Source organism: Delftia sp. WSY_16, from assembly GCF_043104415.1.
Classification (GTDB): domain Bacteria; phylum Pseudomonadota; class Gammaproteobacteria; order Burkholderiales; family Burkholderiaceae_C; genus Comamonas; species Comamonas tsuruhatensis.
On record NZ_JBICKS010000006.1, the window covers coordinates 169,934 to 219,509 of the forward strand.

39 protein-coding genes and 1 other RNA gene (1 of these 40 only partly in view) are annotated in these 49,576 nt (G+C 68.1%); 18 read left to right on the top strand and 22 right to left on the bottom strand.

What is annotated here, in order from left to right; all coding sequences use genetic code 11:
• The 8 genes from hslU to dapF all read right to left on the bottom strand — a co-directional run.
• Positions 1-1,220: the 5' portion of an ATP-dependent protease ATPase subunit HslU gene (hslU, locus tag ACF8O7_RS05595; RefSeq protein WP_193616008.1), read on the bottom strand. 100 nt of this gene lie to the left of the window's left edge; only the first 1,220 of its 1,320 coding nucleotides appear in the window; its start codon is at positions 1,218-1,220; the stop codon falls past the left edge of the window.
• A gap of 105 nt (positions 1,221-1,325) precedes the next feature.
• Positions 1,326-1,871, bottom strand: coding sequence for an ATP-dependent protease subunit HslV (hslV, locus tag ACF8O7_RS05600; RefSeq protein WP_016448040.1), 546 nt, complete (start codon positions 1,869-1,871; stop codon positions 1,326-1,328).
• A 69-nt stretch (positions 1,872-1,940) separates the two neighbouring features.
• Positions 1,941-3,725, bottom strand: a complete 1,785-nt coding sequence (locus ACF8O7_RS05605; RefSeq protein WP_193616007.1) for an STAS domain-containing protein — start codon at positions 3,723-3,725, stop codon at positions 1,941-1,943.
• A gap of 45 nt (positions 3,726-3,770) precedes the next feature.
• The gene (gene dksA, locus ACF8O7_RS05610; protein ID WP_016448042.1) at positions 3,771-4,265 is read right to left on the bottom strand and encodes an RNA polymerase-binding protein DksA; all 495 of its coding nucleotides are present in this window, start codon (positions 4,263-4,265) and stop codon (positions 3,771-3,773) included.
• Positions 4,266-4,795: 530 nt separating this feature from the next.
• A complete protein-coding gene (locus tag ACF8O7_RS05615) occupies positions 4,796-5,911 on the bottom strand; it encodes a GTP-binding protein (RefSeq protein ID WP_016448043.1) in 1,116 nt (371 codons plus the stop codon).
• A 134-nt stretch (positions 5,912-6,045) separates the two neighbouring features.
• On the bottom strand, positions 6,046-7,134 hold the full coding sequence (locus ACF8O7_RS05620) for a tyrosine recombinase XerC (RefSeq protein WP_126312865.1): 1,089 nt from the start codon (positions 7,132-7,134) through the stop codon (positions 6,046-6,048).
• A gap of 14 nt (positions 7,135-7,148) precedes the next feature.
• Positions 7,149-7,862, bottom strand: coding sequence for a DUF484 family protein (locus ACF8O7_RS05625; protein WP_016448045.1), 714 nt, complete (start codon positions 7,860-7,862; stop codon positions 7,149-7,151).
• A complete protein-coding gene (dapF, locus tag ACF8O7_RS05630) occupies positions 7,859-8,719 on the bottom strand; it encodes a diaminopimelate epimerase (RefSeq protein ID WP_016448046.1) in 861 nt (286 codons plus the stop codon). The genes ACF8O7_RS05625 and dapF overlap by 4 nt, the downstream gene beginning before the upstream one ends.
• Positions 8,720-8,846: 127 nt before the next feature.
• Between dapF and ACF8O7_RS05635 the strand changes: the two genes are divergently transcribed.
• From ACF8O7_RS05635 to ACF8O7_RS05650, 4 genes are all read left to right on the top strand, one after another.
• Entirely contained in the window at positions 8,847-10,517 is a 1,671-nt protein-coding gene (locus ACF8O7_RS05635) for an MBL fold metallo-hydrolase (protein WP_126312863.1), read from the top strand.
• A gap of 53 nt (positions 10,518-10,570) precedes the next feature.
• Positions 10,571-11,314: a pseudouridine synthase gene (locus ACF8O7_RS05640; RefSeq protein ID WP_012203381.1), complete on the top strand. Its 744-nt coding sequence runs from the start codon at positions 10,571-10,573 to the stop codon at positions 11,312-11,314.
• A 95-nt stretch (positions 11,315-11,409) separates the two neighbouring features.
• Positions 11,410-12,717 (top strand): sigma-70 family RNA polymerase sigma factor, encoded by a 1,308-nt coding sequence (locus ACF8O7_RS05645; protein WP_209798906.1) that lies wholly within the window; start codon positions 11,410-11,412, stop codon positions 12,715-12,717.
• Positions 12,718-12,879: 162 nt separating this feature from the next.
• Positions 12,880-15,366 (top strand): TonB-dependent siderophore receptor, encoded by a 2,487-nt coding sequence (locus ACF8O7_RS05650; protein ID WP_209798908.1) that lies wholly within the window; start codon positions 12,880-12,882, stop codon positions 15,364-15,366.
• Positions 15,367-15,410: 44 nt separating this feature from the next.
• Here ACF8O7_RS05650 and rnpB read toward each other — a convergent pair.
• Together rnpB and ACF8O7_RS05660 are read right to left on the bottom strand one after the other, a co-directional pair.
• Positions 15,411-15,836, bottom strand: an RNA gene (rnpB, locus tag ACF8O7_RS05655) — RNase P RNA component class A.
• A 56-nt stretch (positions 15,837-15,892) separates the two neighbouring features.
• On the bottom strand, positions 15,893-16,687 hold the full coding sequence (locus tag ACF8O7_RS05660; protein WP_016453123.1) for a helix-turn-helix domain-containing protein: 795 nt from the start codon (positions 16,685-16,687) through the stop codon (positions 15,893-15,895).
• A gap of 96 nt (positions 16,688-16,783) precedes the next feature.
• On the opposite strand from ACF8O7_RS05660, the gene ACF8O7_RS05665 reads away from it, so the two are divergent.
• From ACF8O7_RS05665 to ACF8O7_RS05680, 4 genes are all read left to right on the top strand, one after another.
• A complete protein-coding gene (locus ACF8O7_RS05665; protein ID WP_034366269.1) occupies positions 16,784-17,683 on the top strand; it encodes a DMT family transporter in 900 nt (299 codons plus the stop codon).
• A 258-nt stretch (positions 17,684-17,941) separates the two neighbouring features.
• The gene (locus ACF8O7_RS05670; protein WP_209798912.1) at positions 17,942-19,267 is read left to right on the top strand and encodes an MFS transporter; all 1,326 of its coding nucleotides are present in this window, start codon (positions 17,942-17,944) and stop codon (positions 19,265-19,267) included.
• A 105-nt stretch (positions 19,268-19,372) separates the two neighbouring features.
• A complete protein-coding gene (locus ACF8O7_RS05675) occupies positions 19,373-20,050 on the top strand; it encodes a DUF2848 domain-containing protein (RefSeq protein WP_133072311.1) in 678 nt (225 codons plus the stop codon).
• Between the two features lie 50 nt (positions 20,051-20,100).
• Positions 20,101-21,471 (top strand): amidase, encoded by a 1,371-nt coding sequence (locus ACF8O7_RS05680; RefSeq protein WP_212645047.1) that lies wholly within the window; start codon positions 20,101-20,103, stop codon positions 21,469-21,471.
• A 20-nt stretch (positions 21,472-21,491) separates the two neighbouring features.
• Here ACF8O7_RS05680 and ACF8O7_RS05685 read toward each other — a convergent pair whose 3' ends face one another.
• On the bottom strand, positions 21,492-22,427 hold the full coding sequence (locus ACF8O7_RS05685; RefSeq protein WP_392442691.1) for a LysR family transcriptional regulator: 936 nt from the start codon (positions 22,425-22,427) through the stop codon (positions 21,492-21,494).
• Positions 22,428-22,565: 138 nt separating this feature from the next.
• Here ACF8O7_RS05685 and cysK point away from each other — a divergent pair, with 138 nt between their 5' ends.
• The gene (gene cysK / locus ACF8O7_RS05690; RefSeq protein WP_016448056.1) at positions 22,566-23,483 is read left to right on the top strand and encodes a cysteine synthase A; all 918 of its coding nucleotides are present in this window, start codon (positions 22,566-22,568) and stop codon (positions 23,481-23,483) included.
• Positions 23,484-23,543: 60 nt separating this feature from the next.
• On the opposite strand, the gene ACF8O7_RS05695 is transcribed toward cysK, so the two are convergent.
• On the bottom strand, positions 23,544-24,452 hold the full coding sequence (locus ACF8O7_RS05695; protein WP_017406936.1) for a LysR family transcriptional regulator: 909 nt from the start codon (positions 24,450-24,452) through the stop codon (positions 23,544-23,546).
• A 105-nt stretch (positions 24,453-24,557) separates the two neighbouring features.
• Here ACF8O7_RS05695 and ACF8O7_RS05700 point away from each other — a divergent pair, with 105 nt between their 5' ends.
• Positions 24,558-25,772 carry an MFS transporter gene (locus ACF8O7_RS05700; protein ID WP_126312858.1) on the top strand — a complete coding sequence of 405 codons (1,215 nt, stop codon included), beginning with the start codon at positions 24,558-24,560 and terminating at the stop codon, positions 25,770-25,772.
• Between the two features lie 301 nt (positions 25,773-26,073).
• Positions 26,074-27,930, top strand: coding sequence for an ABC transporter ATP-binding protein (locus ACF8O7_RS05705; protein ID WP_016448059.1), 1,857 nt, complete (start codon positions 26,074-26,076; stop codon positions 27,928-27,930).
• On the opposite strand, the gene ACF8O7_RS05710 is transcribed toward ACF8O7_RS05705, so the two are convergent.
• Positions 27,927-28,673: a GntR family transcriptional regulator gene (locus ACF8O7_RS05710; protein WP_016448060.1), complete on the bottom strand. Its 747-nt coding sequence runs from the start codon at positions 28,671-28,673 to the stop codon at positions 27,927-27,929. The genes ACF8O7_RS05705 and ACF8O7_RS05710 overlap by 4 nt on opposite strands.
• Before the next feature lie 97 nt (positions 28,674-28,770).
• Here ACF8O7_RS05710 and pcaB point away from each other — a divergent pair, with 97 nt between their 5' ends.
• The 3 genes from pcaB to ACF8O7_RS05725 are packed head-to-tail and all read left to right on the top strand — an operon-like array spanning position 28,771 to position 32,628.
• Positions 28,771-30,153, top strand: coding sequence for a 3-carboxy-cis,cis-muconate cycloisomerase (pcaB, locus tag ACF8O7_RS05715; RefSeq protein WP_392442694.1), 1,383 nt, complete (start codon positions 28,771-28,773; stop codon positions 30,151-30,153).
• A 44-nt stretch (positions 30,154-30,197) separates the two neighbouring features.
• On the top strand, positions 30,198-31,190 hold the full coding sequence (locus ACF8O7_RS05720; RefSeq protein WP_012203368.1) for a tripartite tricarboxylate transporter substrate-binding protein: 993 nt from the start codon (positions 30,198-30,200) through the stop codon (positions 31,188-31,190).
• A gap of 4 nt (positions 31,191-31,194) precedes the next feature.
• A complete protein-coding gene (locus ACF8O7_RS05725) occupies positions 31,195-32,628 on the top strand; it encodes a lyase family protein (RefSeq protein ID WP_203399966.1) in 1,434 nt (477 codons plus the stop codon).
• A gap of 5 nt (positions 32,629-32,633) precedes the next feature.
• On the opposite strand, the gene ACF8O7_RS05730 is transcribed toward ACF8O7_RS05725, so the two are convergent.
• A complete protein-coding gene (locus tag ACF8O7_RS05730) occupies positions 32,634-33,590 on the bottom strand; it encodes a tripartite tricarboxylate transporter substrate binding protein (RefSeq protein WP_016448063.1) in 957 nt (318 codons plus the stop codon).
• Between the two features lie 484 nt (positions 33,591-34,074).
• Here ACF8O7_RS05730 and ACF8O7_RS05735 point away from each other — a divergent pair, with 484 nt between their 5' ends.
• The gene (locus ACF8O7_RS05735) at positions 34,075-35,262 is read left to right on the top strand and encodes an IS481 family transposase (RefSeq protein ID WP_392442697.1); all 1,188 of its coding nucleotides are present in this window, start codon (positions 34,075-34,077) and stop codon (positions 35,260-35,262) included.
• Between the two features lie 786 nt (positions 35,263-36,048).
• Here ACF8O7_RS05735 and ggt read toward each other — a convergent pair.
• On the bottom strand, positions 36,049-38,040 hold the full coding sequence (ggt, locus tag ACF8O7_RS05740) for a gamma-glutamyltransferase (RefSeq protein ID WP_392442699.1): 1,992 nt from the start codon (positions 38,038-38,040) through the stop codon (positions 36,049-36,051).
• Positions 38,041-38,365: 325 nt separating this feature from the next.
• On the opposite strand from ggt, the gene ACF8O7_RS05745 reads away from it, so the two are divergent.
• Positions 38,366-40,150: an NAD(P)/FAD-dependent oxidoreductase gene (locus tag ACF8O7_RS05745; RefSeq protein WP_016454771.1), complete on the top strand. Its 1,785-nt coding sequence runs from the start codon at positions 38,366-38,368 to the stop codon at positions 40,148-40,150.
• Positions 40,147-40,716, top strand: coding sequence for a VUT family protein (locus tag ACF8O7_RS05750; protein ID WP_016454772.1), 570 nt, complete (start codon positions 40,147-40,149; stop codon positions 40,714-40,716). The genes ACF8O7_RS05745 and ACF8O7_RS05750 overlap by 4 nt, the downstream gene beginning before the upstream one ends.
• 88 nt (positions 40,717-40,804) lie before the next feature.
• Here ACF8O7_RS05750 and ACF8O7_RS05755 read toward each other — a convergent pair whose 3' ends face one another.
• Positions 40,805-42,181 carry an amidohydrolase gene (locus tag ACF8O7_RS05755; protein WP_017406211.1) on the bottom strand — a complete coding sequence of 459 codons (1,377 nt, stop codon included), beginning with the start codon at positions 42,179-42,181 and terminating at the stop codon, positions 40,805-40,807.
• Positions 42,182-42,277: 96 nt separating this feature from the next.
• Between ACF8O7_RS05755 and ACF8O7_RS05760 the strand changes: the two genes are divergently transcribed.
• Positions 42,278-43,297 carry a GlxA family transcriptional regulator gene (locus ACF8O7_RS05760; RefSeq protein WP_016454774.1) on the top strand — a complete coding sequence of 340 codons (1,020 nt, stop codon included), beginning with the start codon at positions 42,278-42,280 and terminating at the stop codon, positions 43,295-43,297.
• 50 nt (positions 43,298-43,347) lie between these two features.
• Here ACF8O7_RS05760 and ACF8O7_RS05765 read toward each other — a convergent pair whose 3' ends face one another.
• The 6 genes from ACF8O7_RS05765 to ACF8O7_RS05790 all read right to left on the bottom strand — a co-directional run.
• On the bottom strand, positions 43,348-44,343 hold the full coding sequence (locus ACF8O7_RS05765; RefSeq protein ID WP_203399971.1) for a tripartite tricarboxylate transporter substrate binding protein: 996 nt from the start codon (positions 44,341-44,343) through the stop codon (positions 43,348-43,350).
• A gap of 155 nt (positions 44,344-44,498) precedes the next feature.
• Complete coding sequence (locus tag ACF8O7_RS05770) at positions 44,499-45,428, bottom strand: glyoxylate/hydroxypyruvate reductase A (RefSeq protein WP_043791031.1); 930 nt, start codon at positions 45,426-45,428, stop codon at positions 44,499-44,501.
• 8 nt (positions 45,429-45,436) lie between these two features.
• A complete protein-coding gene (locus ACF8O7_RS05775; RefSeq protein ID WP_012203336.1) occupies positions 45,437-46,207 on the bottom strand; it encodes a class II aldolase/adducin family protein in 771 nt (256 codons plus the stop codon).
• Between the two features lie 59 nt (positions 46,208-46,266).
• Entirely contained in the window at positions 46,267-47,811 is a 1,545-nt protein-coding gene (locus ACF8O7_RS05780; protein ID WP_392442703.1) for a class I adenylate-forming enzyme family protein, read from the bottom strand.
• Positions 47,812-47,897: 86 nt separating this feature from the next.
• Positions 47,898-48,884, bottom strand: coding sequence for a tripartite tricarboxylate transporter substrate binding protein (locus ACF8O7_RS05785; protein WP_016450812.1), 987 nt, complete (start codon positions 48,882-48,884; stop codon positions 47,898-47,900).
• Between the two features lie 125 nt (positions 48,885-49,009).
• Positions 49,010-49,576 (bottom strand): electron transfer flavoprotein subunit alpha/FixB family protein (locus tag ACF8O7_RS05790; protein ID WP_392442706.1); only part of this gene is annotated, 567 nt, incomplete at its 5' end.

Consider the following 49,576-nt stretch of genomic DNA (forward strand, 5'->3'; position numbering starts at 1 on the left):
GCCGCATCGAAGCTGACCTCGTCCAGCAGCCGCTCGAGCACGGTGGACAGGCGGCGCGCGCCGATGTTCTCGGTGCGCTCGTTGACCTCGAAGGCGATGCCGGCCAGCCGGGTGATGCCTTCGGGCGTGAACTCCAGCGTGACGCCTTCGGTGGCCAGCAGCGCCTGGTACTGCTTGACCAGGGAGGCATGGGTCTGGGTGAGGATGGCTTCGAAGTCCTGGACCGACAGCGACTCCAGCTCCACGCGGATCGGAAAGCGGCCCTGCAGCTCGGGGATGAGGTCGCTGGGCTTGGACAGGTGGAAGGCGCCCGAGGCGATGAACAGGATGTGGTCGGTCTTGACCACGCCGTACTTGGTGGAGACGCTGGTGCCCTCGACCAGGGGCAGCAGGTCGCGCTGCACGCCCTGGCGCGAAATGTCGGAGCCGCTGCTTTCCTGGCGCGTGGCGACCTTGTCGATCTCGTCGATGAAGACGATGCCGTTTTGCTCCGCATTGGCAATGGCGCGCGTGCGCACGTCTTCCTCGTTGACGAGCTTGGCCGCTTCCTCGTCGGTCAGCAGCTTCATGGCCTCGGCAATGCGCAGCTTGCGCGTCTTGCGCTTTTCCTGGCCCATGTGGCTGAACATGCCGCGCAGCTGCTCGGCCATCTCCTCCATGCCCTGCGGGCCCATGATCTGCACCTGAGGCGGCGCGTCGGCCACGTCGATATCGATTTCCTTGTCGTCGAGCTGGCCTTCGCGCAGCTTCTTGCGAAAGACCTGGCGAGCCGTGCTGTCGGCAGCCACCTCGCCGCTGCGGGCCTGGGGCACGAGCACGTCGAGGATGCGGTCCTCTGCAGCGTCTTCGGCGCGCAGGCGCAGCTTCTTCATGTCGGCCTCGCGCGTCTGCTTGACGGCGACCTCGGCCAGATCGCGGATGATGGCGTCCACGTCCTTGCCCACGTAGCCCACTTCGGTGAACTTGGTGGCCTCGACCTTGATGAAGGGCGCATCGGCCAGCCGCGCCAGGCGGCGCGCGATCTCGGTCTTGCCCACGCCGGTGGGGCCGATCATGAGGATGTTCTTGGGCGTGATTTCCTGGCGCAGGCCGTCGGCCACGTTCTGGCGGCGCCAGCGGTTGCGCAAAGCGATGGCCACGGCGCGCTTGGCACCGGTCTGGCCGACGATGTGGCGGTCCAGTTCGGAGACGATCTCCTGGGGGGTCATGGCAGAGGACATGGTGTGTATTCGAAGCATTGCGCCGCCAGCCCCGCTTCCGTTACCTGGCCGCTGGCGGCTATCCGTTTCAATGGCCGGGCGAGAACCGCCCGCGCCGCGAGGGTCTCAGAGCGTCTCGACCGTATGGTGCATGTTGGTGTAGATGCACAGCTCGCCGGCAATCGCCAGCGACTTGCGCACGATCTCCTCGGCCGACAGCTCGGTGTTGGTCAGCAGCGCCTTGGCCGCCGAGTGCGCGTAGGCGCCACCCGATCCGATGGCCACGATGCCCTGCTCGGGCTCCAGCACATCGCCGTTGCCGGTGATGATCAGCGAGGCCGATGCATCGGCCACGGCCAGCATGGCCTCCAGCCGGCGCAGCACGCGGTCGGTGCGCCAGTCCTTGGTCAGCTCGATGGCCGCGCGCGTCAGATGGCCCTGGTGCTTTTCCAGCTTGGCCTCGAAGCGCTCGAACAGCGTGAAGGCGTCGGCCGTGGCGCCGGCAAAGCCGGCCAGCACCTTGCCGTGGTAGAGCTTGCGCACCTTGCGCGCCGTACCCTTGACGACGATGTTGCCCAATGTGACCTGGCCATCGCCACCGATGGCGACCTGCACGCCTTCGGGGGTCTGCCGGCGCACGCTGATGATGGTGGTGCCGTGATACTGTTCCATAGCGGTGCCAGATGAGGGCGGCTCCCGTCTTCTCAAGAGCCCCTCCAAAGAATGCCGCCGCTCGGCAGGTCAGTCCCGTCTCGGCGTTACCTGCGCATGCTCCTGGATGCCGATCACATTGAAGAATACGGCCACCAGCTGGTGCAGCTGGCCGAACTGCAGCACATGGCCCAGCGACTGCATGTGGGCCGCCCAGTTGAGCACGGAGCCGGCCGCCGCAAAGTCCATGCGCACCAGCTGGGTGCAGTCGATGAACACCGGCTCGCCCAGGCTGGCGCCTTCCTGCACCGGGTCCAGCCAGGTGGAGGCATCGCCTTCGATGGTGCCGGACAGCGCAAATCGCACGGTATCCGCCGGGGCGGCAGCGCCCGGCTGCACAGGGGCTTGTGCACCGCCGGACTCGACGGCTTGCATCAGGCACTGGCAGACCGGGTCCACCCATGCAGGTGGCGAGACTTCGTAGGTCACGCAGTAGTCCAGGGCCACCAGCTCGAAATCATCCTGCCGGTTCATCAGGCGCAGCACGGCCATGCGCAGGCGCCACCACAGCGTATCCACAGCGGAGTCGCCCGAGGGAGCCAGCGCGCCCAGCAGCGCCTGCAGCCGGTCCGCGTTGAGCAGCACGAATACGCCCTGGGAATCGGCCCATTGCTGCAGCAGCGCCTCCAAGGCGGTGGCTGCCGCCTCGTCGATGTGGGTCACGGCAGCCCAGTCCAGGGTCCAGGGACCGGCGGCCTTGGCCTGGGAGGCCTTCAGCGCCGTGACGGCGCTGGGCGTGACCTGGGCAGGAGCGCTCCAGCGCCAGCCGCGCCCTGCCGCTGCGCCGGGAAGGGGCGCCATCGCGGCGGTGCGCTGCTGCGGCATCGCGAACCACTGGGGAGCGGAGCGGCCGAAGCGCGCCGCGAATTCAATGCCGGCCTTGTCGAACTGCAGCGGGCGATCGGCCGCGCGGTACAGGTCCAGCAAGGCCAGCCAGACCGGCAGCTGCGCAGGCACATCGCGCCGCTCGATCAGCTCCAGCATGCCCTGCTCGGCGCCGTCCACGTCACCATTGGCAAAGAGGATGGCCGGCTCTTCGAGGTCGGGATCGTGCTCGAACACCACGAAGGATGGCGGCACCATGTCCATGGGCTGCGGGGCAGAGACCTCGGTGGCCGCGAAGGCGGGCAGGAAATCGGTGGCCCCTTCCAAGGGCCGCAAGGGGCGGGCCATGGGCATGGAATCCATGAGGGGAGCCGTGGAGACGGACGGCACCTGCGGCGCAGGTGCCAGGCTCATGGGCAAGGTGGTGGCAAAGGCCGCCACATCGCCGGCCGAGGCGATGGCCGCAGGCACCACGTCGCTGAGCATGGGGATCTGGCCCGGCGGCGGCTGCTTGCGAAACGACGCCGGCGCGGGGTTGCCGCCAGCGGGCAGCGCCATGGGAATGGTGGTGGCGTCGGCCGCCTGCTTGCCCCGCCACCATTGCTGGGACATCTGGGCCTCGATCTCGTCGATCTTCTTGAGCGTGACGGCGCGCTCGCCGGAGGATTTGGAGCTCAGCAGGCTGCTGAGGAATTGCGAGCCCTGCGCAGCCGGTCCGGGCACGCCGACACCGACAGATGCGCTGCCCGGCCGGGAGGCCTGTTGCAACTCGGCCTGGCGCAGGCGGCGCAGCTGGTCGAATTCGCGCTTGCGTACGAAGTCGTTGCGGCGCTTGCGCTCGATCATTTCCTTGAGCGCCTGCTTGCTGTACTGGCTCTCCTGGTCAGCGTCGAGGCCGTCGAGATCGGACCAATTGACCGTCGGGTGGCGCACAAAGCGCACCACCTTGGACAACAACCCTCCCGATTTGCTGCTCTCTTCTTTTGCCATGGCGAATCAGATTAGCACCACCGTTCCGAAGGCCGTTGCCGCAACTCAATCTCCGTACATCTTCTGCTTGAGCTCGCGTCGCTGCTGGGCCTCCAGCGACAGCGTGGCCGTGGGACGGGCCAGCAGGCGGCCCACGCCGATGGGCTCGCCGGTTTCGTCGCAGTAGCCGTAGTCGCCTGCGTCGATGCGTGCAATGGATTGCTCGATCTTCTTGAGCAGCTTGCGCTCGCGGTCGCGGGTGCGCAGTTCCAGCGCGTGCTCTTCCTCGATGGTGGCGCGGTCGGCCGGATCGGGAACCACCACGGTGTCCTCGCGCAGGTTTTCTGCCGTCTCGCCCGCGTTGGTGTGCATGTCGTGCTTGAGAGTGAGCAGCTTCAGGCGGAAAAACGCCATCTGCTTCTCATTCATGTAGTCGTCATCGGACATGGCCAGCACTTCGGCATCCGTCAGCTCCTCCGCCGACTTGGTCTTCCAGGCATTGGCCAGCTTGGGGTCTCGTTTCGTCGATCCCGACGAAGGCGTTTGCGTAGTGGTAGGCATAGTGTTGGTTTCGCTAACTTAGTCCGAGCCGGGGGCATCGGACGGGGCCATGGATGGTACTGTCAATCGAGGCGCCCGGGTCGAATGCCATGTAGGACAGCCGATCGCCGCAGTTGCGGAACCTGCCGGCTTCCCCTTGCGGCGGGGTGCGGCAATCCAGGCCGTGCGGCGGCCGTGCGTGCAAAGAGCCCTTTTCCAGCCAGCGCGGGAGGCCAGGTCGACGACGCCGACCGCAGTGCGGACCGCGGCCTTCTGGCTTGCAGCCGGGGCCTGGGCGGCCACTGACGGCTTCTTGCTGGATTCGGCGCTCACTTGCTGTCTCCTCACGGTATGGGCGACCCCTGCGGGGCAGTCCATTGGGCTTGGGGGCTCTCTTCAGGGGCGCGATTGTATCGATGCTCTACAGGAGCGCAAGCCGTTGCACATACCCCACATGAAAGCAGAGGAACCGCCTGCAGATTCGGGCGGCTCCTGCGTCAATCAGATGTCAGCAAAAACCATGTGATTCCTCACAAAAGTTCACAGACGGCTCAGACCAGGCACTGCTCCAGGCCCTGCAGGAAGATGTCCTGGGGCAGGTCGATGCCGATGAAGACCATCTTGCTCTGGCGCTTTTCGTCTTCGGCCCATTGCGGTCCCAGGTCGCTGCCCATGAGCTGGTGCACCCCCTGGAAGATGACCTTGCGCTCCGTGCCCTGCATGTTCAGCACGCCCTTGTAGCGCAGCATGCGCGGGCCATAGATGTTGACGATGGCGCCCAGGAAGTCCTCCAGGCGGGCAGGGTCGAACGCGCGGTCGGCACGGTAGACGAAGCTCTTGACGTCGTCATCGTGGTGATGGTGGTGAGGATGATTGCAGTGTTCGCCGTGCTCGTGATCATGGGCGTGGCTGTGGGCGTGGTCGTGCCCGCAGTTCTCGTCATGCTCGTGGTCATGGCTGCAGTGCTCGCCATGCTCGTGCTTGTGATCATGGCCGTGGTCGTGATCGTCTTCCTTGAGGAAGTCGGGATCGATGTCCAGCTTGGCATTGAGGTTGAAGCCACGCAGGTCGAAGACTTCGTTCAGGGGCACTTCGCCGAAATGCACGGCGCGGATGGGCGCGCGCGGGTTCATGTGCTTGAGGCGGTGGATGAGCGCGTTCTTCTCGTCCTCGCTGACCAGGTCGGTCTTGGACAGGAAGAGCTGGTCGGCAAAGCCGACCTGGCGGCGCGCTTCCTGGCGGTCGTCCAGCTGCTGGTTGGCGTGCTTGGCGTCGACCAGGGTCAGGATGGAGTCGATGAGATAGGTCTCGGCGATCTCGTCGTCCATGAAGAAGGTCTGGGCGACGGGACCGGGATCGGCCAGGCCCGTGGTCTCGATCACGATGCGGTCGAACTCCACCAGGCCCTTGCGGCGCTTGGAGGCCAGCAGCTGCAGGGTCTCGCGCAGGTCTTCGCGGATGGTGCAGCAGATGCAGCCGTTGCTCATCTGCAGGATCTGCTCCTTGGACTCCGTCTTGAGAATGTCGGTGTCGATGTTTTCCTCGCCGAACTCGTTCTCGATCACGGCGATCTTCATGCCGTGGGACTCGCTGAGCACGCGCTTGAGCAGCGTGGTCTTGCCCGAGCCCAGGAAGCCGGTAAGGATGGTGACGGGAATCAGTGCCATGGGATTGCTTTCAGAAAATTCAGCAAAGGGAAGCGGCAAGGCCCGTCCACCATGGACGGGCCTTGTCGAAAAGACGTTCCGAATAAGTTTAGCGAGCCTGTCAAGTGCTGTTTTGCCAGAGGGCTTGGCCTTTTTTATTCGAGGTTGTCCTTTTCAGGGGTTTCGCCGATTTCGCCGACTTGCCTGCTGTCGCCGCTCTTGCGGCGCGCGCGCGGGTGGGCGCTCTCGTAGGCCTGGGCCAGATGCTGGAAATCCAGGCGCGTGTAAATCTGCGTGGTCGAGATGCTGGCGTGGCCCAGCAGCTCCTGCACGGCGCGCAGATCGCCACTGGACTGCAGCATGTGGCTGGCGAACGAATGCCGCAGCACATGGGGATGGACACCGGCCGACAGGCCGGACTGCTGCCCGCGCTGGCGCAGCCGCGCCCAGACCGACTGCGCGCCCAGGCGCTCGCCGCGCCGGCCGATGAAAAGGGCGGGTTCGTGCTGCGCAGCCTGCGCGGCCGCCCCCGCAAGACCCGTTTCCCGAAGGGCCAGCCAGCGCTGCAGCGCCTGCAGCGCGGCCGCTCCCACGGGCACGGTGCGGCGCTTGCCGCCCTTGCCCTGCACGTGGGCGTCGGCGGACTGCAGGTCTATCCAGCCACGGCCCTGGCGCTGCGTGTCCTGGCCGGGCGCCACGTCCAGCCCCACCAGCTCGCCCACGCGCAGGCCGCAGCTGTACAGCAATTCGGTGATGGCGGCGTCGCGCGCCTCGATCCAGGGGTCGGCATCGGCGTTGCTGAAGGCGGCCAGCTGCACGGCGTCATCCACGCCCAATGCCTTGGGCAGGGGTTTGGGTGCCTTGGGGCCGCGCACGCCCTCCACAGGATTGAAAGGCACCAGCGACTGCTGGGCCGCCCAGCGGAAGAAGCTGCGCCAGCCGGACAGGATGAGCGCAATGCCGCGCGGGCTGCGGCCCCGGGAATGCATCCGGGCCACGAAGCGGCGGATATGGGCGGGCTGCAGCGCCAGCAGATCCAGGCCGGCGTCGCGGGCCATGGCGCACAGCCGGGCCATGTCCAGCGCATAGAGTGCGCAGGTGCGGTCGGCCAAGCGCTTTTGCACGCGCACATGCTCCAGATAGGCATGGACGGCGGAGGGGAGCAGCGCCAGGTCCTCTGCCTCCAGATCCTCTGCCGGAAGGCCGCCTTCCGGGAGCCCGTCCCTGTCCGATGCCCCCGGCATGGGCTTTCAGCCGATCAGCCGCGCGCCAGGGTCAGCGCCACGGGCCGCATGCGCGAGAGGGCCGCGCTGGCCAGGGCCGCGATGCGCGAGAGGAATTCCGTGCCCATGGTGGCCTCGAAGCGCAACGGATCGGGCGAGCCCAGGACCAGCATGCCGAAGGCATGGGCCGGGTTGCCGGGGTCGCCATCGTGCAGGGTGAGCAGGGCCAGGGACTGGGCCGCGTCGGGATCGACCAGCCAGCCGCCGGGCTCGAAGCCCATGTTGGGGCCGCAAAACGGCATGGTCAGCGAGGCAGCGAAGGACTTGGCATCGTCGCTGACGCCCATGGTGTAGATGCTGCTGGTCTGCGCGCCGGAGACGTTCCACAGGCGCAGGGCCACCTGGGGCACCTCGAAGACATGCTGCAGGCTGGCCGTCAGCGCATGGGGCAGTTCGCGCAGGTCCTGGACCTTGGCCAGGGCGCAGCTCCAGGCGTGCAGCTTGTCGGCGATGGAGGCGTTCTCGCTGCTGTGCCGCATCATGTCCATGATGCGGTGCTCCAGGCCCTTGATCTTCTCGCGCAGCATCTCGGCCTGGCGTTCCTGCAGGCTTACGGTGCGCGGGCTGTGGCTGCTGACCAGCTGCACGCGCGCGAGCATCTCGGCGTGGCGCTCGAAGAATTCCGGATGGTTCAGCAGGTAGTCGGCAATCGTCTCTTCGGTGACGGCGATATCGGTAGTGCTGTTCATGGCTGGTCGGGAACCTCGATCTGTCCTTCAAAAACAAACTCTGCGGGGCCGGTCATGCGCACTGCGCCGCCGTCCCACTCGATGGTCAGCCGGCCGCCGCGGGTGTGCACATCGACGCGCGCGTCGAGCAGCCCCCAGCGGATGCCGGCCACCACGGCCGCGCAGGCGCCCGTGCCGCAGGCCAGCGTCTCGCCGGCACCGCGCTCGTACACACGCAGCCGGATCTGGCCGCGATCGACGATCTGCATGAATCCCGCATTGACGCGCTGGGGAAAGCGCGCATGGCGCTCGATCAGCGGGCCCCAGGTGGCCACGGGCGCATGGTCCACATCGTCCACCAGCTGCACCGCATGCGGGTTGCCCATGGAAACGGGGGCGATCCAGACCGTGGCCTCGTCGCCCAGCTGCAGGGGCCATTGCTGCGCCGCACCCAGCGGGCGGGGAACCAGGCCTGCACCATCGAAGGGCACCAGGGCGGGCTCCAGCACGGGCTGGCCCATGTCCACGGTGACGCGGCCATCGGCATGCAGCTCGGGGGCGATGAGGCCGGCCAGCGTCTGCACGCGGATGACGGACTTGTCCGTCAGTCCCTTGTCGTGCACATAGCGGGCAAAGCAGCGCGCGCCGTTGCCGCACTGCTCGACCTCGCCGCCGTCGGCGTTGTGGATCACGTATTCGAAGTCGATGCCTTCGGCGGGCGAGGGCCGCACCGTGAGGATCTGGTCGGCGCCCACGCCGAATTGGCGGTGGGCCAGAAAGCGGTACTGGGCTGCGCTCAGGCCCAGCGGGCCGGCGGTTTCGTCAAGGACCACGAAATCGTTGCCAGCGCCCTGCATCTTGGTAAAGCGGATCTGCATCCCGCGATTATCCCCTGCACGGCAGCCTCATGGCGCAATCCGGGGCATGCCCTGGCGCAGAGCGCCATCCAGCCGCCTGCGTCTCCGGCGCAACAGCACGATGCAGGTCCATCCGCATAATGCCCCCATGACCCGCCCCAGCCAGCTCCTGCACCCCCAGCGCCAGCCCGTAGACACGCTCAAGGCCTCCACCGTTTTGCTGATGCGCGACCGCGCCGATGGCAGCGGACTGGAAGTGCTCATGACAAGGCGCTCGCCCAAGGCCAGCTTCGTGCCCAGCGCCTATGTCTTCCCGGGCGGCGGCATCGAGGCCCAGGACGCCGCCGACGCCGCCCATGCCTGCGCCAGCACCCGCCCCGCCCAGGCCGGCGATGGCCTGCGCGTCACCCAGGCCATCGCCGGCCTGCGCGAGACTTTCGAGGAGCTCGGCATTTTGCTGGCCCACGATGCCCAGGGCCGACCGGTATCGGCCGCCGAGCTGGCCACGCTGGACCGCAATGCTCCCCTGGTTCCCCAGTGCGAGGCACGCGGCCTGCGCCTGGCCGTGGATGCGCTGTGGTACCTGGCCCACTGGACGGCCGACCGCGACCTGCCCCGGCGCTTCGATGTGCCCTTCTTCGTGGCGCGCATGCCCGAAGGCCAGGAGCCTGACGCCGACGGATCGGAACAGTTCGAGCCCATCTGGGTGAGCCCCCAGCAAGCGCTGGAGCGCCACCGCGCCGGCATCTTTCCCATGATCTTTCCCACCATCCGCACGCTGGACCGGCTCAGCCGCTTCGCGGGCACCGATGCCGTGTTCGCCGCCCTGCAAGGCGAGCGGCCGCTGTGGCAGTGCTGCCCGCGCACCGGCTTTCTCGATGGCAAGGAAGCCCGCCACATGGAGGACGAGGCCCCCTTCGGCGAGCTGGAAATGGTCTGCCCGGACGGCCAGATCCTGCACACGCTGGACTGGCAGAGCGAGCGCGCCGTGCCCTTGCGCAAGAACCTGCTGCGCCTGACGGCCCCCAACCCCGGCGTGATGACCGGCCCCGGCACCAACAGCTATCTGGTGGGCGATACCGCCACGGGCTACATCTGCATCGATCCCGGCCCGGCCGACGCCGCGCATGTGCAGCGCCTGTTCGAGGCGGCCGGCGGCGACATACGCCACATCCTGTGCACCCACTCCCACGCCGACCATTCGCCGGGCGCAGCCCTGCTGCAGGCGCTGGCGGTGCAGGCCGGCAAGCCACGCCCGGCCATCGGCGGCCTGCCTTCGGCACCCACGGCCCGGCCGGCCAGCCGCTTCACGCCAGACCACGTGCTGGCAGATGGCCAGCGCATCGCCGTGCAGGATGCGCAAGGCGCCGTCACCCACACGCTGCAGGCCGTGTTCACGCCGGGCCATGCGGCCAACCACGTGTGCTTTCTGCTGGAGGAAGATGCCCTGCTGTTCAGCGGCGACCACATCCTCAACGGCAGCACCACCATCATCGATCCGCCCGACGGCAACATGCGCGAGTACATCGATTCGCTGGACAGGCTGGACGCGCTGTGCGCCGCGCACGATGCGCGCTTCATCCTGCCGGCCCATGGCTATGTGCTGGGCTTTGCGCGCCAGGCGATCGCCAAACTCAAGGCCCACCGGCTGGCCCGCGAGGCCAAGGTGCTGGCCGCCATGCAAAAACAGCCCGACGGCAGCGTGCAGGACTGGGTGCGGCTGGCCTATGACGACGCCCCGCCCCAGCTGTGGCCGATTGCCGAGCGCTCGCTTCTGGCCCATGTGGAGCGCATCCGTGCGCTGTGCGGGCGGCAATGACCGGCAATGACCGACGACGCGCGCGGGGCCTGGTATCTGGTTAAGCTGCGCGCATGTCTGAATCTGAAAGCGTTCGCCTGGCCAAGCGCCTGGCCGAACAGGAACAATGCTCGCGCCGCGAGGCCGAGCTGCATATCACCGCCGGCAACGTCCAGGTGGACGGCAAGGTCGTGCAACTGCCCGAGACGCGCGTGCGCCCCGAGCAGCAGGTCACGCTGCGCAGCGGCGCCCAGCCCGAGGCCGTGCCGCCCGTCACCCTGCTGATGAACAAGCCTGCGGGCTATACCCAGGGCCGGCCCTATGGCCGGGTGCGCAGCGCCCACTCCCTGCTGGGCGAAGCCAGCATGGCCCAGGTGGACACGCCCATGCCGCTGCTGGTGCTGGCCCAGCACTTCAAGAACCTGGAATCCTTCCTGCCCCTGCCGCTGCCGGCCAGCGGCCTCATCGTCTACACCCAGGACAAGCGTGTGGCGCGCAAGCTGGGCGAGGAAGGCATGTGGCTGGAGCAGGAATGCATCGTCGGCGTCGAGGGCCAGATCCACGAGGACGGCCTGGAGCTGATGAAGGCCGGCCTGCCGATCGGCAAGCGCCAGCTGCCGCCCTGCCGCGTGAGCTGGCAGAACGAGAACCACCTGCGCTTTGCGCTCAAGGGCATCGCCCCCGACGAGATCGACGCCATGTGCACCGAAGTGGGCCTGCGCGTGGTCAGCCTGCGCCGCCTGCGCATTGGCCGCCTCTCTCTGGCCAAGGTGCCCGAAGGCCAGTGGCGCTACCTGATGCCCTGGGAGCGGTTCTAGGCCGGCATTGCCGGGTGCGCGGCGGGTAGCACATTCGGCAAATGAGAATCATTTCATAAAATGCGGGATTCCCGTGCTGCCTTCGGGCCTCCCGCATGCCTGCGCCCGCCTCTTCCTCTTCCCTGCTGAGCACCTTCCAGGACAGCTACCACGAGCTGGTGCGCTTCGTGGCGCGCCGCGCCGGCCCGCAGGCCGCGCGTGACCTGGTGCATGACGCCTGGATACGCCTGGCCGAACGCCAGCGCGGCGAAAGCGATGCGCCCGCCGCGCCGGACAGTCCGCCAGGCGCCAGCCGCGCCTATCTCTACGCGGTGATGGAGAACATCGCCATCGACCACCTGCGCCATGGCCAGCGCACGGCCGAGCGCTTTGACACCAGCGCGAGGGAAGGCGAGCCGCCCTCCCCCCTCAGCCCCGATGTGGCCGACACCCATTCCTACCGCCAGGCCCTGGCCGGGGTCGAAGGCGCCCTGGCGCAGCTGCCGGCGCGCTGCCGCGACATCTTCCTGGCCGACCGCATCGAGGGCGCCTCGCATGCCGAACTGGCCGAGCGCCACGGCGTCTCGGTCAAAACCGTGGAACGCGAGGTCATGCGCGCCATGGACAGCGTGGAAGCCTCGCTGCGCCGCTGGCGCGGAGAAACCGCCGCACCCGCACCACGCACGGGCCGCCGCCGCGCCCTGTCCACCCTGCTGGGGATGGCGGGCCTGGGTGTCGGCAGCCCGGCATTGTGGCTGGCCTGGCGCCAGTGGATGCCGCAGTACCAGGTGCGACTGGCCACGGCCACCGGCCGCCTGCTGAACCAGCCCCTGCCCGACGGCAGCACCCTGACGCTGGACGCCGCCAGCCGTGCCGAGGTGGACTTCTACGCCACGCGCCGCCAGGTGCGGCTGCTGGCCGGCAGCGCCTTCTTCGCCGTGGCGCGCGACACGGAACGGCCCTTCGTGGTCCAGGCGGCGGACGTACAGGTCACCGTGCTGGGCACGCGCTTCGAGGTGGCGCTGGAGGACGATGCGGTGCTGGTCGCCGTCGATGCGGGCCGCGTGCAGGTGCGCGACGGCAGCGGCGCCCGGCATGCACTGGGCGCAGGCCAGATGCTGCGCCTGGCGCCAGGCCAGACGGCCGCCGTGCGAACGGTTGCGGCAGTGGCCGCCTGGCGCGAGGGCTGGCTGGACTTCCAGAACACGCCGCTGGCCGAGGTCGCCCGCCGCCTGGAGCGCTACAGCCTGCAGCCACTGCGCGTGGAGCCCGACGCCGCCGCCCTGCCCGTGCTGGGGCGCGTGCGCATTGCGGCGGCCCAGGGCTGGCTGCGCATGCTCCCGCGCACCCTGCCGGTCAGCGTGCAGGAAGAGGAACAGGGCCCGGGAACCGGGCGCACCCTGGTCATCCGCCGCCGCAGCTGATGCGCTGATGCGCTGATGCGCCCATGGCCCCGGAATGCACGTCGCATGCGCACCAGGCATGAGGGAATGCCTGCGCCCGTTCGTATAGGCATGAGGACCCGGGAACGCGACGCATTCGCAGCCCGGGAATCGCCATTGCCCAGATCCGCCACGGGACCTTCCATGTCTTCATTCCCCTCCAAGCCTTCCCGCCTTGCCTGCAGCCTTGCCCGCCACCATGCCGTTGCCGCGGGCATCGCGCTGCTGGCCCTGCAGCTGTCTCCAGCCGCACTGGCCCAGGCAGCACCGGCCCCGGCCACGGCCGCCAGCACCGACTTCCACATTCCCGCCCAGCCGCTGGACCAGGCGCTGGCCCAACTGGCCCGCCAGGCTGGCCTGCAGCTGCTGGCCGCGCCTGAACTGGTACAGGGCCGCCGTGCGCCCGCCGTGGAAGGGCGCCTGAGCACCGCCGCCGCCGTGGCCCGGCTGCTGCGCGGCAGCGGGCTGGAAGGCCATGTAAGCCAGGGCACGCTGGTGGTGGAAAAGCCCGCCGGCACCGTGGCCCTGCCCGAAGTCACGGTGTCCGCCGTGGGCGAGACCACGACCACCGAGGGCTCGGGCTCCTACACCACGGGGCTGATGAGCACCTCGACCAAGCTGCCGCTGTCCATCCGCGAGACGCCCCAGTCCCTCACCGTGGTCACGCGCCAGAAGATGGACGACCAGGGCATGCTGTCCATCGACGACGTGGCCAACAGCGCCACCGGCATCACCATCAACCGCTGGAGCGACGACCGGGCGCGCTATTTCTCGCGCGGGTTCGTGATCGGTTCGTTCCTGCAGGACGGCGTGCCCGTCTCGTATGAAACCGACACCTCCACCTACGACACCATGGCCATGTACGACCACGTGGAAGTGGTGCGCGGCCCCACGGGGCTGATGACGGGCGTGGGCGACCCTTCGGGCACCATCAACTTCGTGCGCAAGCGCGCGCCGCGCACCACCCAGCGCTCGGTCACCCTGCGCGGCGGCAGCTGGAACCAGGCCGTGGGCGAGCTCGATGTGGGCGGCGCCCTCAACGAGGACGGTTCGGCACGCGGGCGTGTGGTGGCCTCGGCCCAGTCGCGTGACCACTTCATTGATGGCTACAGCAGCCGCCGCCAGCTGCTGTACGGCACCGCCGAGTTCGACCTGGGGCGCGACACCACGCTGAGCGTGGGCGGCTCCTATGTGAACGAAGACAACCCCGGCTCGCAATGGATGGGCGTGCCCATGGGCTTCGATGGCTCCTTCCTCGACATTGCGCGATCCAGGCGTTTCTCGCCCTCCTGGAGCAAATGGGACAAGAAGGAGGTCAGCCTGTTCGCCGACCTGGAGCACCGCTTCGACAACGGCTGGAAGGCCAGGCTGGCCGCGCGCGCCCTGCAGGCCAAGTCCGCGCTGGACGGCGCCTACCTGGTCTCGGGCGGCCTGGACGACCAGAGCCGCACGCGCTACGACGTGGCCGGCGGCCTGTACGACTACGACAAGCGCCAGCTCAGCCTCGATGCCTCGGCCCAGGGCCCCGTGCGCCTGTTCGGCCGCGAGCATGACCTGGCCTTCGGCCTCAGCCGCCGCACCATCCGCTGGAGCGACCAGGGCTACAGCTACCTGTCGCCCACGGGGGAATGGCTGATCGCCAATGGCGTCGATCCCTATACCTGGAACCCCGACTCGCTGGACCGCTCCGGCCTGCTGGCCGAAGACCTGTGGACGCGCCGCCAGAAGACCACGCTGACCTCGGCCTACGCCACGGGCCGCTTCCTGCTGGCCGAGCCACTGAACCTGATCGCCGGCGCGCGCCTGGACTGGTACGACTTCACCAACGTCCAGCGCCAGGGCAGCTGGAGCCGGGAGCGCGAATTCAGCGAGAAAGCCCATGCCACGCCCTATGCCGCGCTGACCTATGACATCAACAAGACCTACTCGGCCTATGCCAGCTACACCAGCATCTTCCGGCCGCAGGATTTTCTGGATGTCTCGGGCAGCATGCTGGCGCCGGTGGAGGGCCGCAACTTCGAGCTGGGCCTCAAGGGCAGCTACCTGGACGAGCGCGTGAACTTGGCCGTTGCCGTGTTCAACACCACGCAGGACAACCTGCCCCAGGCCATCGCGGACATCAACTCCTGCACGGTGAAGACCAATTGCTACCGCTCCGTCGGCAAGGTCAGGAGCAAGGGGCTGGACGTGGACATCAGCGGCGAGATCCTGCCGCGCCTGAACGCCGGCCTTGGCTATACCTTCACCCAGGCCGAGATCGCCAGCGACAGCACCGAAGGCGCCAAGGGCGCGCCCTATGCCAGCTACACGCCGCGCCACCAGCTCAAGCTGTCGGCCATGTACCACCTGGGCGGCGAGCTGGGCGCATGGCGCGTGGGCGGCGGCCTGCGCTACCAGAGCCGCACCACGTCCGAGTCGCTGACCAGCGCCGAGGGCTATGCAATCCGCCAGCCCGCCCATGCCGTGGCCGACCTGGTCATCGGCTATCGCGTGAACCGGCAGCTGGACCTGCAGATGAACATCAGCAACCTGTTCGACCGCCGCTATTTCGAGACCCTGGGCACGAACAACGGCGGCAACTATTTCGGCGTGCCGCGCAGGCTGCTGCTGACGGCCAAATACCAGTTCTGAACCGCCCATGAAAATGCCCCGCCGGTGGCGGGGCATGGAAGAAAGTGTGAAGCGCGCCGATAAGCCGGATTCTGTGCACGCGGTTGCCCGCATGTGACCGCCATTAATCTGGGCCGGGCGTCGCCGCCCGGCTCGGTGCTACCTACCCGCACACTCCGGGGGCCCCGTCAACGTGTGCCTACTTGGTATTGCTGCGCGTAGAGATTGCCCGTTTCACCTTGGACGGTTCCCGTCCAAGGTGGCTGTGGGTTCCATGCTTGCGCATGGACCGTATGGCTTGCGCCATCCGGTTCGGCTTTCGCCGACCCACAGAACACCCGGGGGGAATTGTTCCGTCCAAACTCGTCTCTGTTGCTCTGATCCTCACCTCACGGTGGACAGCCGTTAGCTGCTACGCTGCCCTGTGCAGTCCGGACGTTCCTCCAGTGCCGTGTTTCCACGATTGCACCAGCGGCGGTCTGGCGTGCTTCACGGGCGGCATTATCTCGCGGCTTGGGCCGGGCTGCAGGCAGATGGCGCAACAGCCTCACGGCGGCATGCAGAACTCGCGGCGGAATTGTTCGGGTGAGGTGCCGGCCTCGCGCTGGAACATGGCGATGAAGGCCGAGGGCGTGCTGTAGCCCAGGTCATAGGCGATCTGCTGCACGCTCAGGCCGGCCTCCAGCGCATCGATGGCCAGCAGGTAGCGCATGCGCTGGCGCCATTCGCCCAGGCCCATGCCCAGTTCGCGCTGGCAGTGGCGCGCCAGGGTGCGCTCGGTCATGTGCACGCTGGCGGCCCATTGGGCCAGGCTGCGGTGGTCCTCGGGCGCAGCGCGCATGCGGGTCAGCACTTCGACCAGGGCCGGGTGTTCGGCGGCCGGCAGATAGCCGGGCTCCACGGGGACGGCCCGCAACTGGTCGTAGAGCACACGGGCCAGGCGCAGGTCGGCGTCGGTGGCGGGAATGTGCACGTCGCGCACGGCAAAGTCGGCCAGGATGGCCTTGACGATGGCGCCGATGCGCATGGAGCAAGGCTGCGCCGGCAGCTCCCTGCACAGCGCAGGCGCCAGGTAGACCGAGCGGTAGACCACGGCGTGCGCCACATGGCAGCTGTGCACCACGCCGGGCGGCACCCAGACGCCGTACTGCGGCGGCGAGACCCAGCGCTGGCCTGCCGTGTCCATGCACATGCTGCCGTGGGGCGTGTAGTTCAGGTGACCCCAGCTGTGGCTGTGCGGCGGCACCTCGGTGTCGGCGCCGAATTCGTCGTAGCGGAAGTAGTACTCGCCCGGCACATCCTCGACGTTCTGGATGCGCATGGGCTTGCTGGGACGGGGCATGGCGGATGGTCCGGGTTGCGCTATCGATTGTCCGAAACCAGGGATGCACTCCAAGTCGGACAGAACGATCATAGGACCAGTCTTAGGAGTCTTCCAATGGGGTCTTACCTTTTCCCTTTGATCGCCGTGCTCATCTGGTCGGTCAATACCGTGGTCAGCAAGATGGCGGCCGACAGCATCGGCGCGGCCGAGATCGGTTTCTACCGCTGGCTGGTGGCAGCCGTGCTGTTCACGCCTTTCCTTTTGCCGTCCATCTGGCGCCAGCGCGCCGACATCCGGCCGCAGCTGCCGCGCCTCATCGTGCTGGGAATGCTGGGCATGGTGATCTACCAGAGCCTGGCCTATTACGCGGCCCATATGACATCGGCCACGCACATGGGCCTGATCGGCTCGCTCACGCCCATGATGGTGCTGGGCCTGTCCACCGCCATGCTGGGCCAGGCGTTGAGCCGGGGCGCCGTGCTGGGCTGCGTGCTGGCGATTGCGGGCGTGGCCCTGGTGGTGTCTTCGGGGCAGCCTGCCACCTTGCTCACCCAGGGCCTCAATGGCGGTGACGCGCTGATGTTCGTGGCCATGCTGGCCTATGCGGTCTACAACATCCTGCTCAAGCGCTGGCCCATGCCGCGCCTGGCCACGGTGCAACTGCTGTACCTGCAGATCCTGGTGGCCGTGATCGCGCAGCTGCCGCTGTTCCTGATGGCGCCGCGCACGGGGTTGAACGCGGCCAACCTGCCGCTGGTGGGCTTTGCGGGCATCATGGCCTCCATCGCCGCGCCGCTGCTGTGGATGATGTCGGTGGCGCGCATCGGGCCGGGCCGCTCCAGCATGTTCTTCAACCTGGTACCCATCTTCACGGCCGTGATCGCCTTCATGGCATTGGGCGAGCCCCTGGCGGCCTACCACGCCGTGGGCGGCGTGCTGACCATCGGCGGCCTGCTGCTGGCCGAGCTGTGGAAGCAGCCCTTGCGTGCGCCGCGTGCCGCCGCCACCGCCTGAAAAAATCAGGGTTTTCCCGAACGCAAATGGTGCACGCATGCCGCATGCCGGTGCGGCGCCCGCACCATTGCTGCCCATAAGAATTTGCATTCAGGCCTGCTCATAATTTCTTGTTGGACAGCCCTGTCCTGCCTTTCGATACTGCCGCCAAAGGAACCGATGCAAGCGCCAGACGCCTGAGGTTCCCACGACACACGGGCCCGGTCCCAGCGGCCTGGCTCGTGTGCCCGCTGCACTTTCGAAGACAGGAGACACCCCATGAGCAGCCCGGCATCCGCCGCACATCCCCTCGCACAGAGCACAGGCGCCGGCGAGGCCGCGTCCCTCGACATGGACGCCACCTACCGCAAGATCGCCTGGCGCCTGATCCCTTTTCTGGTCCTGCTCTTCATCCTGGCCTGGATAGACCGCGTCAACGTCGGTTTCGCCAAGCTGCAGATGCTGGACGACCTGCAGTTCAGCGAGGCCATCTACGGCCTGGGCGCAGGCATCTTCTTCATCGGCTACTTTTTGTTCGAAGTGCCCAGCAACCTGCTGCTGGAGAAGATCGGCGCACGCAAGACGCTGGCGCGCATCACCATCCTGTGGGGCGCGGCCTCCATGGCCATGGCCTATGTGACCACGCCCACCATGTTCTACGTGCTGCGCTTCATCTTGGGCGTGGTGGAGGCCGGCTTCTTCCCCGGCGTGGTGCTGTACCTGACCTACTGGTTCCCGGCCCGCCACCGGGCGCGCGTCAACGGCCTGTTCATGACCTCGTTCGCCATTGCCGGCGCCGTGGGCGGCCCGATTGCGGGCGCCATCATGAACGGCATGCAGGGCGTGGGTCATCTGTCCAACTGGCAGTGGCTGTTCATCCTGGAAGGCATCCCCTCGGTGATCGCCGGCTTCTTCGTGCTGCTGTACCTGCCCGAAAAGCCCGCCAACGCCAGGTGGCTGAGCGCGGCCGAGCAGCGCGCCGTGACCGCCGCCGTGGAGGCCGAGAACCAGGGCGGCCACAAGCATGTGTCCTTCCTGGACGCGTGCCGCAACTATCGCGTGTGGCTGTGCGCCGCCGTGTATTTCTGCATCGTCAGCGGCAACGCCACCATCGCGTTCTGGTCGCCGTCCATCATCAAGGAGATCGGCATCCAGAACACGCTGCAGATCGGCCTGATCTCGGCCATTCCCTTCCTGGCCGGCACCCTGGCCATGGTCTGGAACGGCATGCATTCGGACAAGACCGGCGAGCGCCGCATGCACTGCGCCCTGTCCGCGCTGATCGCAGCGGCGGGCCTGATCCTCACGGGCCTGTTCCTGCACAACGCCGTGCTCGCCCTGTGCGCGCTGACGCTGGCCTCCATCGGCATCCTCGCGGCCTTTCCCGTGTTCTGGTCGATTCCTGCCGCCTTCCTGGCCGGCACGGCGGCGGCCGGCGGCATTGCGCTGATCAACTCCATCGGCAACCTGGCCGGCTTCGTGGCGCCCTACATGATCGGCGCGCTCAAGACCAGCACGGGATCGCTGTCCTCGGGCCTGTACTTCGTGGCAGCCCTCGAATTCCTGGCGGCCTTCCTGGTCGTGCTCTTCGTCAGGAAGCAGTGAGGCCTGCGCGTGCGGTGCCGCTCCACGCCCTCCGCACGCCACAGCCTGACTTCCGCGTTTTCTCACCGGGGCCCGCGGCCCCGAATTCCCCCTGGATCGCCTGCCATGCAACTGCAGTTCACCACCCCCGAAGGCCAGACCTTCGCCCCTGAATTCGACACCCTCATCGTCGCCGGCTGGGCCGGCCGCGACCGCGAGGCCATCGAGCACCACATCGAGGAGCTGGCCGCTATCGGCATCCCGCGCCCCAGCGCCGTGCCGCTGTACTACCGCATCTCCAGCAACCAGCTGAGCCAGCACAGCGCGCTGCAGGTGCTGGGCCCGGACTCCTCGGGCGAGGTCGAGGTCTTCGTGTTCACGCACGAAGGCGAGATGTTCGTGAGCCTGGCCTCCGACCACACGGACCGCAAGCTGGAAGCCTACAGCGTGGCCTTTTCCAAGCAGGCCTGCGTCAAGCCCGTGGCCACCCAGGCCTGGCGCTTTGCCGACGTGGCCGGCCACTGGGATGAGCTGGTCGTGCGCTCGTGGATCGTGGAAGACGGCCGCGAGGTGCTCTACCAGGAAGGCACGCTGGCCAGCCTGCGCACGCCCCAGGACCTGATCGCAGGCTTCACGGGCGGCAAGGATCTGCTGCCCGCAGGCTGCGGCATGACCTGCGGCACGGTGGGCGCCATCGGCGGCATCCGCCCCTCGACGCAGTTCTCCATGGAGCTGTACGATCCCCGCAGCCAGCGTTCCATCCGCCACAGCTACCGCAGCGAACCGCTGGACGTCGTGGCCTGAGCCGCGACTCCGATCCGCCCACGCCCGCCTTCACCCACAGGACTTCCCACATGACCCAAGCCCTCCCCCTGCCCAGCCTGGAACTGGCATCACAGCGCCTGCATGGCGGCGAAACCACCTCGGTGCAGCTGACCGAGCAGGCCCTGGCCCGCACCATGTCGGGGGAAGGCCCCAAGGTGTTCACGCGCGTGTTCCAGGGCGCGGCCCTGGCCGAGGCCCGCGCCAGCGACGTGCTGCGTGCGGCCGGCCTGGCGCGCTCGCCCATCGAGGGCCTGCCGGTCTCGGTCAAGGACCTGTTCGACATCGCCGGCTTTCCCACGCTGGGCGGCTCGCGCCTGCTGGCCGACGCACCGCCCGCGCAGCGCACGGCCGAAGTGGTGCAGCGCCTGCGCCAGGCCGGCGCCGTCATCGTGGGCACGACCAACATGACCGAGTTCGCCTACTCGGGCCTGGGCATCAACCCGCACTACGGCACGCCGCGCAATCCCTGGCAGCGTGACGAGGACGGCGGCCGCATCCCGGGCGGCTCGTCCTCGGGCGCGGCCATCTCGGTCACCGACGGCATGGCCATGGCGGCCATCGGCTCGGACACGGGCGGCTCGGTGCGCATTCCTTCGGCGCTGTGCGGGCTCACGGGCTTCAAGCCCACGGCGCGCCGCGTGAGCATGGAAGGCGTGCTGCCGCTGTCGGCCAACCTGGACTCCATCGGCCCGCTGGCCCCCAGCGTGCGCTGCTGCGCCACGCTGGACGCCATCCTCTCCGGCGAGCCGCTGGGCGAGCTGCATGCCGCGCCGCTGCAGGGCCTGCGCCTGCTGGCACCCACCAACGTGGTGCTGGACGGCATGGACGCCACCGTGGCCGCGGCCTGGGAGCGCACGCTGGCCCGGCTGTCGCAGGCAGGCGCCCACATCACCCATGCCGTGGTCGCGCCCTTCGGCGAGCTGGCCGACATCAATTCCAAGGGCGGCTTCACGGCCGCCGAGGCCTGGGCCTGGCACCGCCACCACATCGCCACGCGCCTGTCCGAGTACGACCCGCGCGTGGGCACGCGCATCCTGCGCGGCAAGGACATCAGCGCGGCCGACTACATCGACCTGCTGGCACGCCGCAGGCAGTGGATTGCCGCCGTGAGCACGCAGATGGCCGACCATGACCTGATCGTCATGCCCACCGTGCCCGTGGTCGCCCCGAAGATCGCCGACCTCACGCAGAGCGACGAGGCCTACTTCGGCGCCAACGGCCTGATCCTGCGCAACCCCACGCTGATCAACTTCCTCGACGGCTGCGCCATCTCCCTGCCCTGCCACCGCGCAGGCGAGGCACCCGTGGGCCTGAGCCTGGCCGGCCTCGGCGGGCAGGACCGGCGACTGCTGTCCGTGGCCCTGGCCGTGGAGCAGCTGCTGGCTTCGGCGCAGGGCTGATCGACCAGACGGCCTCGGGCCTAGCCGCCCAGGCCGCTGCCCGGCAGCCGCGCCACGGCCTGGCCGTGGTTCAGCGCAAAGGCGGCGGCGGTCTCCTCGGCCGCGCGCGCCACCACTTCGGTCAGCGGGTTCTGGTGGTCATTGCGGTAGCAGGCCACCAGCGGCAGCGAGGGGAACTCACGGTCCACGCGCAGCAGGCGCAGGCGCTGCTCGGCCAGCTCGCGCTGGATGATGGCCGGCGGCACGGCGGCCACGCCCAGGCCGTCGCAGACCACGCGGATCATGGTGGCCACCGAGGCAATGCAGTTCAGGTGCACCGAGGCGCTGCTTTCGGTGGAGAACAACTGCTCGATCACCGCATACGGCTCGGAGCCGCGCGCAAAGCACATGATGGGAAAGGCCGCCAGCTCGGCCAGGCTCAGGGTCTCGTCGCCAATGCCCAGCTTGGGGCTGCCCACCCAGGCCATGGGAAATTCGCCCAGCGACAGATGGCCCAAGCCGGCCGCCGTCACGGGCTTGGCTTGCAGCGACAGGTCCAGCTGCCCCTTCACCAATTGGTCGGACATGTGCAGCGTGGTGTCGCAGGCGATCTCCACCTGCAGGCGCGGATAGCGCTGCTGCAGCAGCGCCAGGAAATCGGGGAACCAGCTGTGCACGATGGACTCGATGGCGCCGATGCGGATCACGCCCGCATAGGCCTGCTTGTCCAGCATGTCCTCGCGCATCTCGCGCATGAGGCGCAGCATGCGCTCGGCATGGACCAGGGCCTTGGCGCCGTCGGCCGTCAGCGTGACCTCGCGCACGCCACGGTCGAACAGGCGCACGCCGAACTCCTGCTCCAGCGTGGCGATGCGGCTGGAGACGGCGGCCTGCGTGGTGTACAGCCGCTCGGCCGTCATGCGGAAATTGCGCAGCTCGGCCAGCAGCACAAAGGTTTCCAGGAACCGTAGATTCATGCGGCGATGTTAGCCGTCCAGGCCATATCGATATAGCCCATGCATGGAACGCCTGCGTGCACAATGCTCCGTGACCGCGCACGCTGGCTGCGCAACACCCCGACTGTCCAACCACCACCCCAAAATCGCGGAGGTCCGATGAGAGCTGACAACATCCTGCAAACGATTGGCAACACGCCCCACGTGCGCATCAACCGCCTGTTCGGCGCCGGTGCCAATGTGTGGATCAAGTCCGAGCGCGGCAACCCCGGCGGCTCCATCAAGGACCGCATCGCGCTGGCCATGGTCGAGGACGCCGAAAAATCCGGCGCCCTGAAGCCCGGCGGCACCATCATCGAGCCCACCAGCGGCAACACCGGCGTGGGCCTGGCCCTGGTGGCCGCTGTCAAGGGCTACAAGCTGGTGCTGGTCATGCCCGAGAGCATGAGCATCGAGCGCCGCCGCCTGATGCTGGCCTACGGCGCCAGCTTCGACCTCACGCCCAAGGAAAAGGGCATGAAGGGCGCCATCGCCCGCGCCCAGGAACTGGCCAGCCAGACGCCTGGCGCCTGGATTCCGCAGCAGTTCGAGAACCCCGCCAACATCGATGTGCACGTGCGCACCACCGCCCAGGAAATCCTGGCCGACTTCCCCGAAGGCCTGGATGTGCTGATCACCGGCGTGGGCACGGGCGGCCACCTGACCGGCGTGGCGCGGGTGCTCAAGGCCCAATTCCCCCAGCTCAAGGTCTTCGCCGTGGAGCCTGCCGCATCGCCCGTGATCTCGGGCGGCCAGCCCTCGCCCCACCCCATCCAGGGCATTGGCGCAGGCTTCGTGCCCAAGAACCTGGACACCAGCCTGCTGGACGGCGTGATCCAGGTCGAAGCCGAACCCGCGCGCGAGTACGCACGCCGCTCGGCCCGCGAGGAAGGCATCCTGGTCGGCATCTCCTCGGGCGCCACCCTGGCCGCCATCGCGCAAAAGCTGCCCGAGCTGCCCGCAGGCGCCAAGGTGCTGGGCTTCAACTACGACACGGGCGAGCGCTACCTGTCGGTGGAAGGCTTCCTGCCGGCCTGACCGCCCTGCCCCCTGAACAAGCCAAAGGCCCTTCGCGGGCCTTTTGCATGGCAGAGCCGTTCAGATCGTCAGGCCCTGAGCCAAGTGCCGCAGCAGCGCATCCACCTTGGGCAGCAACTGGCGGCTGCGCGGCCAGACCAGGTGCAGCGGCAGGCCATCGACTTCGGCGCCTGGCAGCAGCCGCAGCAGGTGGCCATCGCGCAGCGGCGCCTCAACCATCCACGTGGCCAGTTGGGCGATGCCGCAGCCCGCCATCACGGCAGCCACCACCGCTTCGCCATCGCCCAGCACCATGCGCGGCTGCACCGCAATGGCGCCGGCACTGCTCTGCCATGCACTCATGCCTGCATCGGTCCTTCCATAGGCCACGGCATCATGGCCGGCCAGTGCCTGCAGGCTGTCAGGCGCTCCGCGCCGCTCCAGATAGGCAGGCGATGCGCAGAACACCAGCCGCTCCCGCCCCAGCAGACGCTGGCCCAGCCCCGCAGGCAGCTGCACGCTGCCGCCTATGCGCACGGCCACGTCGATGCCTTCGTCCACCACGTCCACGAAGCGGTCCGTGAACGACACCTGGGGCTGCACCGCCGCATGGCGCTGTGCAAACTCCAGCAGCAGCGGCATCACCTTGAGCCGTCCGTACAGCGCCGGCAGGTCCACGCGCAGCCTGCCTGCGGGCTCCAGGTGCTCGGCGGCCAGCACCTGCTCGGCCGACTCCAGCTCGCCCAGCACGCGCACACAGGTGCGGTAGAAGGCCTCGCCGGCATCGGTCAGCCGCAGCCGCCGCGTCGTACGTTCAAACAGGCGCGTCGCCAGCCGGGCTTCCAGCCGGGCCACGGCCTTGCCCACGGCCGAGCCCGTCAGGTGCAGCCGCTCGGCAGCAGCCGTGAAACTGCCCGCGTCTGCGGTACAGACAAAGGCCTCGATGCCCTTGAGACGCTCCGAAGGAAACATGGCGATGGCGGCTTTCATTCAAGAATCAATTTCCAGTATCTGCAGAAAATTCATCCGAGATAAGAATTCAAATCTTAAATAAGCTCGCGGGCCTGTTGTTTCTTTTCCCCGGAGTCTTTGCGCATGTCCCCTGCCCCATCCCTGAACCGCGATGCCCGCCCCTCCATTCCTGCCACCCAAGGCAAGGCCGCCACCGCCGTGCTGGCGGTGGCGGCTTTCGTCATCGTCACAACGGAGTTCCTGATCGTCGGCCTGCTGCCGGCGCTGGCGCGCGACCTGGGCACCAGCGCTGCGGCGGCCGGCCAGCTGGTCACGCTGTTCGCCCTGGTCGTGGCGCTGGCCGGTCCGCCGCTCACGGCCTGGCTGGCACCGGTGGGCCGCAAGCGCCTGTTCGTGGCCATTGCCCTGCTGTTTGCGGGCTCCAACGCGCTGGCGGCCGTGGCGCCCAGCCTGGGCGTGCTGGCACTGGCGCGCCTGCTGCCGGCCATGGCGCTGCCGGTGTTCTGGGGCACGGCCAGCGAAACCGCTGCGCAACTGGCAGGACCGTCACGCGCAGGCCGTGCCGTGGCCAGCGTCTACCTGGGCATTTCTGCGGCGCTGCTGCTGGGCATTCCCCTGGGCACGCTGGCCGCCGATACCGTGGGCTGGCGCGGCGCCTTCGGCCTGCTGGCCCTGCTGTCGCTGCTGGTGGCCCTGGCCCTGCAATGGAAGATGCCGGCGCTTGAAGGCGCGCCCCGCATGCCCCTGGCGCAGCAGTTGCGCGTGTTGCGCACTCCCCGGTTCCTGGCGCAGATTGCGCTGTCGGTGCTGGTCTTCACGGCCATGTTCACGGCCTATACCTATCTGGCCGAAATCCTGGAGCGCGCCGCCGGCGTGGCACCCGCACGCGTGGGCTGGTGGCTGATGGGATTTGGCGCCGTCGGCCTGGCCGGCAACTGGCTGGGCGGGCGCTGGGCCGAGCGCCACGCGCTGAGAGTCACAGCGGCCCTGTGCCTGGTACTGGCCCTGGGCATGGCGGCCACCGTGCAGCTGGCCCAGGCCCTGCCCTGGCTGGTGGTCGCGCTGGCCGTCTGGGGCGTGGCCAACACGGCCCTGTACCCGGTCTGCCAGATCCGCGTCATGCAATCCGCACCCCAGGCGCAGGCCCTGGCGGGCACGGCCAATGTCTCGGCCGCCAATGCCGGCATTGCGCTGGGTGCCCTTTTGGGCGGATGGGCACTGCAGACCGCAGGCCCTCTGTCCACGGGCCGGGTTGCCGCCGGCCTGGCCATGCTGGCGGCCGTGGCGGCGCTGTGCATGGCACGCTCGGGGCGAGCAAGGCACGCGCACTGCGCATGATCCACTCCATGAAGAGCCATGGCCGGCAATCGCAGCGGCGTGCATTGTTGCTGGCCGCTGCATGCTGCGTTGTCTGCTCGCGCACAAAGTGAACAGCCTCGGGCCTGGACAATCCGTACCGGCGCCGCGACCGCATCCCGGACCGCCGCCTGTGTGCAGCGCAGACGTGACGCCCAGCCCGGCGTAAGACAGTTGTGTGGAGATCTCTTACAAAACATGTTGCGCCCAAAGGTCATGCTGAACGCGCATCGGGCAAACCCGACTCTGGCCTACGATGGTCTGACCAAGGAGTAAAAAAATCTTGTTCGGTTTCTTTGAAAAACGCGTTCCGCCCTATCCCAGCGTCGAGCCCACGGTCCCGCCCAAGGGCTTTTTCGCCTTCATCTGGGCCTGCACGCAAGGCATGCGCGGCTGGATCGCGCTGCTGACCTGCACCTCGGCGCTGCTGGCCGTCTACGAGGCGGCGCTGTTCGCCCTGATGGGCCATGTGGTGGACTGGCTGTCCACCGTGTCGCCGGCAGGCTTCTGGGAGCAGCAGCGCGGCACGGTCTGGGGCATTGCCGCCATCCTCTTGTCCAGCGTGCTGCTGCTGGCCTTTCACACGGCAGTGATGCACCAAGTGCTGGCCATCAATTTCCCCATGCGCCTGCGCTGGGTGTTCCACCGGCTGATGCTGGGCCAGAGCATGTCGTTCTATGCGGACGAGTTCGCGGGCCGCATCACCACCAAGATCATGCAGACGGCGCTGTCGGTGCGCGAAGTGGTGTTCATGGTGGTCGATGTGCTGGTGGGCGTGAGCGTCTACATGATCGGCATCCTGGTGCTGGCGGCCAGCTTCGAGTGGCGGCTGATGATTCCGTTCGCGCTGTGGCTGCTGGCCTATATCGGCGCCTGCTTCTACTTTGTTCCGCGCCTGGGCAAGATCGGCAAGGAGCAGGCCGACGCGCGCTCCATGATGACGGGCCGCGTGACCGATGCCTATACCAACATCGCCACCGTCAAGCTGTTCGCCCACACGCGCCGCGAGGCCGAGTACGCGCGCAACGCCATGGACGCCTTCAAGTCCACCGGCTATGCGCAGATGCGGCTGGTCAGCCTGTTCGAGATCACCAACCACCTGATGATCACCCTGCTGCTGGTGGGCTCCACGGGCACGGCGCTGTACCTGTGGTCTGCCGGCCAGGCCAGCGCGGGCGTGGTGGCAGCGGTGATTGCCATGGCGCTGCGGCTGATGGGCTATTCGCACTGGGTGATGTGGCAGATGACGGGCCTGTTCGAGAACGTGGGCACCATCCAGGACGGCATCCTCACGCTGACCAAGCCGCGCACCATCGTGGACGCGCCCGACGCCAGGCCGCTGCAGGTCACGCACGGCGCCATCGCCTTCGAGGACCTGAGCTTTGCCTACAAGGACGGCGGCAAGCAGGTGATCGACCACCTGAACCTGCACATTCGCGCGGGCGAGCGCATCGGCCTGATCGGCCGCTCGGGCGCGGGCAAGTCCACGCTGGTGAACCTGCTGCTGCGCTTCCATGAACCCCAGGGCGGGCGCATCACCATCGACGGGCAGGATATCCGCACCGTCACGCAGGACAGCCTGCGCGGCGCCGTGGGCATGGTGACGCAGGACACCTCGCTGCTGCACCGCTCCATGCGCGACAACATCCTCTACGGCCGCCCCGATGCGACCGAGCAGGAGATGCTGGCCGCCGCGGACAAGGCCGAGGCCTCGGACTTCATCGCCACGCTGACCGACCTCAAGGGCCGCAGCGGCTACGACGCCCAGGTGGGCGAGCGCGGCGTCAAGCTGTCGGGTGGCCAGCGCCAGCGCGTGGCGATTGCGCGCGTGATGCTCAAGGACGCGCCCATCCTGCTGCTGGACGAGGCCACCAGCGCGCTGGACAGCGAGGTCGAGGCCGCCATCCAGCAAAGCCTGGACAGCCTCATGCACGGCAAGACCGTGATCGCCATCGCCCACCGCCTGTCGACCATCGCGGCCATGGACCGGCTCATCGTCATGGACCAGGGCCAGATCGTCGAGCAGGGCACGCACCAGCAACTGCTGGAGCTGGGCGGCATCTACGCCAAGCTGTGGTCGCACCAGAGCGGCGGCTTCCTCGCAGAGCAGGGCTCGGAAGCTGCCAACGCCAACGGCTAGACGCTCGCCAGATCCCGGTCCAGCTGCGTATGCAATGTGTAGCGGCTGGCCGGGTGCAAGGTCACACTGAGGTCCATCAACTCCCCATCGGTATCCAGGTAGCGGCGCACGATCTTCAGCGCCGCTGACCCGGCCGGGGCCTGCAATTCCTCCGACAGCGCCTCGGGAATGAGCGCCCCCACCACGGCCTGCCGCACCCGCGCGATGCGCAGGCCGTACTGCTGCTCCAGCAGGCTGCTGACCAGCAACTCGGGCGCGGCGCGCACGCGCTCGGCCAGCTCCTGCGTGTCAAAGCGCTGCGCATCCACATAGACCACGGTCCAGGCAATGGGCAGGTGCGGCGCTGCGCCGTCGCGGCGCAGGCTGCAGATGGCCAGCCAGCGGCTGCCGGCCGGGCAGTCCAGTTCGGCGGCCAGGTCCTGGTCCAGCACCACCTCCTCGATGCGCCGCACTTCGCGCACATGGGTGGCGCCGAACTGCACCAAGTCCTCCAGCGAGGTCAGCGCCTGGCGGTAGTGCGCATGGGGCTGCGCCGCCTCCACGCGCGTGCCGACCTTCTTGCGCCGCGAGACCAGCCCCGACTGCTGCAGCTCGGCAATCGCCGCGCGCACGGTGTGGCGGCTCACGCCATAGCGGTCGCACAGCTCCAGCTCGGTAGGCAGCAGGGCGCCCACGGCGTATTCGCCCGAGGCAATGCGCTCGGACAGGTCGCGCGCCACCTGGGCATAGCGTGTCTCAGCCATGGGCGCAGGCCTTCCCCCCAGGCAAACCCGGATGTTCGTAATGTACGTACATAAATAAAAATATCGATATGTCCGAACTTAATCGCAATTACGCACCATGACCCTTCCGTCCTTCACCGCCAGCACCGCCATCGATTCGCTGCTGTTCCGCGACGCCTTCGGCACCCCCGCCATGCGCGCCATCTTCGCCGACAGCGCGCTGGTGTCGCGCTACATAGAGGTCGAGGTCGCGCTGGCACGCGCCCAGGGCCGCTGCGGCGTGATTCCGGCCGAGCCCGCACACGAGATCGCGCAGCGCTGCAGCCTCGAAGCGCTGGACTTCGAGCTGCTGCGCAAGGAAACCGACATTGTCGGCTACCCCATCCTGCCGCTGGTGCACCAGCTGGTGAAACAGTGTGGCGACGCAGGCCGCTACATCCACTGGGGCGCCACCACCCAGGACATCATGGACACCGCCACCGTGCTGCAGGTGCGCGATGCGCTGGACCTGGTCGATGCCGACATCGCCGCGCTGCGCACCATCCTGGCCGACCTGGCAGAACGCCACCGCGACACGCCCATGGCCGGCCGCACGCACCTGCAGCACGCCCTGCCCATCACCTTCGGCTACAAGGCTGCCATCTGGCTGGCCATGTTCGACCGCCATGCCCAGCGCCTGAAGGAACTGCGCCCGCGCGTGCTGGTGGGCCAGTTCGCGGGGGCGGCAGGCACGCTGGCCTCGCTGAGCGGCCGGGGCCTGGAAGTGCAGCAATTGCTGATGGAAGAACTGGGCCTGGGCGTGCCCGCCACCACCTGGCATGTGGCGCGCGACGGCCTGGCCGAGGCCGTGAATTTCCTGGCCCTGGTCACCGGCTCGCTGGGCAAGATCGCCTACGACGTGATGCTGCTGTCCTCCACCGAGTTCGGCGAGGTGTTCGAGCCCTTCGTCACGGGGCGCGGCGCCAGCAGCACCATGCCGCAAAAGCGCAACGCCATCTCCAGCGAGCTGATGCTGGCCGCCTCCAAGGCCGTGCGCCAGCATGCGGGCCTGATGCTGGACGCCATGGTCCAGGACCTGGAGCGCGCCACCGGCCCCTGGCACGCCGAATGGGTGGCCCTGCCCGAGAGCTTCGTGCTCTCGGCCGGCGCCCTGCACCAGGCGCGCTTCATGCTGGGCGGCCTCATCGTCGATCCCGAACGCATGGCCCGCAACCTGGACATGACCGACGGTCTGATCGTGGCCGAGGCCGTGATGATGGGCCTGGCCCCGCACACGGGCCGCCAGCAGGCGCACGACATCGTCTATGCCGCCTGCCGCAGCGTCAACGCCGAGGGCGGCACGCTGGCCGATGCGCTGACCCGCCTGCCCGAAGTCACGGCCCATTTCGACCGCGCGGCGCTGCAGCGCCTCACCGACCCGCGCAACTACCTGGGCGAGGCCCCGCAGATGGTGGACCGCGCCCTTGCGCTGTCGCGCGCCCATACAGCCAGCGGCCGCTGACATCCCGGCCCAGGACAGAACACAGCACTACAGGAGACAACACCATGCCTTTCCATCTTCCCCGCCTGCCACGCCTGGCCCTTGCCCTGGCCGCCACCACCTTCGCCCTGGCCGCGCACGCCCAGGGCGGCTACCCCGCCAAGCCGCTGACCTGGATCGTGCCCTTCGCGGCCGGCGGCCCCACGGACGCCATGGCGCGCGACATCGCCCAGCGCACCAGCACCCAGCTGGGCCAGCAGATCATCATCGAGAACGTTCCGGGTGCGGGCGGCACCATCGGCGCGGCCAAGGCGGCGCGCTCGGCGCCCGACGGCTACAGCTTCCTGGTCGGCCACATGGGCTACATGGGCGCGGCGCCGTCGCTGTACAAGAAGCTGGCCTATGACCCGGTCAAGGACTTCGAGGCGGTGTTCCGCTTCCCCGACACGCCGCTGGTGCTTCTGGTGGGCAAGAACTCCCCGTACAAGACGGCCGAGGAGCTGGTGGCCTTCGGCAAGCAGAACCCGGGCCGGCTGAACTTCGGCAACGCGGGCGTGGGATCGACCTCGCACCTGGTGGCGGCGCTGTTCGCCAGCCGCGCGCAGATGGAGATCACCCAGGTGGCCTACAAGGGCGCGGCACCGGCCATGACCGATGTGATCTCCGGCCAGGTCGATGCCATGTTCGACCAGACCAACACCGCCCTGCCCCAGCTGGCCGGCGAGCGCATCCGCGCCATCGCCCTCACCTCGGACAAGCCCATGCCCCAGTTCCCGGGCGCCGCCGCGCTGGGCCAGAAGCTGCTGCCGGGCTTCGAGACCGCCACCTGGTACGGCATCTACGCGCCCAAGGGCACGCCGCGCGACGTGGTGCAAAAGGTCTACCAGGCCTATACCAAGGCCCTGGCCGACAAGGCCTGGACCGACAGGATGGCCGCCCAGGGCATACGCCTGCTGCCCGCAGATCAATACGCGCCCGAAGCCCTGGCACGCCACACGGCCGCCGAGGTGGAGCGCTGGCGCAAGGTGGCAGCCGACGCGAAGATCTCGCTGGACTGAGCCCATGGACCAGACACGCACCCAGGCCCAGGCACAGACCCAAGCTCATACCCGCATCGAGCACGATGCCTTCGGCCCCGTCCACATCCCTGCCGACCGCCTCTGGGGCGCGCAGACCCAGCGCGCGCTGGAGCTGTTCACCATTGGCGAGGAGCGCTTTCCGCAGGGCCTGTACCGCGCATTCGGGCTGCAGAAGCTGGCGGCAGCGCGCGCCAACCGGCGCCTGGGCGTGCTGGACGACCAGCGCGGCGCGGCCATCGAGGCCGCAGCCGCCGAACTGCGCGACGGCCTGCTGGACGCGCATTTCCCGCTGACCATCTGGCAGACGGGCTCGGGCACGCAGACCAACATGAATGCCAACGAGGTCATCGCCAACCGCGCCAACCAGATGCTGGGCCAGCCCCCCGGCACGCGCAGCCCGGTCCACCCCAACGACCATGCCAATGCCTCGCAGTCGTCCAACGACAGCTTTCCCACGGTGATGCACCTGGCCACGGCGCTGGAGCTGCGCGACCACCTGCTGCCCGCCCTGGAACAGCTGCAGCAGCGCCTGCAGGAACGCGCCCTGGCCTTTGCCGGCGTGCTCAAGGTGGCGCGCACGCACCTGATGGACGCCGTGCCCATGACGCTGGGCCAGAGCTTCGAGACATTCGCCCACCAGGTGGGCCACGGCATCCACCGGCTGCGGGACACCCAGCCCCGGCTGTGGAGCCTGGCCCAGGGCGGCACGGCGGCCGGCACGGGGCTCAACGCGCCGGCCGGATTCGACCGGGTCTTCTGCGAGGAGATACAGGCGCTCACGGGCCTGGCGGTCACGCCCAATCCCTGCAAGTTCGAAGGCATGGCCGCGCACGATGCGCTCATCGAGGTCTCGGGCGCACTCAATGTGGTGGCCGGTTCGCTGGCCAAGATGGCCAATGACATCCGCCTGCTGGGTTCAGGCCCGCGCTGCGGCCTGGGGGAGCTGGTGTTTCCCGACGATGGGCTGAGCTCCTCCATCATGCCGGGCAAGCGCAACCCGACCGTGGCCGAGGTCGTGGTCCAGGCCGCCTACCAGGCCATGGGCCACCACCTCACCGTCACGCTGGCGGGCTCGGCCGGGCACTTCGAGCTCAACGTGGCCAAGCCCGTGCTGATCCACCACCTGCTGCGCGCCATGCGCGCGCTGGGCGACGCCAGCCGCGTGTTTGCCGAGAAACTGGTGGCCGGCCTGCAGGCACATACGGAGCGGCTGGAGCAGCAGGTCAGCCACTCGCTGCTGCAGGCCACCGCGCTCAACCCGGTGCTGGGCTATGACGCCGTGGCACGCATCACGCGCGAGGCCATGGCGCGCGGCATTGCGCCGCGCGAGGCGGCCGTGGAGCTGGGGCTGGTCACGGCGGCCGAGTACGACCGGCTGGTGGACCTGCGTGCCATGGCCGGGCTGCCGCCCGCGTAGCGGCCTCAATCCTCCAGGCCTATGTTCTGCACGATCTTCTTCTCGTCCTCGAACGCCTTCCTGGCGAACGCCGTGTACTCCTGGCTGCCGCGGAACTGCGTGCGCACGCCGTAGTTGCCGACGACCTGGCGGAAGGCCGGGTCGTCCATGGCGGCCTTGATGGCGGCTTCGAGCTTGCGCACGATCTCGGGCGGCAGGCCGCGCGGCCCGGCAATGCCCAGGGGCGAGGGCACATCGAAGGCATAACCGGCCTCGCGGAACGTGGGCACGTTGGCAAAGGCCTCGGGCCGCACCTCGGAGGCCGAGGCCAGCGCGCGCAGCTTGCCCGAGCTCAGGTACGGCAGCACCGTGTTGGCGTACACGCCGGACTTGATATGGCCGGCCATCAGCGAGTTCAGCGCCTCGGCATCGCCCTTGAAGGGCGCATGCGTGAAGCGTGCGCCCGTGGCCTGCTCCAGCAGCGCCATCACCACATGGTTGGCCGTGAACTTGCCCGGCGTGCCGTAGTCCACGGCGCCCGGATTCTTCTTGGCGAACTCGACCAGGTCCTGCACCGTCTTGAACGGCGAGTCCTGGGGCACGGCCAGCACGAAGTCATAGGTCATGTAGGTGGCGATGTAGCTGAGATCGCGCACCGGGTCGTACTGCACCTTCTGGATGTGCGGCTGGCGGAAGATGCTCACGGGCGCCAGCGTCAGGCGGTAGCCGTCCGGCTTGGCCGATCGCATGTCCATCACGCCCATGGACGCGCCCGCGCCGGGCTTGTTCTCGATCACCACGGTCTGCCCCAGCTGCTTGCCCATGCCCTGGGCCAGCGCACGCGCCACCACGTCGGTCACGCCGCCCGCGCCGTAGGGCACGACCAGGCTGATGGGGCGGCTGGGATAGCTGTCCTGCGCCCATGCTGCGCCCGTCATCAGGACCGATGCGCACATCCATGCGCCAAACACTCGTCTTTGCATTTCCATCTTCCTCAGAGGCTCACGACCATCGAACTTGCTGCTGTTCAATTTAGATGGATGCATGCCAACCATGGATTCGGGCAAGCCCGTAGCGTTGGGGCGTCTGGGGAAAACGCGCAGCGTGGGTGCGGGACTGATGGCTCTATAGCAGGGGGTGGCGTGGTTGCTTGGTTTGCGGGGGGTGGTGGGGTGTTTTTTTGCGCATTGTGGTGGGTGGGGCATGTCTTTGAGGCGACAGTCATGGGGCGTGTGCCCTCAGAGCGGCTGCCATTCAGGGATGCTTTTTTGTCCCTGCCGGGGGGTTGTTTTTCGAGGCCGGGTCTCGGCCCGGCGGCCGACCTACTTTCTTATCGCGCGATAAGAAAGTAGGCAAAGAAACGCGCCCGGTACGACTCACACTCATAGGTGACACATCAGTACAAGGACATGGGTAACAGATCCAAGCTTGGCAGCTGGAGCCAACAGCAGCCAAGGAGCGATCACCATGCCCTGGAAGGAGTGCGCACCCATGGACGAGAAACTGCTCTTCATAGCCGACCACCTGCGCAGTGGCGTGCCGCTGAGCGAGCTGTGCAGGCGCTACGGCATCAGCCGCAAGACGGCCTACAAGTGGGTTGAGCGTTACCGCCAACTGGGCATGGATGGATTGCAAGAACGCAGTCGCAGGCCCCACGGGAACAATCAGGCGATCAGCTATGCACAGCGCCGGGCCATCATTGAGCTGCGCACGCAGCAAAGGTCACAGATGGGGCCCAAGAAGCTGCACGCTTTGCTCCTGCAGCGTTGGGGCCCACAGGAGACACCCAGCAAAACCACCATCTACAACGTGCTGAAGGCTGAGGGGCTTGTTTGCAGCAGGCGTGTACGCAGACGCTCGGTGCCTACGGCCCAGCCCTTGCGAACGAGCAAGCAGCCCAATGGGGTGTGGAGTGCAGACTACAAAGGCCAGTTCAAGACAGCCGATGGTCACTGGTGCTATCCATTGACCATCATGGACCACGCCAGCCGTTATTTGCTGGCCGTGCATGTCTACGACAGCCCCAACTACGAGGATGCCAAACGCAGCTTCGAACAGGTGTTTCGGCAATACGGACTGCCCGAGCGCATACGCAGTGACAACGGTCCGCCGTTCGCGACTACTGGCGTGGCGGGCCTGTCACGCCTGGCGATATGGTGGATAAGGCTGGGCATCAGGCCGGAGCGCATCGAGAGGGGCAAGCCACAGCAAAACGGTCGCCACGAGCGGATGCACCGCACGCTCAAGCATGCCCTGGGCAAAGAGCCTGCGGCGGACAAAGCGGCATTGCAGATGCAGCTCGATGCCTTTGTGGAGCACTACAACCAGCAGCGCCCGCATGAGGCCTTGCAGCAAAGCATGCCGGCCCAGCACTACAGCGACTCGGTCAGGCCATACCTCTCAAAGCTACCGGAGCTGGAGTATCCGAAGCATTGGGAAAGAGTTCGGGTCAGCCACAACGGCTTGATTTACTGGCGAGCGCTGCGGGTCTACATCGGCTACCTGCTGGCGGGGCAGTGGATCGGGATGCAGGAGGTGGCCGCTGGCCAGTGGGATGTGTATCTGGGGCCGGTGCGACTGGGCTGCTTCAACGAAGAGGATGTGCGAGGACCCCAGAAGGACTATGTGAGCTTGAAGTGTTACCCATGTCTGTGAGCTGAGTTGTTACCCATGTCCTTGACACGTACACCCAAATGCCCGCGACCCCTGCGCTTCGCTCCGGGGCAACCTGCGTCGTGGCGGTTGCGGGGTTCGCTGCGGAACTCGCTTTGCGCTTCGCGCGCCGCTCAGACAACCGCAGCGAGTCAGGTCACGAAGCAGTCCTGTCCTTCGGCAGGACTGCAACCCCGCAACCACCACGCCGCAGGCGCTGACATACGGGAGGTGGTGCGGGCCTTCGCTTCGCTCGGCCCCGGTTTGAAGCCGAGCGGAGCGATGGCGCCGGCTGTTGGCTGTTGGCTGTTGGCTGTTGGCTGTTGGCTGTTGGCTGTTGGCTGTTGGCTGTTGGCTGTTGGCTGTTGGCTGTTGGCTGTTGGCTGTTGGCTGTTGGCTGTTCCCCAGCCTCCCCCCTTCTGCCCACGCCTGCGTTGGGCGGGATGCGGGGTGGCAGCCCTGCCGAAGGACAGGGCTGCTTCGTTGTCTAGCTTGCCGCAGTTGTTTGAACGGATTGCGCCGCAGGCGCAAGGAGTGAGTTCTGCGGCACACCCCGCATCCCGCCCAACGCAGGTCGCCCGCAGCGAAGCGAAGGGTCGTGGGCAGTTCGGGGCGCGCTTCTTTGCCCCGCTTTCTTGTCGCGCGACAAGAAAGCGGGTCGGCCGCCGGGCCGAACCCCGGCCTCGAAAAACAACCACCCGGCAGGGTCAAAAAAAGACCCACCAGCAAAAAAGGCGCCACCAGCATCCCTGCCAGCAGCGCCTTCCTCAGTCAATCATCAGACCGAAATCAGCGAACGGTATCGCCCAGAACAAGCCCTTCACGGCGTGGATCAGCCCCACCTTCCAGCTGCGCCTGCCCATTGCGCTGCACCCGCAAGATGGTGCCAATACCGCTGGACTGCGCACTGATGGACACCACATGGCCCAGGGCACGCAGGCCGCTGACCAGCGGATCGTCGTTGCCGCCATTGGCCGTGTTGATGTTGGGGTGCTCGCCGCCCACGTTGGTGGTCGGGCTGTTGGCCGCGCCGAAGTCCACCAGCGACGTGGCCTGCTGGGCATCCAGACCCCAGTCCAGCGCGCCGACCAGGGTCTTGGTCACGTACTGGATGATGGTACTGCCGCCCGGCGAGCCGGTGGCCATCTTGAAGTCGCCGGCGGTGCCGTCGGTCTTCAGGTCGAACACCAGCGTGGGCGCCATGGAGCTGCGCGGGCGCTTGCCCGGCTGCACGCGGTTGGCGACCGGGCCGTCGGCGGTGCTGGGGATGGCCGCGAAGTCGGTCAGCTGGTTGTTGAGCACGAAGCCGCGCGTGACGTGAAAGGACCCCATGCTGGACTCCACCGTGGTCGTCATGCTCAGTGCGTTGCCCTTGGCATCGACGATGCTCATGTGCGTGGTGCCGGCCTCCTTGACGTCGACCACGCCCTGCGAAGGCGTGCCAAAGTTGCCTGCCTGGGCCGTGCCCATGCTCTTGGTCGTGGAGATGAGGGCGGCGCGCTGGCGCAGGTAGCTCTTGTCCAGCATCAGGGCCGGCGAGCCGCCGGGCAGGGACACGAAGTCGGTGTCGGCCACGTACTTGTCACGGTCGGCATAGGCCAGGCGCAGGGCTTCGCTGACCAGGTGCACGCCCATCACCGAGGGCTTGCCGCCCTCGCCATCGATGGCCGTGGGCGCATAGGCCTTGAGGTCGAAGTTCTCCAGAATGCCCATGGCCTGTGCCACGGCGATGCCGCCGGACGACGGCGGCGGCATGCTGCAGACCATGTAGCGCGCGCGGTAGGTGGTGCAGACGGCCTCGCGGCGCTTGGCCTCGTAGCTGGCCAGGTCCTGCAGCGTGGTCTTGCCGGGGGTGATGGGCGCACCGTCCGAGACGGTCTGCGTCACGCCCACCTTGCTGACGATGGCCTGGGCCAGGTCGCCACGGTAGAAGGCATCGGCACCGCCCGTGGCGATGCTGCGCAGCGTGTCGGCATAGGGCTGGTTGACGAACTTGGCGCCCAGCGCCAGCGGCTTGCCCTGGGCATCGAAGTACAGCTTGGCGGCATCGGCATCGCGCGCCAGCTCCGTCTTGGAGCCCTCCAGCGCGGCGGCCATGCGGCCGCTGATGGGAAAGCCCTTGCTGGCCAGGTCGATGCCCGAATTGAACAGCTGGGGCCACGCGGTCTTGCCGTAGTCCTTGTGCGCGAGTTCCAGCATGCGCACCACGCCCGGCGTGCCGATGGAGCGGCCGCTGGAGCGCGCCGAAGGCTTTGGCGCGGTCTGGTCGGTGGCATCGTCCACGTAGCGCAGGTAGTTTTCCGTGGCGGCAGCCGGCGCGGTCTCGCGGCCGTCATAGGCCACGACCTTGCCCGTGGCCGCATCGCGGTAGAGCATGAAGGCGCCACCGCCGATGCCGCTGGACTGCGGCTCCACCAGGCCCAGCACCATCTGCACGGCCACGGCCGCATCCACGGCCGAGCCGCCGGACTTGAGCACCTCGCAACCGGCCTTGGACGCCAGCGGGTTGGCCGTGACCACCATGTACTTGGAGGTGTGCAGGGCCTTCTTGCCGAGGCGGTAGCCCGACGAGGGTTCGGGTGCGGCCGGATCACCGGGCAGGCCCGAGCCCACGACCACGCTGCCATCGCCCGAGGTGATGGCGCAGGCGGCCAGGTCGTCCTGGCCCGATCCGCCATTGCCACCACCACCGCCGCACGATGCGAGGAACAGCGGCGTGGCGGCCGCAAGGCCGATCCACTGCCATGCGGGCAGGCGTTGCCTGGAAGGGGGTTGCTTCATGAAATGTCTCCTTGTGGTGCGTGGAATGCGTTGATCTTGTTCACCTGGGGCAGCACCCGCCCGCAGGCTTGCCGCGAGCTTACATCCGTTCCACCACCACTTCGCGCAGATGCAGCCACCCCATCAGAGCGGGACTGAAGGGCCCCGTTCGCGGATGGCCGGCCCTGCATGCAAGGTCCGTGCCCGGATCGGGACGGCACCAGCACCGGAAATATCTGGCGGAAAATCCGAACCCGAGCACACCCCAAGGCTGTGCGGCCCGCAGCCTGTGCGGTCGCCCACTTTGGCTTACCATCGCCGGCCCTCTGCTTGATAGGTACAAGCCATGATCCGCGTCTCTGAACTGAAACTGCCCCTGTCGGCAGTGCAATACCACCCCGACAGCCACACCGAATACCTGCCCCTGGAGCCGCTGCGCGCCCTGGCCGCGCGCCAGCTGGGCATTGCCGAGGAGGCCATTGCCTCCGTGCATGTGCACAAGCGCAGCTTCGATGCGCGCAAGTCCGAGCTGCTGGCCGTCTACATCGTCGACCTGACGCTGGCCGACGAAAGCCAGGAAGCCGCGCTGCTGGAGCAGTTCTCCAGCCATGCCCATGTGAACCCCACGCCCGACATGCGCTGGCATGCCGTGGGCCAGGCGCCTGCCGACCTGCAGCGCCGGCCTGTGGTGGTGGGCTTCGGGCCCTGCGGCATTTTTGCGGCCCTGGTGCTGGCGCAGATGGGCTTCAGGCCCATCGTGATCGAGCGCGGCCGCTCGGTGCGCGAGCGCACCCAGGACACCTGGGGCCTGTGGCGCAAGCGCGAGCTGGTGCCCGAGTCCAATGTGCAGTTCGGCGAAGGCGGCGCAGGCACCTTCTCCGACGGCAAGCTCTACAGCCAGATCAAGGACCCGCGCCACCTGGGCCGCAAGGTGATGCAGGAATTCGTCACCCACGGCGCGCCGCCCGAGATCCTCTATGCCGCGCACCCGCACATCGGCACCTTCAAGCTGGTGAAGGTGGTCGAGGGCATCCGCGAGGAGATCATCCGCCTGGGCGGCGAGATCCGCTTCGGCCAGCGCGTGTGTGACATGCGCATCGAAGGCGAGGGCAAGGACCGCCGTCTCACCGCCCTGGAAGTGCTGGACCAGGACAGCGGCGAGCGCCAGTGGCTGGAGACCGACCATGCCGTGATGGCTTTGGGCCACAGCTCGCGCGACACCTTCGCCATGTTCTACGAGCGCGGCGTGCACATGGAGGCCAAGCCGTTCTCGGTGGGCTTTCGCATCGAGCATCCGCAAAGCGTGATCGACCGCGCGCGCTGGGGCAGGCATGCCGGCCACCCGCTGCTGGGTGCGGCCGACTACAAGCTGGTGCACCACGCCAGCAACGGGCGCGCGGTCTACAGCTTTTGCATGTGCCCGGGCGGCACCGTGGTGGCGGCCACCAGCGAGCCCGAGCGCGTGGTCACCAACGGCATGAGCCAGTACTCGCGCGCCGAGCGCAATGCCAACGCCGGCATGGTCTGCGCCATCGACCCCTCCGACTACCCGCGCGATGCCAAGAGCTTTGCCTGGGCCTTCGACGGCAAGACCCATGGCGTGGAAAACCTCAAGGACGGCGAGCTGCATCCGCTGTCGGGCATCGTGCTGCAGCGCCAGCTGGAGACCAAGGCCTACCTGCTGGGCGGGCGCAACTACAACGCGCCGGGCCAGCTGGTGGGCGACTTCATCGCGGGCAAGGAATCGGCCGCGCTGGGCGAGGTCGAGCCCTCCTACAAGCCCGGCATCACGCTGACCAACCTGCACCACGTGCTGCCGGCCTATGCCATCGAGGCCATGCGCGAGGCGCTGCCCGCCTTCGGCAAGAAGATCCGCGGCTACGACATGCACGATGCCGTGCTCACCGGCGTGGAAACGCGCACCTCCTCGCCCGTGAAGATCGAGCGCGGCGCGGACTTCCACAGCCTGAACACGCGCGGCCTGTACCCGGCCGGCGAAGGCGCCAGCTACGCGGGCGGCATCCTGTCGGCCGGCGTGGATGGCGTGAAGGTGGGCGAGGCCGTGGCCTGCGCCATCCTCGGGCTGCCCCTGCCCTCGTCGGGTGCACGCGGCTCCGGTGGCGCAGCATGACACCGCGTCCGCCCCGTTTCGCCGCCCCCTCGCGCACCCAGCTGCTGGCCGCCATTGCGGCCATGGGCGTGGTGGTGCTGTCGTCCAACATCCTGGTGCAGTACGCCATCAACGACTGGCTGACCTGGGGCGCCATCACCTATCCGTTCGCCTTCCTGGTGAGCGAGCTGGTCAACCGCAGCTTCGGCCCGCAGCAGGCCCGGCGCGTGGCCTGGGTGGGCTTTGCCGTGGCCGTGGCTGCCTCGCTGGTGCTGGCGCCGCCGCGCATCGCGCTGGCCTCGGGCGCGGCCTTCATTGCCTCGCAGTGGCTGGACATCGGCGTGTTCCACCGCCTGCGTGCGGGCCGCTGGTGGCGTGCCCCTCTGGTGGCCACGCTGCTGGCCGCCTGCCTGGACACCTTCCTGTTCTGGAGCATCGCCTTCGCAGGCGCCGCCGAGCCCTGGGTGACCTGGGCCCTGGGCGACCTGGGCGTGAAGCTGGTGCTGGGCGTGGCGCTGCTGCTGCCGTTCCGCCTTGCCATCGCCCGGTGGTGGAAAGGCCCATCGGCAATCGCCAGCGCCAAATAAAGCCGACGCGGTTCGCACGGACTCGATCTCAAGCCAGGGGCACCGTGCAACGGGAAGCGGCTTCCGCCGCTCAGGGCGAGTCGAATAACTATGGGTTGCGCTGCAGATAGTCCACGGCCAGCGCGGCCAGTGAGCGCGCACCCGTGGGCAGTTGCTTCTCGTCGATATCGAACAGCGGCGAGTGGTTGGACGGCGCCTTCGCGAAATCCTGGCCGGCCGGCGGTGCGCCCAGGAAGTAGAAGAAGCCCGGAACCACCTTCTGGAATTCCGAGAAATCCTCGGAGCCGCTGACCTTGGGAATCACCATGGCCTTGCCGCCCATGGCCAGCTTGAGCGCGGGCAGCGAGGCCTCGGTCAGTGCGGCGGGGTTGGTGGTCACCGGATAGGCCACGGGACCGAAACGCACCTTGGCCTTGGCGCCGCTGGAGGCCGCGATCTGCTCGGCCGTGGCAGTGATGCGCTTGTGTGCCTCCTGGCGCATGTCCTCGTCGAAGGTGCGCAGCGTGCCCTGCATCTCCACGTTGTCCGGGATGATGTTGTAGCGCGTGCCGCCCTGGATGGAGCCGATCGTCAGCACGGCCGGCTCCAGGCTGATGTTGAGCTGGCGGCTGACCACGGTCTGCAGGCCCAGCACCACCTGGCTGGCCGCGACGATGGGATCGACCGCATTCCACGGCGACGAGCCATGGCCGCCCCGGCCCTCGACCTGGATGCTGAGGCTGTCCGAACCCGCCATCAGCGGCCCGCTGCGGTAGCCCACCATGCCCGACGGCAGGTTGGACGTGATGTGCAGGCCGTAGATGGCCTGCACGTCCTTGAGCACGCCGGCCTCCACCATGGCCTTGGCGCCGAAGCTGGGCACATGGCCGTGGGCATCGGCCTCCACGGGAGCGCCTTCCTCGGCGGGCTGGAAGATGAACTTCACCGTGCCGGGCAGCTTGGCGCGCATGCCGGCCAGCGCCTCGGCCGCGCCCATGAGCATGGCCACGTGGGCATCGTGCCCGCAGGCATGCATGACCGAAACTTCCTTGCCCATGTACTGGGCCTTGGCCTTGGAGGCAAAGGGCAGGCCGGTCTTCTCGGCCACGGGCAGCGCATCCATGTCGGCACGCAGCGCCACGGTCTTGCCCGGCTGGCCGCCGCGCAGCACGCCCACCACGCCCGTGCCGCCCACGCCGGTCTGCACCTCCATGCCCAGGCGGCGCAGGTGATCGGCCACCACCTTGGCCGTGCGTTCTTCCTGCCCCGACAGTTCGGGGTGCTGGTGGATGTCGCGGCGCCATTCCACCATCTTGGGCGCCAGCGGCTGGATGGCGGCATCCAGGGCCGCCAGGCCCTGTGCATCGAGCCCCTGGGCGCTGGCCGCCAGTGGCAGGCCGCAGGCCAGCAGCCCTGCCAGGGCGATGGAGCGCAGGCCTGTGCGCGGGAAGGAGGAAGGCTTTGTCTCGGCGCTGGTGTGGAGCATCTTCGTGGTCCTGGAAAGTGGCACAAGCAGCCATGCTAAAAGTGAAGCACGTATGACGGACACGTCAAAATCGCCATTCGAGGAGCCAGAACCGCCATGCCCCGGACCTTTGTCATCGAGCTGCCCTGCCTGGAGCACAGCGCCATCGGCCACGCCGCGCACCTGGTGGAGATGCTGCGCAGCGCCAACCTGGTCGCCAGCCTGCGCCTGGGCCGGCGCGCACCGCGCTTTGGCTGGCGCTGGGTCGACGGCCAGGGCCGGCCCCTGCCCACCATGCCGCACGCGGACGAAGGCGCGGCAGCCGAAGGGCCCGCGCAGGCCGTCTTCGTGAGCGCGCTGCACTGCCCTGACATTCCCTCCATACGCGACATCGTCGCCGCGCATCCGGCCCTCGTGCGCCGCATCACCACGGCCTTCGACCAGGGCCTGGCCGTCTGCACGCTGGGCAGCGCCGCCTGGTTTGCGGCAGCGGGCGGCCGCTGCCAGGGCCGGCTTGTGGCCCTGCCCTGGTATTTCATGGGCGGCTTCGGCCTGGACTTCCCGGGCATCGAACTGGCCGAGGGCCAGCCCTTCGTGGACGACAGGCCCTGGCTCAGCGCCTCCCACCCCGAGGCCCTGGCACCCATGGCCGTTGCACTCACACGCCATGCCTTCGGCGACGACCTGGCCGCAGCGCTGGCCGCCGTGCTGCAGCCCGATGCCCAGCGCGAACGCGCCACCCGCGCCGCCCTGCAGGACCGCCGCATTCCCGCCACGCGCAACAGCGTGCTGGCCCATGCCATCGCCTGGCTGGAAGCGCGCGTGGAGCAGCCCTATGACCTGCAGGCCCTCGCGCACGCGGCATCCACCAGCCCGCGCACCCTGCTGCGCCACTTCCAGCAGGAGCTGGGCCACAGCCCGCTGGACCACCTGCACCGCCTGCGCTGCGCACGGGCCCGGGTGCTGCTGGAGATCACGCTGGAGAGCGTGCCGTCCGTGGCGCTGGCCTGCGGGTATGGGGATGCCTCTGCGTTTCGGCGGGTGTTCTTGCGGTATGTGGGGATGGCGCCTGCGGCCTATCGGGAAAGGCATGCGTTGAGGGCGCCGAGGAGGCGGTGGAGGGTGGGGGCTGCCTGATTGTTTTTGCCCCTGCCGGGTCAAAAAACAGACCCGAGAACAAGAAAGACTCAGTCCACCGTCACCTTCGCCTCCCGAATCACCCTCCCCCACTTCTCCGTCTCGGCAGCAATGAACCGATCGCACTCCTCAGGCGTGGACCCCTCCGCAAACGTCCCCATCACCTGCTCCAGCCGCTGCGACACCTCGGCACTGCGGATGATGCGCGACACCTCGGCGGACATGCGCTGCACGATCTCGCGCGGCACGCCGGCCGGCGCGATCATGGCCGCCCAGGTGCTGCCCAGCAGGCCGTCGTAGCCCTGCTCCACGAAGGTGGGCACGTCGGGCAGCGCGGCCAGGCGCTTGTCGCTGGCCACGCCGATGAGGCGGATGCGGCCGGCCTTGGCGGGCTGGATGAGGTTGGGCGGCGGGTCCAGGAACAGAGGGATCTGGCCGCCCATGAGGTCGGCCAGCGCAGGCGCGGCGCCCTTGTAGGGCACGTGGACCATGTCCGTCCTGGTGAGCAGCTTCATCAGCTCGGTGGTCAGGTGGGCGCTGGAGCCGCTGCCCGAGGAGCCGAAGCCCACCTTGCCGGGATTGGCCTTGGCATAGGCGATCAGCTCGGGCGTGGTCTTGAAGGGCGCGTTCATGGCCACGGCAGCGACCAGGGGCGAGACGCCCATGAGCGAGACGCCGACCAGGTCCTTCTTCGGGTTGTAGGGCAGCTTGGGATAGAGCGTGGTGTTGGCCGCATAGGCCGCGATGACCACGCCGAAGGTGTGCCCGTCCGGCGCGGCCTTGGCGATCTGGTCCACGCCGATGATGCTGTTGGCGCCGGGCTTGTTCTCCACGATGACGGGCTGGCCCAGGGCCTTTTGCAGGCCGACCTGCAGCAGGCGCGCCATCTGGTCGGTGAAGCCGCCTGCCGTGTACGGAACGATGATGCGGATGGGCTTGGAGGGCCAGGGGCTCTGGGCCCAGGCCAAGGGGGCCAGCACGGTGGTGGCTGCTGCAGCGGCGGCAGCGGTCGATTGCAAAAAGCCGCGGCGGGAAGTCGAAGGCATGGTGTCTCTGGATTCTTCTAAGTTGAAAAATGGCCCCCACGCTACCCTTGCTGCGCAAGGTCCGCTGCCCCCCAAGGGGGCCGCTTTTCATCTTGGGGCGGCCCGGCGATGAAAAAACGCCACGCAACAGCGCAGCGTCGGATGGAAAACAAGGCTCAATACCCCCGCGCCACATCCACAAGGTTGAGCAGCGGCTCGCCCGCGCGCAGGCGGCGCAGGTTCTCCAGGCACTGGCGGGCCACGGTGTCGGCCGAGGCCTGGGCCGCGATGTGCGGCGTGACAAAGGCCTTGGGATGGCCCCAGACCTTGTTGCCGGGCTGGGGCGGTTCGTCGCGCAGCACGTCCAGCGCGGCGCCGGCCAGGTGGCCTTCGTCGAGCAGGGCCAGCAGGTCGTCTTCCACCACCTGCTCGCCGCGCCCCACGTTGATGAAGTAGGCACCGCGCGGCAGCAGGGACAGGGTGCGGCGGTCCAGCAGGTCGCGCGTCTCGGGCGTGAGCGGCAAGGCGCAGACCAGGATGTCGCTGGTGGACAGCAGCTGCTTCAGACCTTCGGCACCGCTGTGCGTGGCCAGGCCTGCAATGCTCTTGGCGCTGCGGCTCCAGCCTGCGACGGGGTAGCCGATGGCCTGCATGGCGCCGGCCACGAAGCGGCCGACCTCGCCCAGGCCCAGGATGCCCACGCGGCAGTCTGCGCTGGCGCGCACGGGGCGGCGCAGCCAGTCGCCGGCCTGCTGCTGGCGCGCGAACAGGTCCAGCTCGCGCGTGTGGCGCAGCGCGGTGCCGACCACGTACTGGGCGATCTCCACATGCTGCTGCGGATCGACGGTGCGCGCCACGGGCAGGCCGGCCGGCAGGTCGGGCACGGCCAGCAGCTTGTCCACGCCCGCGCTGGGCGCGCACAGCAGCTTCAGGCCCGGATAGGCCGGCAGCACGCCCGGCTTGAGGCTCCAGGCGAGCATGGCCTCGACCGCATCGGCCGGCGCCTCTTCGCGGTGGCCCCAGACCTGCACGCCGGGCGCCAGCGCGCGCAGCGAGTCGACGATGGGCGCGCCCATGCTCGGGTGGATATTGACCAGAATTCCCATGGTTTCCTTCAGTCCTTGTAAGAAGGGTCTATGCGGTCCAGACGGCGCAGCAGGCCGGGCCAGGCCAGGCCTGCGCCCTTGCCCTTGGTGACCTGGCGCGACTGGTTGACCGCGTCGGCAATGATGTCCTGCGGGATGCGCGTGAGCTCGCCGCCGCCCGACTGCGCCAGGATCTGGATGCGGCAGGCCGACTCCAGCGTGTACATGGCCAGCACGGCCTCGGCCACGTTGCGGCCGCAGGTCAGCAGGCCATGGTTGCGCAGGATGAGGAAGTTGCTGGCGCCCAGGTCATCGACCAGGCGCGGCTTCTCGTCGTCGCGCAGGGCCACGCCTTCGTAGTCGTGGTAGGCCAGGCGCGCCAGCGGGAAGATGGACTGCTGCGAGATGGGCAGCAGCCCCTCCTTCTGCGCCGAGACGGCCACGCCATAGCGCGTGTGCGTGTGCAGCACGCACTGCACCTCGGGGCGGCCGTCGTGGATGGCGCTGTGGATGACGAAGCCGGCCGGGTTGACGTCGTACTCGGTCTCCATCAGCGGCCGGCCCTCGTGGTCCACCTTGACCAGGCTGGACGCGGTGATCTCGTCGAACAGCATGCCGTAGGGGTTGATCAGGAATTGGTCGGGCTGGCCCGGCACGCGCGCCGAGATGTGGGTGAAGATCAGGTCGTCCCAGCCAAAGTGGGCGACCAGCCGGTAGGCGGCGGCCAGCTCGATGCGGGTCTGCCATTCCTCGGCCGTCACCTGGCGGCGGACCTCGGACATCGTGGTGTCGTTGCTCATGGGGTGTACCTCTTGGTGGACATCGTGGTGGACATCGTTTGGAGAAAGCATCCGCCGGTTCAGCGCCCCGTCGCGTACTGGTCGCGCAGCTCGCGCTTGAGCACCTTGCCGATGGCGCTGCGCGGCAGCTCGGCAATGAAGCGCAGGTCCGCCAGGCGCTGGGTCTTGCCGGCCCGCTGGTTGTACCAGCCCATGATGTCCTCGGGCAGGGCCGGCTGCCCCGCGCGCGACACCACGTAGGCCACGGGCGTCTCGCCCCATTGCTCGGAAGGCACGCCGACCACGGCCACGTCGTCCACGGCCGGGTGGGCGCGCAGCTGGGTTTCCAGGTCGCTGGGGTAGATGTTGAAGCCGCCGCTGATGATCATGTCCTTGCGGCGGTCGAACAGGGTGAGGAATCCATCGGCATCGAAGCGGCCCACGTCGCCCGTGCGGATGAAGCGCTTGCCCGTGGGGTCGAACCATTCGGCTTCGCGCGTCTTGGCGGGCTGGCCGTGGTAGCCGGTCATCATGCTGGCAGAGTGGCCCACGACCTCGCCATCCTCGCCCGGGGCGACCTCGCGGCCGTCCTCGTCGATGAGGCGGATGTCATGGCCCTCGGCGGGCCTGCCCACGGTGTGCAGCTTGTCCGGGTGCAGATGGGCTTCGAGGATGCAGGTGCCGCCGCCTTCGGTCATGCCGTAGAACTCGGTCAGGCTGCCGGGCCAGCGCGCCACCACGTCGGCCTTGAGCTCGGCCCGGAACGGCGCGCTGGTGCAGAACTTGGCGCGGAAGCTGGACAGGTCATGCTCGCCGAACTGCGGCAGCGCCATGATGCGCTGGTACTGCACGGGCACCAGCATGGTGTGGGTGACGCGGTGCTGCTGGGCCAGTTGCAGGTAGCGGGCCGCGTCGAACTTGGGCATCAGTACCACGCAGCCGCCGCTGCCCAGCGTGGGGAAGAACACCACCAGCGTGGTGTTGGAGTACAGCGGCGTGGCCAGCAGCGTCGTGCCATCGGGGCCATAGCCGTAGACGCTGCCCCGGTTGATGTGGGCCCAGCGCATGCCGTGCGACTGCACGATGCCCTTGGGGGTGCCCGTGGTGCCCGAGGAATAGATGATGTTGAACGGCGCGGCCGGCTCCACGCTCACGGGCGCGGGCTGCGCGCCTTCGGGCGCCAGCCAGTCGTCAAAGGCACGGCCGGGCGCGGCGCCGTCCAGCGAGATGCATTGCAGGGCGCCGTCGGCAGGCACCAGGCCCTGGGCCGCCTTGTCGAGGAACAGGTGGCGCGCCTGGGCATCGCGCAGCATGGAGGCCAGGCTGTCGGCCGTGGAGGACGGCGCCAGCGGCGCAACCACCACGCCCGCGCGCAAGGCGCCCAGGAACAGCGCGGCATAGCGCACCGAGTTCAACGCGCAGATGGCAATCGCCTGGCCAGGCTGCACGCCGTCGCGCTGCAGCGCGGCAGCCACGCGGTCCATGAGGGCGTCAAGCTGCGCGTAGCTCAGCGTCTGCTGGTCGTCGCGCAGCGCGGCATGGGCCGGCTGCTGGCGCGCGTGGCTGCGGATCAGCTCGGCCAGCGTGGTGAAGGGCGCATCGGGCGAAGGCAGGGTAACAGTCATGAGGGGCTCCGTTCCAGGAATTCACGAATCTCAAGCGGACTGCGCCCGCCAGCCCCCTGGCCCTGCGGGCGCATTGGAGGACAGGCCTACTTGGCGGCCAGGCCCAGGCGGTCGATCAGGACCTTGTCCTTGGCATACGCCTCGCGCACCCACTGCGCATAGTCGGCGCCGGAGCGGTACCAGGCGTCCTGGTTCAGCTGCTTGAGCACCTCGATGTGGCGCGGGTCATCCATGGCTTTCTTGAAGGCGTCGTGCAGCTTGCGCACCACGGCCGGGTCCATGCCCTTGGGGCCGGCCAGTCCGTAGGGCGAGGTGGAGACCACGCCATAGCCCAGCTCCTTGGCCGTGGGCACGTCGGGCCAGCGCTGGGTGCGCTTTTCGCCGAAGGTCATGAGCAGGCGCATCTGGCCGCCATCCACATAGGTGTCCCAGCCCGAGGCATCGCTTTGCGCGGCCACGTGGCCGCCCAGCAGGGCCTGCTGCAGGTCGGCGTTGCCCTTGAAGGGCACGTGGTTGAGCGTGACCTTGGCGTTCTCGGCCAGCTCCTCCATCAGCAGGTGGGGCGAGGAGCCTATGCCGGTGGAGCCGTACTCGATCTTGCCGGGGCTCTTGCGCGCGGCGGCAATGTATTCGTTGAAGCTCTTGTAGGGCGAGTCCGAGCGCACCGTGAAGCCGAAGGTGTAGCCCGAGACCCCGATGATGTAGGTGAAGTCCGTGACCGGGTTCCAGGCCGTCTTCTGCATGTGCGCCATGCGCAGCATGGACATGGGGAACTGGGTGATGGTGTAGCCATCGGGCTTGGCCGTGCGGGACATGTTGCCCGGGCCCAGCGTGCCGCCCGCGCCGGGCTTGTTCTCCACGATGATGGCCTGACCCAGCTGCTTGCCCGCGATGTCGGCCAGGGTGCGCATGTGGCGGTCGGTGGAGCCGCCTGCGGGGAAGGGCACGATCAGCGTGATCGGGCGCGTGGGAAAGTCGCTGGCCTGGGCCCATGCCGGCGCGCTGGCGCCCGTGGTGGCCACAAAGACAACAGCCGCAAGCGCAAGGCTGCGGCGGCCAATGGAAATCTGCATATCTGTCTCCTGCATCTCTGAACCAGGTGGGGCCGGGGCACATGCCTTGTGTGCCGCTCTGGCCAGGGCCCGGATACTTCACCCGGGCCCGTCGGCACCGCCTCCCGGTGCGGTGCCTTGCGTTCTTACAGCGACTGCACCAGCTCGGGCACGGCCTGGAACAGGTCGGCTTCCAGGCCGTAGTCGGCCACCGAGAAGATCGGTGCCTCGGGGTCCTTGTTGATCGCCACGATCACCTTGGAGTCCTTCATGCCGGCCAAGTGCTGGATGGCGCCGGAAATACCGGCCGCAATGTACAGCTGGGGCGCCACGATCTTGCCGGTCTGGCCGACCTGCAGGTCATTGGGCGCATAGCCTGCGTCCACCGCTGCGCGCGAAGCGCCGATGGCCGCGCCCAGCTTGTCGGCCAACGGGGTCATGACTTCGTTGAACTTCTCGCTGCTGCCCAGCGCACGGCCACCGGAGACGATGATCTTGGCGGCCGTCAGCTCGGGGCGGTCGCTCTTGGTCACTTCACGGCCCACGAAGCTGCTCTTGCCGCTGTCGCCAGCGGCCGCCAGCTGCTCCACCTGGGCGCTGCCGCCCGTGGTGCCCGCTGCGTCAAAGCCCGTGCCGCGCACGGTGATGACCTTGATCTTGTCGCTGCTTTGCACCGTGGCAATGGCGTTGCCTGCGTAGATGGGGCGCTCGAA

Bases quoted from the DNA above. Each gene is read 5' to 3' on its own strand.
- ACF8O7_RS05765 (WP_203399971.1), bottom strand. From the start codon at position 44,343: ATGCCTTCGACTTCCCGCCGCGGCTTTTTGCAATCGACCGCTGCCGCC.
- ACF8O7_RS05615 (WP_016448043.1), bottom strand. From the start codon at position 5,911: ATGGCACTGATTCCCGTCACCATCCTTACCGGCTTCCTGGGCTCGGGC.
- ACF8O7_RS05685 (WP_392442691.1), bottom strand. From the start codon at position 22,427: ATGAATCTACGGTTCCTGGAAACCTTTGTGCTGCTGGCCGAGCTGCGC.
- ACF8O7_RS05635 (WP_126312863.1), top strand. From the start codon at position 8,847: ATGACCCGCCCCAGCCAGCTCCTGCACCCCCAGCGCCAGCCCGTAGAC.
- ACF8O7_RS05735 (WP_392442697.1), top strand. From the start codon at position 34,075: ATGCCCTGGAAGGAGTGCGCACCCATGGACGAGAAACTGCTCTTCATA.
- ACF8O7_RS05605 (WP_193616007.1), bottom strand. From the start codon at position 3,725: ATGGCAAAAGAAGAGAGCAGCAAATCGGGAGGGTTGTTGTCCAAGGTG.
- ACF8O7_RS05670 (WP_209798912.1), top strand. From the start codon at position 17,942: ATGAGCAGCCCGGCATCCGCCGCACATCCCCTCGCACAGAGCACAGGC.
- ACF8O7_RS05755 (WP_017406211.1), bottom strand. From the start codon at position 42,181: ATGCTCCACACCAGCGCCGAGACAAAGCCTTCCTCCTTCCCGCGCACA.
- ACF8O7_RS05680 (WP_212645047.1), top strand. From the start codon at position 20,101: ATGACCCAAGCCCTCCCCCTGCCCAGCCTGGAACTGGCATCACAGCGC.
- ACF8O7_RS05625 (WP_016448045.1), bottom strand. From the start codon at position 7,862: ATGAACAGCACTACCGATATCGCCGTCACCGAAGAGACGATTGCCGAC.
- cysK (WP_016448056.1), top strand. From the start codon at position 22,566: ATGAGAGCTGACAACATCCTGCAAACGATTGGCAACACGCCCCACGTG.
- ACF8O7_RS05695 (WP_017406936.1), bottom strand. From the start codon at position 24,452: ATGAAAGCCGCCATCGCCATGTTTCCTTCGGAGCGTCTCAAGGGCATC.
- ACF8O7_RS05700 (WP_126312858.1), top strand. From the start codon at position 24,558: ATGTCCCCTGCCCCATCCCTGAACCGCGATGCCCGCCCCTCCATTCCT.
- ACF8O7_RS05775 (WP_012203336.1), bottom strand. From the start codon at position 46,207: ATGAGCAACGACACCACGATGTCCGAGGTCCGCCGCCAGGTGACGGCC.
- ACF8O7_RS05640 (WP_012203381.1), top strand. From the start codon at position 10,571: ATGTCTGAATCTGAAAGCGTTCGCCTGGCCAAGCGCCTGGCCGAACAG.
- ACF8O7_RS05645 (WP_209798906.1), top strand. From the start codon at position 11,410: ATGCCTGCGCCCGCCTCTTCCTCTTCCCTGCTGAGCACCTTCCAGGAC.
- ACF8O7_RS05620 (WP_126312865.1), bottom strand. From the start codon at position 7,134: ATGCCGGGGGCATCGGACAGGGACGGGCTCCCGGAAGGCGGCCTTCCG.
- ggt (WP_392442699.1), bottom strand. From the start codon at position 38,040: ATGAAGCAACCCCCTTCCAGGCAACGCCTGCCCGCATGGCAGTGGATC.
- ACF8O7_RS05785 (WP_016450812.1), bottom strand. From the start codon at position 48,884: ATGCAGATTTCCATTGGCCGCCGCAGCCTTGCGCTTGCGGCTGTTGTC.
- dapF (WP_016448046.1), bottom strand. From the start codon at position 8,719: ATGCAGATCCGCTTTACCAAGATGCAGGGCGCTGGCAACGATTTCGTG.
- ACF8O7_RS05710 (WP_016448060.1), bottom strand. From the start codon at position 28,673: ATGGCTGAGACACGCTATGCCCAGGTGGCGCGCGACCTGTCCGAGCGC.
- ACF8O7_RS05650 (WP_209798908.1), top strand. From the start codon at position 12,880: ATGTCTTCATTCCCCTCCAAGCCTTCCCGCCTTGCCTGCAGCCTTGCC.
- ACF8O7_RS05760 (WP_016454774.1), top strand. From the start codon at position 42,278: ATGCCCCGGACCTTTGTCATCGAGCTGCCCTGCCTGGAGCACAGCGCC.
- ACF8O7_RS05675 (WP_133072311.1), top strand. From the start codon at position 19,373: ATGCAACTGCAGTTCACCACCCCCGAAGGCCAGACCTTCGCCCCTGAA.
- hslV (WP_016448040.1), bottom strand. From the start codon at position 1,871: ATGGAACAGTATCACGGCACCACCATCATCAGCGTGCGCCGGCAGACC.
- ACF8O7_RS05660 (WP_016453123.1), bottom strand. From the start codon at position 16,687: ATGCCCCGTCCCAGCAAGCCCATGCGCATCCAGAACGTCGAGGATGTG.
- ACF8O7_RS05745 (WP_016454771.1), top strand. From the start codon at position 38,366: ATGATCCGCGTCTCTGAACTGAAACTGCCCCTGTCGGCAGTGCAATAC.
- ACF8O7_RS05750 (WP_016454772.1), top strand. From the start codon at position 40,147: ATGACACCGCGTCCGCCCCGTTTCGCCGCCCCCTCGCGCACCCAGCTG.
- ACF8O7_RS05665 (WP_034366269.1), top strand. From the start codon at position 16,784: ATGGGGTCTTACCTTTTCCCTTTGATCGCCGTGCTCATCTGGTCGGTC.
- ACF8O7_RS05730 (WP_016448063.1), bottom strand. From the start codon at position 33,590: ATGCAAAGACGAGTGTTTGGCGCATGGATGTGCGCATCGGTCCTGATG.
- ACF8O7_RS05770 (WP_043791031.1), bottom strand. From the start codon at position 45,428: ATGGGAATTCTGGTCAATATCCACCCGAGCATGGGCGCGCCCATCGTC.
- dksA (WP_016448042.1), bottom strand. From the start codon at position 4,265: ATGCCTACCACTACGCAAACGCCTTCGTCGGGATCGACGAAACGAGAC.
- ACF8O7_RS05780 (WP_392442703.1), bottom strand. From the start codon at position 47,811: ATGACTGTTACCCTGCCTTCGCCCGATGCGCCCTTCACCACGCTGGCC.
- pcaB (WP_392442694.1), top strand. From the start codon at position 28,771: ATGACCCTTCCGTCCTTCACCGCCAGCACCGCCATCGATTCGCTGCTG.
- ACF8O7_RS05725 (WP_203399966.1), top strand. From the start codon at position 31,195: ATGGACCAGACACGCACCCAGGCCCAGGCACAGACCCAAGCTCATACC.
- ACF8O7_RS05720 (WP_012203368.1), top strand. From the start codon at position 30,198: ATGCCTTTCCATCTTCCCCGCCTGCCACGCCTGGCCCTTGCCCTGGCC.